At 45.9% G+C, this 55,755-nt stretch carries 68 protein-coding genes (2 of these 68 running past the window's edge); 22 read left to right on the forward strand and 46 right to left on the reverse strand.

What is annotated here, in order from left to right; all coding sequences use genetic code 11:
• From AACT23_RS14045 to AACT23_RS14055, 3 genes are all read left to right on the forward strand, one after another.
• Positions 1-1,245, forward strand: the 3' portion of a protein-coding gene (locus AACT23_RS14045) for an ABC transporter permease (protein WP_017042870.1). The gene continues 15 nt to the left of window position 1, outside the view; only the last 1,245 of its 1,260 coding nucleotides appear in the window; its start codon lies off the left edge, out of view; it ends in the stop codon at positions 1,243-1,245.
• Positions 1,246-1,254: 9 nt separating this feature from the next.
• Positions 1,255-1,755, forward strand: coding sequence for a DUF3299 domain-containing protein (locus tag AACT23_RS14050; RefSeq protein WP_013855946.1), 501 nt, complete (start codon positions 1,255-1,257; stop codon positions 1,753-1,755).
• Between the two features lie 295 nt (positions 1,756-2,050).
• Positions 2,051-2,950, forward strand: coding sequence for a TIGR03899 family protein (locus AACT23_RS14055; RefSeq protein WP_013855945.1), 900 nt, complete (start codon positions 2,051-2,053; stop codon positions 2,948-2,950).
• Between the two features lie 42 nt (positions 2,951-2,992).
• On the opposite strand, the gene cysC is transcribed toward AACT23_RS14055, so the two are convergent.
• The 4 genes from cysC to cobA all read right to left on the reverse strand — a co-directional run bounded on the left by cysC (position 2,993) and on the right by cobA (position 7,015).
• On the reverse strand, positions 2,993-3,610 hold the full coding sequence (gene cysC, locus AACT23_RS14060) for an adenylyl-sulfate kinase (RefSeq protein ID WP_017046725.1): 618 nt from the start codon (positions 3,608-3,610) through the stop codon (positions 2,993-2,995).
• Positions 3,611-3,688: 78 nt separating this feature from the next.
• Complete coding sequence (gene cysN / locus AACT23_RS14065; RefSeq protein WP_094127447.1) at positions 3,689-5,119, reverse strand: sulfate adenylyltransferase subunit CysN; 1,431 nt, start codon at positions 5,117-5,119, stop codon at positions 3,689-3,691.
• A gap of 17 nt (positions 5,120-5,136) precedes the next feature.
• Positions 5,137-6,045, reverse strand: a complete 909-nt coding sequence (gene cysD / locus AACT23_RS14070) for a sulfate adenylyltransferase subunit CysD (protein WP_445286082.1) — start codon at positions 6,043-6,045, stop codon at positions 5,137-5,139.
• A 91-nt stretch (positions 6,046-6,136) separates the two neighbouring features.
• Complete coding sequence (gene cobA / locus AACT23_RS14075; protein ID WP_094127451.1) at positions 6,137-7,015, reverse strand: uroporphyrinogen-III C-methyltransferase; 879 nt, start codon at positions 7,013-7,015, stop codon at positions 6,137-6,139.
• Positions 7,016-7,304: 289 nt separating this feature from the next.
• On the opposite strand from cobA, the gene cpdB reads away from it, so the two are divergent.
• From cpdB to AACT23_RS14115, 8 genes are all read left to right on the forward strand, one after another.
• Entirely contained in the window at positions 7,305-9,266 is a 1,962-nt protein-coding gene (cpdB, locus tag AACT23_RS14080; RefSeq protein WP_094127453.1) for a 2',3'-cyclic-nucleotide 2'-phosphodiesterase, read from the forward strand.
• A 318-nt stretch (positions 9,267-9,584) separates the two neighbouring features.
• Positions 9,585-10,172, forward strand: coding sequence for a DedA family protein (locus AACT23_RS14085; RefSeq protein ID WP_094127455.1), 588 nt, complete (start codon positions 9,585-9,587; stop codon positions 10,170-10,172).
• Complete coding sequence (locus AACT23_RS14090; protein WP_094127457.1) at positions 10,169-11,302, forward strand: D-alanine--D-alanine ligase; 1,134 nt, start codon at positions 10,169-10,171, stop codon at positions 11,300-11,302. Before AACT23_RS14085 ends, AACT23_RS14090 begins: the two co-directional genes overlap by 4 nt.
• Positions 11,303-11,336: 34 nt before the next feature.
• A complete protein-coding gene (locus AACT23_RS14095) occupies positions 11,337-11,885 on the forward strand; it encodes a hypothetical protein (protein ID WP_013855937.1) in 549 nt (182 codons plus the stop codon).
• Position 11,886: 1 nt separating this feature from the next.
• On the forward strand, positions 11,887-12,654 hold the full coding sequence (locus AACT23_RS14100) for an NRDE family protein (RefSeq protein ID WP_094127459.1): 768 nt from the start codon (positions 11,887-11,889) through the stop codon (positions 12,652-12,654).
• Positions 12,655-12,664: 10 nt separating this feature from the next.
• A complete protein-coding gene (locus tag AACT23_RS14105; protein ID WP_017046734.1) occupies positions 12,665-13,102 on the forward strand; it encodes a YHS domain-containing (seleno)protein in 438 nt (145 codons plus the stop codon).
• Positions 13,103-13,112: 10 nt separating this feature from the next.
• On the forward strand, positions 13,113-13,565 hold the full coding sequence (locus AACT23_RS14110; RefSeq protein WP_094127461.1) for a hypothetical protein: 453 nt from the start codon (positions 13,113-13,115) through the stop codon (positions 13,563-13,565).
• 2 nt (positions 13,566-13,567) lie between these two features.
• Entirely contained in the window at positions 13,568-15,337 is a 1,770-nt protein-coding gene (locus AACT23_RS14115) for a lysophospholipid acyltransferase family protein (protein WP_094127463.1), read from the forward strand.
• Between the two features lie 50 nt (positions 15,338-15,387).
• On the opposite strand, the gene dbpA is transcribed toward AACT23_RS14115, so the two are convergent.
• On the reverse strand, positions 15,388-16,773 hold the full coding sequence (dbpA, locus tag AACT23_RS14120) for an ATP-dependent RNA helicase DbpA (protein ID WP_017042859.1): 1,386 nt from the start codon (positions 16,771-16,773) through the stop codon (positions 15,388-15,390).
• Positions 16,774-16,950: 177 nt separating this feature from the next.
• Between dbpA and AACT23_RS14125 the strand changes: the two genes are divergently transcribed.
• Positions 16,951-17,403: a GNAT family N-acetyltransferase gene (locus tag AACT23_RS14125; protein WP_013855931.1), complete on the forward strand. Its 453-nt coding sequence runs from the start codon at positions 16,951-16,953 to the stop codon at positions 17,401-17,403.
• A gap of 23 nt (positions 17,404-17,426) precedes the next feature.
• On the opposite strand, the gene AACT23_RS14130 is transcribed toward AACT23_RS14125, so the two are convergent.
• Positions 17,427-17,990, reverse strand: coding sequence for a LysM-like peptidoglycan-binding domain-containing protein (locus AACT23_RS14130; protein ID WP_064625935.1), 564 nt, complete (start codon positions 17,988-17,990; stop codon positions 17,427-17,429).
• Positions 17,991-18,225: 235 nt separating this feature from the next.
• Here AACT23_RS14130 and AACT23_RS14135 point away from each other — a divergent pair, with 235 nt between their 5' ends.
• Positions 18,226-18,846, forward strand: a complete 621-nt coding sequence (locus AACT23_RS14135; RefSeq protein ID WP_010318783.1) for an FKBP-type peptidyl-prolyl cis-trans isomerase — start codon at positions 18,226-18,228, stop codon at positions 18,844-18,846.
• A gap of 138 nt (positions 18,847-18,984) precedes the next feature.
• On the opposite strand, the gene rplQ is transcribed toward AACT23_RS14135, so the two are convergent.
• From rplQ to kefG, 37 genes are all read right to left on the reverse strand, one after another.
• Positions 18,985-19,371: a 50S ribosomal protein L17 gene (gene rplQ / locus AACT23_RS14140; RefSeq protein ID WP_017042856.1), complete on the reverse strand. Its 387-nt coding sequence runs from the start codon at positions 19,369-19,371 to the stop codon at positions 18,985-18,987.
• A gap of 26 nt (positions 19,372-19,397) precedes the next feature.
• Entirely contained in the window at positions 19,398-20,390 is a 993-nt protein-coding gene (locus AACT23_RS14145) for a DNA-directed RNA polymerase subunit alpha (protein ID WP_010318781.1), read from the reverse strand.
• 23 nt (positions 20,391-20,413) lie between these two features.
• Positions 20,414-21,034, reverse strand: coding sequence for a 30S ribosomal protein S4 (gene rpsD / locus AACT23_RS14150; RefSeq protein ID WP_013855928.1), 621 nt, complete (start codon positions 21,032-21,034; stop codon positions 20,414-20,416).
• 27 nt (positions 21,035-21,061) lie between these two features.
• Positions 21,062-21,451, reverse strand: coding sequence for a 30S ribosomal protein S11 (gene rpsK, locus AACT23_RS14155; RefSeq protein WP_001118870.1), 390 nt, complete (start codon positions 21,449-21,451; stop codon positions 21,062-21,064).
• A 20-nt stretch (positions 21,452-21,471) separates the two neighbouring features.
• Entirely contained in the window at positions 21,472-21,828 is a 357-nt protein-coding gene (rpsM, locus tag AACT23_RS14160) for a 30S ribosomal protein S13 (RefSeq protein WP_010318779.1), read from the reverse strand.
• Positions 21,829-21,975: 147 nt separating this feature from the next.
• The gene (rpmJ, locus tag AACT23_RS14165) at positions 21,976-22,089 is read right to left on the reverse strand and encodes a 50S ribosomal protein L36 (protein ID WP_000868186.1); all 114 of its coding nucleotides are present in this window, start codon (positions 22,087-22,089) and stop codon (positions 21,976-21,978) included.
• A 27-nt stretch (positions 22,090-22,116) separates the two neighbouring features.
• Positions 22,117-23,451 carry a preprotein translocase subunit SecY gene (secY, locus tag AACT23_RS14170; RefSeq protein WP_017046739.1) on the reverse strand — a complete coding sequence of 445 codons (1,335 nt, stop codon included), beginning with the start codon at positions 23,449-23,451 and terminating at the stop codon, positions 22,117-22,119.
• 20 nt (positions 23,452-23,471) lie between these two features.
• On the reverse strand, positions 23,472-23,906 hold the full coding sequence (rplO, locus tag AACT23_RS14175; protein ID WP_010318777.1) for a 50S ribosomal protein L15: 435 nt from the start codon (positions 23,904-23,906) through the stop codon (positions 23,472-23,474).
• 5 nt (positions 23,907-23,911) lie between these two features.
• Positions 23,912-24,088: a 50S ribosomal protein L30 gene (gene rpmD, locus AACT23_RS14180; protein ID WP_004398455.1), complete on the reverse strand. Its 177-nt coding sequence runs from the start codon at positions 24,086-24,088 to the stop codon at positions 23,912-23,914.
• A 5-nt stretch (positions 24,089-24,093) separates the two neighbouring features.
• Positions 24,094-24,594 carry a 30S ribosomal protein S5 gene (rpsE, locus tag AACT23_RS14185; protein ID WP_010318775.1) on the reverse strand — a complete coding sequence of 167 codons (501 nt, stop codon included), beginning with the start codon at positions 24,592-24,594 and terminating at the stop codon, positions 24,094-24,096.
• A 14-nt stretch (positions 24,595-24,608) separates the two neighbouring features.
• Positions 24,609-24,962: a 50S ribosomal protein L18 gene (gene rplR, locus AACT23_RS14190; RefSeq protein ID WP_013855926.1), complete on the reverse strand. Its 354-nt coding sequence runs from the start codon at positions 24,960-24,962 to the stop codon at positions 24,609-24,611.
• Between the two features lie 9 nt (positions 24,963-24,971).
• Positions 24,972-25,505 carry a 50S ribosomal protein L6 gene (gene rplF, locus AACT23_RS14195; RefSeq protein ID WP_010318773.1) on the reverse strand — a complete coding sequence of 178 codons (534 nt, stop codon included), beginning with the start codon at positions 25,503-25,505 and terminating at the stop codon, positions 24,972-24,974.
• Positions 25,506-25,515: 10 nt separating this feature from the next.
• Entirely contained in the window at positions 25,516-25,908 is a 393-nt protein-coding gene (gene rpsH / locus AACT23_RS14200; RefSeq protein WP_010318772.1) for a 30S ribosomal protein S8, read from the reverse strand.
• A 29-nt stretch (positions 25,909-25,937) separates the two neighbouring features.
• Positions 25,938-26,243 (reverse strand): 30S ribosomal protein S14, encoded by a 306-nt coding sequence (gene rpsN, locus AACT23_RS14205; RefSeq protein ID WP_010318771.1) that lies wholly within the window; start codon positions 26,241-26,243, stop codon positions 25,938-25,940.
• A gap of 17 nt (positions 26,244-26,260) precedes the next feature.
• Complete coding sequence (gene rplE / locus AACT23_RS14210; RefSeq protein WP_010318770.1) at positions 26,261-26,800, reverse strand: 50S ribosomal protein L5; 540 nt, start codon at positions 26,798-26,800, stop codon at positions 26,261-26,263.
• A 24-nt stretch (positions 26,801-26,824) separates the two neighbouring features.
• Positions 26,825-27,142, reverse strand: a complete 318-nt coding sequence (gene rplX, locus AACT23_RS14215) for a 50S ribosomal protein L24 (protein WP_010318769.1) — start codon at positions 27,140-27,142, stop codon at positions 26,825-26,827.
• Positions 27,143-27,154: 12 nt separating this feature from the next.
• Positions 27,155-27,526 carry a 50S ribosomal protein L14 gene (gene rplN, locus AACT23_RS14220; RefSeq protein ID WP_010318768.1) on the reverse strand — a complete coding sequence of 124 codons (372 nt, stop codon included), beginning with the start codon at positions 27,524-27,526 and terminating at the stop codon, positions 27,155-27,157.
• A 160-nt stretch (positions 27,527-27,686) separates the two neighbouring features.
• The gene (rpsQ, locus tag AACT23_RS14225; RefSeq protein WP_013855925.1) at positions 27,687-27,941 is read right to left on the reverse strand and encodes a 30S ribosomal protein S17; all 255 of its coding nucleotides are present in this window, start codon (positions 27,939-27,941) and stop codon (positions 27,687-27,689) included.
• Positions 27,941-28,132 (reverse strand): 50S ribosomal protein L29, encoded by a 192-nt coding sequence (gene rpmC / locus AACT23_RS14230; protein ID WP_010318766.1) that lies wholly within the window; start codon positions 28,130-28,132, stop codon positions 27,941-27,943. The genes rpsQ and rpmC overlap by 1 nt, the downstream gene beginning before the upstream one ends.
• A complete protein-coding gene (gene rplP, locus AACT23_RS14235; RefSeq protein ID WP_010318765.1) occupies positions 28,132-28,542 on the reverse strand; it encodes a 50S ribosomal protein L16 in 411 nt (136 codons plus the stop codon). Before rplP ends, rpmC begins: the two co-directional genes overlap by 1 nt.
• Before the next feature lie 11 nt (positions 28,543-28,553).
• Positions 28,554-29,252: a 30S ribosomal protein S3 gene (gene rpsC, locus AACT23_RS14240; RefSeq protein WP_010318764.1), complete on the reverse strand. Its 699-nt coding sequence runs from the start codon at positions 29,250-29,252 to the stop codon at positions 28,554-28,556.
• Positions 29,253-29,271: 19 nt separating this feature from the next.
• The gene (gene rplV, locus AACT23_RS14245; RefSeq protein ID WP_026027327.1) at positions 29,272-29,604 is read right to left on the reverse strand and encodes a 50S ribosomal protein L22; all 333 of its coding nucleotides are present in this window, start codon (positions 29,602-29,604) and stop codon (positions 29,272-29,274) included.
• Between the two features lie 10 nt (positions 29,605-29,614).
• The gene (gene rpsS / locus AACT23_RS14250; RefSeq protein ID WP_010318762.1) at positions 29,615-29,893 is read right to left on the reverse strand and encodes a 30S ribosomal protein S19; all 279 of its coding nucleotides are present in this window, start codon (positions 29,891-29,893) and stop codon (positions 29,615-29,617) included.
• A 20-nt stretch (positions 29,894-29,913) separates the two neighbouring features.
• Positions 29,914-30,738: a 50S ribosomal protein L2 gene (rplB, locus tag AACT23_RS14255; RefSeq protein ID WP_013855922.1), complete on the reverse strand. Its 825-nt coding sequence runs from the start codon at positions 30,736-30,738 to the stop codon at positions 29,914-29,916.
• 16 nt (positions 30,739-30,754) lie between these two features.
• Positions 30,755-31,057, reverse strand: coding sequence for a 50S ribosomal protein L23 (gene rplW, locus AACT23_RS14260; RefSeq protein WP_010318760.1), 303 nt, complete (start codon positions 31,055-31,057; stop codon positions 30,755-30,757).
• Entirely contained in the window at positions 31,054-31,656 is a 603-nt protein-coding gene (rplD, locus tag AACT23_RS14265) for a 50S ribosomal protein L4 (protein WP_010318759.1), read from the reverse strand. The genes rplW and rplD overlap by 4 nt, the downstream gene beginning before the upstream one ends.
• 16 nt (positions 31,657-31,672) lie before the next feature.
• Entirely contained in the window at positions 31,673-32,302 is a 630-nt protein-coding gene (gene rplC, locus AACT23_RS14270) for a 50S ribosomal protein L3 (protein WP_013855921.1), read from the reverse strand.
• Positions 32,303-32,316: 14 nt separating this feature from the next.
• On the reverse strand, positions 32,317-32,628 hold the full coding sequence (gene rpsJ, locus AACT23_RS14275) for a 30S ribosomal protein S10 (RefSeq protein ID WP_001181007.1): 312 nt from the start codon (positions 32,626-32,628) through the stop codon (positions 32,317-32,319).
• A gap of 422 nt (positions 32,629-33,050) precedes the next feature.
• Positions 33,051-33,791, reverse strand: coding sequence for a 23S rRNA (guanosine(2251)-2'-O)-methyltransferase RlmB (gene rlmB / locus AACT23_RS14280; RefSeq protein WP_017042851.1), 741 nt, complete (start codon positions 33,789-33,791; stop codon positions 33,051-33,053).
• 17 nt (positions 33,792-33,808) lie between these two features.
• The gene (gene rnr, locus AACT23_RS14285) at positions 33,809-36,256 is read right to left on the reverse strand and encodes a ribonuclease R (RefSeq protein ID WP_094127465.1); all 2,448 of its coding nucleotides are present in this window, start codon (positions 36,254-36,256) and stop codon (positions 33,809-33,811) included.
• A 161-nt stretch (positions 36,257-36,417) separates the two neighbouring features.
• Positions 36,418-37,053: a flagellar protein MotX gene (gene motX / locus AACT23_RS14290; protein ID WP_013855917.1), complete on the reverse strand. Its 636-nt coding sequence runs from the start codon at positions 37,051-37,053 to the stop codon at positions 36,418-36,420.
• Positions 37,054-37,271: 218 nt separating this feature from the next.
• Positions 37,272-38,570, reverse strand: a complete 1,299-nt coding sequence (locus tag AACT23_RS14295; protein WP_013855915.1) for an adenylosuccinate synthase — start codon at positions 38,568-38,570, stop codon at positions 37,272-37,274.
• A 129-nt stretch (positions 38,571-38,699) separates the two neighbouring features.
• Positions 38,700-39,641, reverse strand: coding sequence for an isoaspartyl peptidase/L-asparaginase family protein (locus tag AACT23_RS14300; protein WP_017046741.1), 942 nt, complete (start codon positions 39,639-39,641; stop codon positions 38,700-38,702).
• A 216-nt stretch (positions 39,642-39,857) separates the two neighbouring features.
• The gene (slyD, locus tag AACT23_RS14305; RefSeq protein ID WP_088732892.1) at positions 39,858-40,448 is read right to left on the reverse strand and encodes a peptidylprolyl isomerase; all 591 of its coding nucleotides are present in this window, start codon (positions 40,446-40,448) and stop codon (positions 39,858-39,860) included.
• 97 nt (positions 40,449-40,545) lie between these two features.
• The gene (locus AACT23_RS14310) at positions 40,546-40,746 is read right to left on the reverse strand and encodes a YheV family putative zinc ribbon protein (RefSeq protein WP_010318749.1); all 201 of its coding nucleotides are present in this window, start codon (positions 40,744-40,746) and stop codon (positions 40,546-40,548) included.
• A gap of 31 nt (positions 40,747-40,777) precedes the next feature.
• Positions 40,778-42,577 (reverse strand): glutathione-regulated potassium-efflux system protein KefB, encoded by a 1,800-nt coding sequence (gene kefB / locus AACT23_RS14315; RefSeq protein ID WP_013855911.1) that lies wholly within the window; start codon positions 42,575-42,577, stop codon positions 40,778-40,780.
• On the reverse strand, positions 42,561-43,148 hold the full coding sequence (kefG, locus tag AACT23_RS14320; RefSeq protein ID WP_174223808.1) for a glutathione-regulated potassium-efflux system ancillary protein KefG: 588 nt from the start codon (positions 43,146-43,148) through the stop codon (positions 42,561-42,563). The genes kefB and kefG overlap by 17 nt, the downstream gene beginning before the upstream one ends.
• 132 nt (positions 43,149-43,280) lie before the next feature.
• Between kefG and AACT23_RS14325 the strand changes: the two genes are divergently transcribed.
• From AACT23_RS14325 to AACT23_RS14365, 9 genes are all read left to right on the forward strand, one after another.
• The gene (locus AACT23_RS14325) at positions 43,281-45,200 is read left to right on the forward strand and encodes an ABC transporter ATP-binding protein (protein WP_013855909.1); all 1,920 of its coding nucleotides are present in this window, start codon (positions 43,281-43,283) and stop codon (positions 45,198-45,200) included.
• A gap of 1 nt (position 45,201) precedes the next feature.
• Positions 45,202-45,681, forward strand: coding sequence for a TIGR02444 family protein (locus AACT23_RS14330; protein WP_013855908.1), 480 nt, complete (start codon positions 45,202-45,204; stop codon positions 45,679-45,681).
• 56 nt (positions 45,682-45,737) lie between these two features.
• The gene (locus tag AACT23_RS14335) at positions 45,738-46,745 is read left to right on the forward strand and encodes a hydrolase (RefSeq protein ID WP_017046746.1); all 1,008 of its coding nucleotides are present in this window, start codon (positions 45,738-45,740) and stop codon (positions 46,743-46,745) included.
• Between the two features lie 59 nt (positions 46,746-46,804).
• A complete protein-coding gene (locus tag AACT23_RS14340; protein ID WP_010318743.1) occupies positions 46,805-47,011 on the forward strand; it encodes a YheU family protein in 207 nt (68 codons plus the stop codon).
• 82 nt (positions 47,012-47,093) lie between these two features.
• A complete protein-coding gene (locus AACT23_RS14345) occupies positions 47,094-47,963 on the forward strand; it encodes a phosphoribulokinase (protein ID WP_010318742.1) in 870 nt (289 codons plus the stop codon).
• A 241-nt stretch (positions 47,964-48,204) separates the two neighbouring features.
• Positions 48,205-48,837: a cAMP-activated global transcriptional regulator CRP gene (gene crp / locus AACT23_RS14350; protein WP_010318741.1), complete on the forward strand. Its 633-nt coding sequence runs from the start codon at positions 48,205-48,207 to the stop codon at positions 48,835-48,837.
• Between the two features lie 206 nt (positions 48,838-49,043).
• Positions 49,044-50,663 (forward strand): methyl-accepting chemotaxis protein, encoded by a 1,620-nt coding sequence (locus AACT23_RS14355; RefSeq protein ID WP_094127467.1) that lies wholly within the window; start codon positions 49,044-49,046, stop codon positions 50,661-50,663.
• Positions 50,664-50,739: 76 nt separating this feature from the next.
• On the forward strand, positions 50,740-51,921 hold the full coding sequence (locus tag AACT23_RS14360) for a porin (RefSeq protein WP_094127469.1): 1,182 nt from the start codon (positions 50,740-50,742) through the stop codon (positions 51,919-51,921).
• 10 nt (positions 51,922-51,931) lie between these two features.
• Complete coding sequence (locus AACT23_RS14365; RefSeq protein WP_017047285.1) at positions 51,932-52,345, forward strand: hypothetical protein; 414 nt, start codon at positions 51,932-51,934, stop codon at positions 52,343-52,345.
• 75 nt (positions 52,346-52,420) lie between these two features.
• On the opposite strand, the gene AACT23_RS14370 is transcribed toward AACT23_RS14365, so the two are convergent.
• The 3 genes from AACT23_RS14370 to astA form a co-directional block, all read right to left on the reverse strand.
• Positions 52,421-53,212, reverse strand: a complete 792-nt coding sequence (locus AACT23_RS14370; protein ID WP_094127471.1) for a DUF1338 domain-containing protein — start codon at positions 53,210-53,212, stop codon at positions 52,421-52,423.
• Between the two features lie 68 nt (positions 53,213-53,280).
• Positions 53,281-54,738, reverse strand: a complete 1,458-nt coding sequence (gene astD, locus AACT23_RS14375; RefSeq protein WP_017046749.1) for a succinylglutamate-semialdehyde dehydrogenase — start codon at positions 54,736-54,738, stop codon at positions 53,281-53,283.
• A gap of 31 nt (positions 54,739-54,769) precedes the next feature.
• On the reverse strand, positions 54,770-55,755 hold the 3' portion of the coding sequence (gene astA, locus AACT23_RS14380; RefSeq protein ID WP_026028416.1) for an arginine N-succinyltransferase. The gene runs 34 nt beyond the window's last position; only the last 986 of its 1,020 coding nucleotides appear in the window; its start codon lies beyond the right edge, outside the window; its stop codon occupies positions 54,770-54,772.

Consider the following 55,755-nt stretch of genomic DNA (forward strand, 5'->3'; position numbering starts at 1 on the left):
AATCTGGCGTGGAAAAGCGTACTTAACCGCAAAACCACAGCGCTACTCTCCATTCTGACGGTTGCCATTTCAGTCATTCTGTTAATGGGGGTTGAACGCATTCGAACTCAAGCTAAAGAGAGCTTTGCCAACACCATTTCAGGGACGGATCTAATCGTCGGCGGCCGCTCTGGACAAGTCAACTTGCTGCTCTATTCGGTATTTAGAATTGGCAATGCCACCAATAATATCGACTGGAAAAGCTACCAAGCCTTCAGTGAGCATCGCAGCGTCAAGTGGGCGATCCCCATTTCATTGGGTGACTCACACCAAGGGTTTCGCGTTATGGGCACCAATCACCATTATTTCGAGCATTTCAAATATGGAAGTAAGCAACCACTCACTTTCTCTCAAGGCACTGAATTTCATGGTTTATTTGAAACGGTATTGGGTTCTGATGTCGCCAAAACCTTAGGTTATCATATTGGCAGTGACATCATTATTGCGCATGGGATCAGCGATGTGGGTTTTAGCCGCCACGACAACCTCCCTTTCAAAGTAGTGGGTATTTTAGCGCCAACGGGAACGCCCGTAGACAAAACGGTGCATGTCTCATTAGAAGCGATTGAAGCCATTCACGTGGGTTGGGAATCGGGTGCGCATTTAGGCAATTCACCATCCAAAGAGCAACTTGAACAACACAACTTTCAACCCAAGCAGATCACCGCCATGTTGATCGGTTTAAAATCGAGAATTCAAACCTTTGCACTGCAACGTGAAATCAATAACTATCGCCAAGAACCTTTGAGCGCCATTATGCCCGGCGTCGCTCTGCAAGAACTGTGGGGTATGATGTCGATAGCAGAACAAGCTTTAATGGCGGTGTCGGTCTTTGTGGTGGCGGCAGGGTTACTTGGTATGCTCAGCAGCTTACTGACAAGCTTGCAGGAAAGACGCCGTGAAATGGCGATTCTGCGCGCCATGGGCGCACAACCTAAACATATTTTTGCTCTGCTTATCAGCGAAGCGACGACGCTGACCTTTATTGGCATCTGCGTTGGATTAGCGGGGTTATATTCACTGCTCGCACTGGCGCAACCTTTTATTGCGCAGCATTATGGCATTCAAATCACACTCAGCACCTTAAGCGGCTATGAGTGGCAATTATTAGCTTATGTACAGCTGGCTGGCATTATTATTGGTGTTATCCCGGCTCTACGCGCCTATAGACAATCACTTAGCGATGGAATGACCATTCGAATTTAGGACTTAACGATGAAAAAACTACTGCTTATCAGCACGCTGCTGCTATCAGGCTTGTTACCGATGTACGCACAGAGTAATGAACAAGTACTGACGCTCGATTGGATCGATCTGATCCCCGAGAATGAACGTAACCAATTCAACGCCGATGGCATGCCAGCATTGAACCATGATGGCGAAATGACGGCTGCACAATCAAAAATCGGCGGAGTTAGAAAAGAGCTTAATGGCAGCGTGGTCAAAATACCCGGCTTTGTGATCCCACTGGAAGGTGACGCCAATAACGTTACTGAGTTTCTACTGGTGCCCTACTTTGGCGCATGCATTCACGTGCCGCCACCGCCACCAAACCAAATTATTTATGTGAAATATCCGCAAGGTGCTCCAATCCAGCAGCTCTGGGATGTAATTTATCTGATTGGGACACTGAAAACCGAAAGTGTTAGCCACGATCTGGCCGAAACAGCGTATGTGATCGAAGGCACTGCGATCGAAGAATACGACGACATGTAGTTAACAAAATGGCAACCTATTGATTCATCTAAACTAAACGATATATTTAGATAAATACGCTAGCAAAGCGACATATATCAACAATAGTAAAGTAATCGATAGGTGCTTTTTCAGTCTATTTTCTTTCCAACACTTCATAAGCGCCCCACAAATTCCGATAACAATTTTAACAAGTTATTATCATTAGGGATAGCGCAAATTTATGATCTAGAACGAATGTTTTTCCTAGATGGAAAATGCGTTACACGTTACATTTTAATCCATGAATGAAATGGGTGATTGAAGCGGACATAAAATGGCAGATACCAACAACCCTGTAGTGATTGAACATCAAGCCAACTCAGGTCAAAGCCACGAAAAAAAATCGAGCTACATCAAAGACAGTGGTAGTCGCATTTTGAATATTGCTCAATATCACGGCTTAGATGCGCTGCTACAAACGGATCCGCCAGAAAAAACCTCGCTTGATCGCGCCTTATTTAGAGAACAGCAACGTAAAGAGCAGCGACAAAAAAACCTAGAGCAGATCGTCAAACTGGCGCATATCTCTTGTAAAAACGAGACCGCGGGAGAGCCTGATCAAGATTGGTTACACCGTTTTTTCGATATGGCGCAAGACATCCACAACTCTTCGATGCAGCGACTTTGGGCGCAAGTACTCAAACGCGAGGTGACCAACCCCGGTTCAACCTCAATGAAAGCGCTGCAAGTATTACAAGACATGACACCAAAAGAGGCGCAGATACTCCAAAAAGCCTCAGCGTTAGCCTGCTGTTTTGGTAGCGATAACAGCCGCAAGCTGTTGGTCGGCATTCGTGCTACTAACGGTATTTTTAGTTTAGGAAAACGCATCAGCACATTTGTCATCAATATGGGTAGTTTCCAATTACCCTATTCGAGCCTGTTGGTACTGATCGAGCTTGGCTTACTGCATGCCACTGAACTGGAATCTGGAGAAATTGAACTTGAACCGGCACTGCTGTTGACCTATCAAGGCAAGAATCTGTCACTGCAATCGATGAGTAAAGGAGTCAGGCTGCTCTATTACCGTTTCAGTCCCACTGGCAATGAGCTGTGTAAGCTACTGGGTAATAAACCGAATATGCAATACTACGATCAAATGTTGGCGGTGCTTAGCCAGAAATTCACTGTCCACACCGAAGTTGCCAGCAGCTCTTTTCATCACGCCGTCTAGCCTCAAAAATAAAGGGCTCAAGCTGATGAGCCCTCTTCTACATTAGGCGATAATCGCTCGTACTTGCAGCGCTGTTAGGCAAATTTCCACCAGCTCATCAATGCTTTTTTCGCCAGCTGCAAGATTGATCTCAGGGCTTTGCGGCGACTCATACTCAGAGTCAATGCCCGTAAAATTACTGATTTCACCAGCGCGCGCTTTTTTATACAGCCCCTTCGGGTCACGCTGCTCGCACACGTCCAACTTGGTATTGACAAACACTTCGATGAATTCACCTTGTGGCAGCATATCGCGCACTAATTGACGCTCAGCGCGATGCGGTGAAATGAATGCTGATAACACGATTAACCCAGCATCGGCCATCAGCTTCGCGAGTTCACCAATACGGCGAATATTTTCTCGCCGATCTTGCTCTGAGAACCCAAGGTCGCTGCACAAGCCGTGGCGTACATTATCCCCATCGAGTAAATAGGTGTGATACCCGAGTTGAGCTAAACGCTGTTCCAACGCACCAGCAATGGTTGATTTTCCCGCCCCTGACAGCCCCGTAAACCACAATACTGCTGGCTGTTGTTGTTTTAAGTTGGCGCGGAACGACTTATCCACCGTATGCTGATGCCAGACAACATTTTCATCTTTATTGGCCAAATTCGTACTCATTACTCAATCCTTTGTTGCCTCAAACTAGCCAATAGAGGGACGCTGTAAGCGGCAATCCCTCCCACCGAATCACCACAGTTAAGCCTTGAGTAACTGACGAAGATCTTTAGCTTCCCAGTGTGGGAAGTGCTTGCGGATCAAGGTATTCAATTCAACTTCAAACGCAGAATGGACACTTTGAGCATGAGCGATGTTTTGCAAACTATCTCGAACCAAGCCCGCCCCCACCGTCACATTCGTCAGGCGATCGATGATGATAAAACCACCAGTATTGGCACTGTCTAAGTATTTATCCAGCGCGATCGACTCTGTTAGCGACCATTCACACAAGCCAATGCCATTGAGCGGCAACTCTTCACTGTGATAAGTCGATAAATTATTAATATCGTACTGGTGACGTACTGCTTGCAACTGGCCGACGGTTTTCTTACCTGCAATTTTGATGTTGTATTCACGCCCGGCTTTGAGTGGTTGTTCTGTCATCCAGACCACATCGGCTAATAGATGGTTAGTTGATTCAACCTGCGCTCCTTGCAGCACAATAAGATCACCACGGCTGATGTCAATTTCATCGCTGAGCGTTAACGTCACCGCTTGGCCGGCTTGCGCTTGCGGCAAATCTCCATCGAAAGTAACAATACGTGCCACGGTGGATGTTTTTCCAGACGGAAGTGCAGTGATTGCATCTCCAACGCTGATACTGCCTGCTGCAATCGTGCCTGCAAAACCGCGAAAATCGAGATTCGGTCGGTTCACATACTGCACAGGAAAACGAAACTCACTGGCTCCTTTTTGCTGATCAACGTCCACCGTTTCAAGCAGCTCCAGCAGTGATGGGCCTTGATACCAACGCATATGTTGGCTTGCTTCGACCACGTTGTCCCCTTCCAGAGCAGAAAGCGGGATGATCTGAATATCAGTATCACCTTGCAGATGCTTTGAAAATTCCACGTAGTCTTGACGGATCTGCTCAAAACGATCTTGTGAGTAATCGACCAGATCCATCTTATTCACCGCCACCACAAAATGCTTCAAACCTAACAGATTGGCAATGAATGAGTGGCGACGCGTTTGATCCAAAATGCCTTTACGGGCATCGATCAAAATCACCGCGAGATCGCAAGTGGATGCGCCTGTCGCCATATTGCGCGTGTACTGCTCATGCCCCGGAGTATCGGCAATGATGAATTTGCGTTTTTGAGTAGAGAAATAGCGATACGCCACGTCAATGGTGATCCCTTGCTCACGTTCCGCTTGCAGGCCATCAACTAACAGAGCTAAATCGGGGCGCTCGCCCGTCGTGCCAACACGCTGGCTATCGGAATGGACGGCGGCCAGTTGATCTTCATAAATCTGTTTTGTGTCATGAAGCAAACGACCAATCAAGGTACTTTTTCCATCATCAACCGAGCCACAAGTCAGAAATCTCAGTAACGATTTGTGCTGGTGTTGCGTGAGATAAGCTTCAATACCGATCTCAGAAAGCTGAGCTTGAACTGCACTATTCATAATCTTTCCTTAGAGGCTTAGAAATAACCTTGGCGTTTTTTCAATTCCATCGATCCTGATTGATCGTGGTCGATCGCGCGGCCTTGTCGTTCACTGGAAGTGGCCACCAGCATCTCTTCAATGATGCCCGTTAGCGTATTGGCCTCTGATTCAATTGCGCCAGTGAGTGGATAACAACCTAACGTGCGAAAACGCACACTCTTGTGCTGTACTTCTTCTCCAGGTTGAAGCTTCATCCGCTCGTCATCGACCATGATCAGCATCCCATCGCGTTCGACAACTGGGCGAATGTCCGATAAATACAGCGGTACGATCTCGATGTTTTCCAAATAGATGTATTGCCAAATATCCAATTCAGTCCAGTTCGACAATGGGAAAACACGAATGCTCTCACCTTTATTGATTTGGCCGTTGTAGGTTTTCCATAGCTCCGGACGCTGGTTCTTCGGATCCCACGTGTGGTTCTTGTCACGAAAAGAATAAACACGCTCTTTCGCGCGTGATTTCTCTTCATCACGACGCGCACCACCAAAAGCAGCATCAAAACCATATTGGTTCAACGCTTGTTTTAAACCTTGGGTTTTCATGATGTCAGTATGCTTTGAAGATCCATGCTCAAAAGGGCTGATCCCCATCGCGATCCCTTCTGGGTTTTTGTGTACCAAAAGCTCAAAACCATACTTGTGCGCCATACGATCACGAAATTCGATCATCTCACGAAATTTCCAACCGGTGTCCACATGCAGCAGTGGGAAGGGAATTTTCCCCGGATAAAAAGCCTTGCGCGCTAAATGCAGCATCACCGAAGAGTCTTTACCAATCGAATACATCATTACTGGGTTATCAAATTCAGCGGCCACTTCACGTAAAATATGAATACTTTCGGCTTCGAGCTGTTGTAAATGGGTTAAGCGTTGTTGATCCATCTGCATGCTTCCTTTTCGCTCGCATTGCGAGCCTTGTGCAATGAGAAATTGGTTTGAGTATTGAGTTGGAACTAACTGACTAGCCTTGCAATCAGGCGTAATTCACTTGGTTTTGCTGCGCGGGTTGTTCACCAAACCAATGCAGTTTTTCCGACAGCGCCACCACTTCGCCCACCACAATCAAGGCCGGAGCCTGTGCCTGCACCGCCAGTTGTGATAAGTCACTGAGCTGCCCTTTGAAGACTTTTTGCGAACGCTGAGTACCGCGTTCAATAATCGCGATTGGTGTGTTGGCTTGGCGTCCATGTTCAATCAACTGCTGCTGGATATAACTCGACTTCATCAAGCCCATGTAAATGACTAAGGTTTGATTACCACGTGCCAGTGTTGACCAATCCATGTCATCGTTTTCCGCTTTAAGGTGACCGGTGACAAACAGAGCGGATTGCGCATAATCACGATGAGTCAGTGGAATTCCCGCATAGGCCGTTGCGCCTGCCGCCGCTGTAATACCGGGGATCACCTGAAATTTCACTCCCGCATCAAACAGCACTTCCAACTCTTCACCACCGCGGCCAAACATAAACGGATCGCCGCCTTTAATACGCACGACTTTGTAACCTTGCTGCGCAAAATCGATCAGCAATTGATTGGTTTTTTCTTGAGGAACACTGTGGTGTCCAGCGCGCTTACCCACGCAGACTAAGATGGTATCGCTCGGCACCAGCGCCATAATTTCATCAGACACTAGGTAGTCGTACAACACCACGTCGGCTTGTTGTAGAAAGCTCAACGCTTTGAGCGTCAGCAGTTCTGGGTCGCCCGGCCCTGCACCAATCAAAGCCACTTCACCGCAGATCAATTGGCTTTTGACGTACGATGGAGCGCTACTTGCCAAAGCATCATTGTTGACCGCAACTAAGCGCGGCCCTTTGATTGGCAACTGAGAAATGGTTTCCGTCGTACTCATTGTTGTTATCCATAACTTAATTCATGGATGCATTATGGCGGGCTCTTCATATTACCTGAAATTCTAAAATTTCATTTTTTATATCAAAAGCTGATAAGGGAATGGATAATTCCGAATAAGAAGTGACTATCTCTCTGATTAAAAGCCAATCAATGATGAGATCTTGTCGACAGAATGCCGGTGAGTTAACGCGTAACATCACAAATTGATATTCATTGAAATCATCGTTTCATAAGATTTTGTTACATTAGACGAGTTATTTGTTCCCTACCCCTAACTGGAGTACACAATGAAAGTGGCAGTGAAACCTCTCTCCATCGCGATTTTGAGCGGTATGTTAGCAATGGCTGGCCCAGCAATGGCGGGCACCATTAAACTGCGTATCGTCGAAACGACTGATATTCACACCAATGTGATGGATTACGATTACTACAAAGACAAGCCATCGAACCAGATTGGTTTATCTCGTGCGGCGACGTTAGTGAAGCAAGCGCGCAGCGAAGTCGAAAACAGCATTTTGGTCGATAACGGTGATTTACTCCAAGGTAGCCCAATGGGTGACTATATGGCCGCCAAAGGCATCAAGGTTGGTGAGGTTCACCCAGTTTACAAAGCGATGAATCAGCTCGGCTACGATGTGGGTAACATTGGTAATCATGAATTTAACTACGGTTTGTCCTTTTTAAAGGAGAGTATTAACGACGCCGCATTCCCGTATGTCAATGCCAACGTCTATGACCAACAAACGGGCAAACACTTCTTCAATCCCTATCTCATTAAAACGCACACGTTCAAAGATACCGATGGCAAAGAGCACCAAATTAAAGTGGGTTACATTGGTTTTGTCCCACCACAAATCATGGTGTGGGATAAGAAAAACCTGGATGGCAAAGTGTTTGCCAAAGACATCAAGCAAACAGCCGAGGAGCTGATCCCGCAGATGAAAAAAGAGGGTGCCGATGTGATCGTGGCAATCCCGCACTCTGGTGTCTCAGCTAACCCATATTCCGTTGGTGCAGAAAACTCGGTTTACTACCTCACCCAAGTAGAAGGCATTGACGCAATTGCTTTTGGTCACTCTCACGCGGTATTCCCTAGCCAAGATTTTGCCAAACTGCCAGGAGCAGATGTAACTAAAGGCACCATTAATGGCGTAACCGCTGTCATGCCGGGGCGCTGGGGTAGCCATGTTGGTGTGATGGATCTGACTTTGCAAAGCAAAGATGGCCAATGGTCAGTCGTGAATGGTCAATCCCAAGCTCGCCCAATCTTCGATAAAGCCAATAAGAAATCACTGGCAGCAGCCGATACAGGCATAGTGAAAGCCTTAGAGTCGGACCACAAAGGCACGCGAGATTTCGTGAATCAACCGATTGGCCAAGCAAATGATGTGATGTACAGCTTTTTAGCCTTGGTACAAGATGACCCAACCGTGCAAATCGTTAACCTTGCACAAAAAGATTATGTGGAACGCTTTATTCAAGGCGACCCTGATCTTGATGGTTTGCCGGTGTTATCGGCCGCAGCCCCTTTCAAAGTTGGTGGCCGTAAAGATGATCCTGCCGGTTTCACTGAAGTCGAAGCTGGCCAACTGACATTTCGTAACGCAGCGGATCTCTATCTTTACCCTAATACATTAGTCGCGCTGAAAATGACGGGTAAAGAAGTGAAGGAATGGTTGGAATGCAGCGCGGGGCAGTTTAATCAGATTGATCCGCACAGCACTCAACCACAATCCTTGATCAATTGGGCTGATTTCCGCACGTATAACTTTGATGTGATGGATGGGGTGAATTACCAAATCGATGTTACTCAACCCGCCAAATACGATGGTGATTGTAAAGTGGCGAATAAAGATGCTGAGCGCATTGTAGGCTTAACTTATCAAGGTAAACCTATCGATGTAAAACAGACCTTTATTGTCGCCACCAATAACTACCGCGCTTACAGCAATAAATTTGCAGGCACGGGCGCACAATTTGTTGCCTTTGACTCACCCGACGAAAACCGCACGGCCGTTGCCAACTACATTTCGCGCGTGAGTAAAGAAAAAGGTCAAGTTACGCCAAGTGCTGATAACAACTGGTCGTTTGCTCCGATGAAAACCAATACTGCATTAGATATTCGTTTTGAAACCTCTCCAAGTGAGAAAGCAGCACAGTTCATCAAAGAGAAAGGCCAATACCCAATGACTTTGGTGGAAAACGATGAGGTTGGTTTTGCGGTTTACAGGATTGACCTTACCCAATAACCCCCACTCAAATCGATTGAAAGAGGCCAATGAATTAAGGCGCTTTCACCCCACAAACGCAGCCTTGCGCTGCGTTTTTTATTTCCTGCTCGACAACCCTAACTCTGATCTTGATGGTTCTTGACTATCCACGCTTCATTTAAGGTTCGTTACAACCTCTGTTTAATTTTCAAACATTAATTTGATTAAATTTAATTATAAAAAATCATCAGACATGCAATTTTTCTATTCTTTGGCAGGTCTTTGTCCTCGTAATGAGAATAAAAGCGCAATCAGCGCCTTATTCTATACTTGATCATAATTTGCTAAGGAGGAAGTGTGGGGCTTGCTATCGACATTCAAACCTTTCTAACAGCCGAAAGTCATTCACTGACTTTACTATTCATCGGCGTAATTTTGCTTTCCTATTTGTTAGAGGATGTCGCTATTGTAACCGCCGCCACACTGGCTTTGCAAAATCTCATGCCCCCCGGCTTGGCGTTGTTGGCTATTTTTGTCGGCATTGTTAGTGGCGATCTCGGTTTGTATTACTTAGGCCAAGTGGCACAACGCGTTCGTCCGCTTCGTTATCAAGCGCTGACCAATAAACATTTTCGAACCGTCCGTCGCAAACTGCACCATCATACTTTTTTAAATCTGTTTATTATTCGCTTTGTCCCCGGCCTAAGAACGGTGGGTTTTACTTTGAGCGGCTTTTTTTCTATTCCGTTGGCGCTATTTCTGTGCTCCGTACTGACGGCCACAGCACTGTGGACACTGATCGTTTTTTCAACGCTTTATTACCTAGGGAGTCAGGTTTGGCAACAGTCCTCTCCTTATCAATGGATCATTATTCCTATCGCGGTTGGGCTATTAATGCTCACCAATCGTCTTCTCAACAAATCATTTTCTAAAGGATTGTCATGAACGCCAAATTAGAAATGCCTTGCATTGCACATGGCAAAATCAACGCGGGTATGCCGCTTTTAGAGCAAGACACCAAACGCAGCATTTCTCCTTATGAATTTCTGCCCAGTTGGTTTTTCTACACTCCGGTGGTGATTCAAAGCCTGCTGCAAGGGCTGCGTTATGGCAACTGGGGCTTACCTTTAATTGCAAACCCCGGCATCAAGCTCAGCGGCATGGTTGGAGAGTCAAAACACGACATTCTTAATCTAGCCGGTGAATACGCTCAGCAGTGGATATCGCCCTTTATCACCCGAACGAAAAGCCATCAAACCGCTCAGCAGCAAACAGCACAGGCTCTGTCTGCAATGCAACAAGCATCGTTGGATTTCCCTCTTGTCGCTAAACCAGATTTAGGCTGCCGCGGCGTTGGCGTCAAACTGCTGCAAAATGAACAACAACTGAGTGACTACATCCAATCATTCCCGATTAACGCCCGTTTTTTACTGCAACAAAAAGCGCCGTATCAGGCTGAAGCTGGCGTATTTTATGTGCGCTATCCCGATGAGGCTCAAGGCAACATTATTTCCATCACACTTAAGTATGCCCCGTTTGTCACTGGGGATGGCATTCACACTTTAAAGCAGTTAATTGAACGCTGCCCACGCGCAGGGCAACTCCCTCACCTCTATTTTCCTCGCCACCTTGAGAAGCTCGATTGGGTTCTTGAAGCCGGGCAGGAGTTTCAACTCGCCTTTGCGGGCAGCCATAGTCGCGGATCGATTTTCCGCAATGGTAACCGTTACATTACTCGCGCTCTCACCAACAAGTTAGATGAGATTTTTAACAATGTTGACGGGTTTCACTATGGGCGGCTCGATATCAAGTTTGCCAATATTCACCAATTGATGGCTGGAGAACAGTTCACGATTTTGGAAATCAATGGCGCAAGCAGTGAAGCCGCTCATATTTGGGATAGAGAAACACCGCTGCGAGAGATCTTCTCGACCTTACTCAGACAGTACCGAATCTTATTCGACATTGGCGCGCAACAGCGAAAGTTAGGCCATCAAACACCCAAAATGGCTGAACTGCTGAACGCTTGGCGCAAAGAAAAGGCCTTAACCGAACACTACCCAAGCACGGATTAACCTTATCCATAAGAACAATCATAGGGATAGAAATATGTTTGCAATCACCACAAGTTCACAACAAAGCGCATCGCAGCCTAATCATGCCCCCGTGATCCAAGGCGGCATTGAAACACTGGAACAAGCGCACCAGTTTCTCGAACAGTTAGAAGATAGGCACTACACCCACTTAGCCACGCCAATTGTCGCCAGTTCAGTGGGGCAACATTTTCGTCATTGGTTAGATCTGTTTCATGCGCTGGCTAACTCAACTAGCACTATTGATTACAACCAACGCCGCCGGGGCCACCTCGTTGAGACGTCCCGTGCTGCGGCCTTGGCCGAAATTGAGTATTTAATTCAATGGTTAACGCAGTGCTCGGCCTCACTCCAAAAATCCGTTACGGTACTTGTTGAAACCTCATTGCAGGAAACGCAAGTGTGCTCTTTATCATCAACATGGGAGCGAGAGCTAAGCTTCGCCACTTTGCATGCACAGCACCATTTTGCGATGGCTAAAGTGGTCGCTCATTTGCTGCATGTAGAAACCGATGCCGCTTTCGGCTTAGCGCCAGCCACGGCCTCCTTCATTCGGGGGCAATAACATGTGCTCAGTTTCTTGGTTACTCGACAAACACGGCTATCATCTGTTTTTTAACCGTGATGAACAAAAAAACCGCCCATTAGCGTTGCCGCCTAAACAATACACGCAAGCTGGTGTTGAAGTGTTGATGCCGATTGATCCTGCCGGTGGAGGCAGTTGGATCAGCCTTAATGAATGCGGTTTGGCTTTGTGCTTGCTCAATAATTACCAAGGTAAAATCCCCCAAGGAGCCGATGCCGAACGCTTAGTGAGCCGCGGTCAATTGCTTAAGCATTTATCCAGTCAAGTCAGTGTCGAGAAGGTTATCCAAGCGTTTGCACAGCTTAATCTTCAGCAATTTGCACCATTCACTTTGCTTGCTTTCGACCCTAATTTAACTGATGTACAAAGTAATGTAATGGCTCTGGCGTGGAATGGTGAACAGAGCCAAATTGCGGTGACGCAATCGCCTCTATTTTCATCCAGTGTCGATTTAGAACAGGTGCAACACTACCGCTCGCAGCTCTATCAAGCTTTAATCGCCGAGGAAAATAGTGTGCAACAGCGACTAAAGTTTCACGCCCACCACCATGTCGCCCATCCACATTGGGCACCCTGTATGCATCGTCAAGATGCGCACACCGTTAGCTTTACCTATTTACGCGTCACACAACAGCAGCAGTATATGACCTATATCTCAGGTTCACCTTGCTTACAGCTCAGTGAGACATCACTCCACCAGCAGCGCGATGAGATCGACAAAACCACGCCTTGGGTCGCCAATTTATGAGGAATCAACAATGAAACGTTTACTAGGACTATTACTGCTGTTTGTCAGCAGCGTGAGCCTCGCTGAGGATGAAATTTACACCAGCTTTCTGAGCAATAAAGCGCTGAGTGGCTATGACACCGTCGCCTACTTCACCGAAGGAGAGCCAGTAAAAGGTTCCTCCGATTTTTCGACCCTTTATAAAAATGCGCAGTGGTATTTTTCTTCAAAAGAGAATCTTGAACTGTTTCTGAATAACCCTAACCAATATGCGCCGCAGTATGGCGGCTACTGCGCTTGGGCCATCTCTGAAAAGAACGATTTTGCTCCGGGAGATCCCAATCAATGGGCGATCGTCGACGGCAAGCTCTATCTCAATTACGACAAAAAGATCAAAACATTATGGGATGCCAACCAAGCGGTGCACATCCAACAGGCCGATAAAAATTGGCCCAATTTAATTAAGTAGGAGCCACACCATGACGTTTAAAGCTAGCCAGCATCTCCCCTCACTCTTGATTGCGTTTGTTTTTATTCAATCGCTTGTCTTTAAGTTTTCCGGCTCTTACGAAACCAACTATATTTTTGGCACCTTAGGTGCGTGGTCTGGCCTCGGTTGGTTTGCTGTGTATGGCGGGTATTTAATCGGAACGGCTGAACTGATAGCCTCTATTTTGCTGTTTAGCCGCTGGCATGGCCTTGGTGCACTGATGAGCGTCGGCATTATGAGTGGTGCGATTTTCTTTCATTTATTTACGCCTCTTGGCATTGCGATGCCAGAGTTTAACCAAGTAGGAGAAGTGGTCGGCAATGATAGCGGCCTGCTATTTGCGATGGCTTGTCTTGTTTGGTTGTGTGCGGCTTTTTTGGTGCGACGAGATCTCAAAAACGGTGATGGTTTATTGCACCAGTGGCTGAATAAAGGAGTGTAATTATGCTAGCCAGTCCTTTTCGTTTACCACGACACACTCCATTTGGCGTCGCAGAATCAATTGTTGAATGGGCCTCTGGGCTTGCAACACTGGATAAACTGTATCAGCAGCGTCCTGCCAAACCCTCTTGCTTTGAGTTTATGCGCTACACGCTAGCGGCACTCAATATCGAATATCGCCTTGCTTTAGGCAGCATCGATAACATTCCACAAACAGGGCCGGTGGTGATCGTCGCTAACCACCCTCTGGGCGCAATTGAAGGGGTGATATTAGCCGATTTAATTGGTTCAGTACGCACCGATATTAAAGTGCTGGCGAATCAGTTGCTAAAGCGCCTGCCTGAAATTAGTGAACTCTTTATCGGTGTCGATGTGTTCAATAGCAAAAGTGCTCGCAGCACCAATGCGCAAGCCATTCGAGATGCGAATCTTCATTTGGCTCAAAGTGGCTTATTGATTATCTTCCCTGCTGGTGAGGTATCTACTTACCCCAAAGGATCGCAAACACTGTCGGATATCGAATGGAGTCAATCCGTCGCCAAATTTGTTAAACGCGCCCAAGCCACCACCGTCCCGATCTTTATTAATGGTAAAAATAGCACTCTGTTTTATCAAGCGGGGCGAATTCATCCACTACTGCGAACGGCATTGCTCGGCCGCGAGCTACTGAATAAGCAGGCGCACAACATTGAGATTTCCATCGGCAATCCCATCCCCTATTCTGAAGTGAAAGCATTTGAACAGGAACGAGACATTGTTCATTATCTGCGTCTCAATACCTATTTAATGAGTGCAGCAGCTTCCGCAACGCCATCCTCACCAGAGTTAGTGACATCGCCCCTCCCTATTATTGATGCGCTTACCGCAGAGAAACTCGAGCAAGATCTCGCCGCGCTGCCAAGCGAAAGCAAGCTCTTAGAGCAAGGTGATTGGATTGTCTATTGCGCCGCAAGCGAGCAGTTGCCCCACATACTGCAAGAGATTGGTCGAATTCGTGAAGAGAGTTTTCGCGCCGTAGGTGAAGGAAGCGGCTTAGCTTGTGATCTTGATGAGTATGATCGCCATTACTACCAACTCTTTGTTTGGCACAAGAAAGACCGTCAAATTGTTGGAGCTTATCGATTGGGGTTAGTGGATGAACTGATAGCGAAGCAAGGGTTAGCAGGGCTCTATTCCCGTAGCTTATTTCAGTATGATGAAGCCTTCATCAACACACTCGATACCAGTATTGAGCTAGGCCGCTCGGTGGTTTCCTCGAAATACCAGCGCAACCTCAACTCACTGTTAATGCTGTGGAAAGGTATTGCTGCGTTTGTCGCGCGTCATCCACAATATACGCACTTGTTTGGCCCAGTAAGCATTAGCAACGATTACAGCCACACCGCGCGACAATTAATGTCCGCCACACTCTCTATTCATCATTATGATCATGAAAAGGCAACCTTGGTTTCACCTTCCACTCCACTACGGTGCAATGGGAACACATTTTGGCAAACCAACTTGCTCTCCTCTTTGGCAAGCATTTCTCTGCTGTCGAAAGTGTTAGCAAAAATGGAAAATGGCAAGGGCCTTCCTGTATTGCTGCGCCAATATTTAGGGATGAATGGCAAGCTCGTCTGTTTTAATGTCGACCCCGCGTTTAACAATGCGTTAGATGGCTTAATTGTAGTGAACTTGAAACAAGTTCCGCTGCATACACTGGCAAAATACATGGGTAAGGAGCAGGCCAGCGCTTATTTGGACTCGACACCCGTCAGTTCAAAACCCTCATAAACGCAAAAGCCAGCGAGTTGTTCGCTGGCTTTAATTCTAAATGAAGGGGCTTATTTTAGAAGGCGTGCTCTAAATTGGCGTCCTTTCATCTTACCGCTTTCCATTTTCTTCAGTGCTTTTTTCGCCACCGATTTATGGACTGCAACGTAGCTGCGCATCGGTAACATGTTAATTTTACCGACATATTGACCGTCAATACCGTCGTTACTGGTCAACGCCCCTAGAATATCTCCCGGGCGCACTTTCTGCTTTTTACCGCCATCAATCTGGATAGTGACCATATTGGCTTGATAAGGCGCGTTGTTTAGCGCACTGGCATCAGGCAATTTAGCAGGTTCGATGGGCATATCCATATATTCATCAATCATCGCCACTCGGTGCATTTCACTGTCACTGAAGAAGCTAAAAGCTAAGCCTTTACTGCCCGCTCGGCCAGTACGCCCAATGCGGTGCACGTGCACTTCAGGATCACGTGATAACTCAAAGTTAAATACCGCATCTAAGTTATCGACATCAAGGCCACGTGCCGCCACATCGGTTGCAACTAAAATGGAGATACTTTTATTAGCAAACTGCACCAAAGCTTGGTCACGGTCACGCTGCTCTAAATCACCATGCAGTTCCACCACACTAAAGCCCTTGTGATGTAGATCTTCAGCAACACTTTGTACTTCTTTCTTTGTATTACAGAACACCACGGCAGATTCAGGCTGATGGTGTAAAAGCAGCAGTTCTAACGCGCGATCACGCGCCTCTGTTCCCTCTACTTTATAAAAATATTGCTGAATGCTGGACGTATCATGGGTGGATTCAACTTTGACCATTTCAGGCTCACGCATAATCCGCTGCGCAATTTGTTTGATTTGATTTGGGAACGTAGCACTAAACAGCAAGGTTTGACGGCTGGTTGGCGTTTCATTGATGATCGCATCCAGCGCTTCTTGGAAACCCATTTCGAGCATTCGGTCCGCTTCATCAAGCACTAACGTATTGAGTTCAGAGAGATCGATACGACCTTTGTCTAAATGGTCAAGAATACGCCCCGGAGTACCAACCAAAATATGTGCACCGTGCTCTAACGAACCAATTTGTGGCCCCATTGGCATGCCGCCACACAAGGTGAGCACTTTAATATTATGAATGGCGCGGCCGAGTGTGCGAATATCCGTTGCGACTTGATCGGCTAACTCCCGCGTTGGGCATAGCACCAAAGCTTGAACGCGAAAACGCTTAACGTTGAGGTTAGATAATACGCCTAAACCAAACGCTGCTGTTTTTCCTGAGCCTGTTTTTCCTTGGCCAATCACATCCTTACCCGCCAAAATGGTTGGCAAGCTTAACGCCTGAATCGGCGTCATCTTGGTGTATCCCAAAGTATCGAGGTTAGAAAGAAGTTCTGGTTGTAGATTTACCGTTGAAAAAGAGAGATTACTCAAGAGACCGTCCTTTCGTTAGACGAAAATTAAACGCCTATTATCGTTATTTAACCTCGTGTGGCTAGTGAATCTTTATTTATCATTCATCAAGTTTGTAGCTCACTCTTAACCTTTGTTAATGAATCATGCACTTAAGCTTGATAGAGTAACGACATCCATTTTTAAAGGGGCACTACGATGATTACTTGGCACTGTCTTTCATTCTCACAATTAACCACTCATCAACTTTATGCGCTACTTAAACTGCGCGTCGATGTCTTTGTGGTCGAACAAACCTGTCCTTACCCTGAATTGGATAATAAAGATATTCAGCCAGGTGTTTTTCATTTAATTGGTGAACAGGATCAGCAGATTGTTGCCTGCGCGCGCTTACTCCCTGCGGGGATTAGCTACCCAAGTGTCAGCATTGGTCGCATTGCAACCCAAAAAGAAGCGAGAGGAAATGGCCTTGGACACCAATTAATGCAGCAAGCATTAGCCGAATGCCAGAAGCTGTGGCCCAATCAAGATATTGAAATTGGTGCACAGCACTATCTTGCTAGCTTCTATCAAAGTTATGGTTTTCAACAAACGTCGGCGATGTATCTAGAAGATGATATCCCGCATATCGACATGCAGCTCAGCAAGTAAATAACCCCCTTGATCAAAGCGTGTTATTTACTACGGCCAAATCCGCCATCTGAGCGCCTGAAAAACATCACTGATTGATCGTTTTTCTCAAGTTGCAGGATATCGAGTTGCCCATCAGCCGCGAGTTTAAAGCGAACTAATTGGCCTTGGGTAATTTGGCTGAGCGGTTTGTCACTGCCTTCAATTTTGACTAAGGCATTAAGATCAGACATCGGTAAATCATTTGCCCGAAAAACCTGCGACAAAGTGTCCCCGTTTTTAACCGTGTACTCTCGCCAGAACTCAGATTTACGATCGGTTTGTTGAGGCGTTTTTTGTTCACTCAACCCAACCGTATTAATGCTGATTTCCACACGCTCACTACTTTTCGGTACAGCGGCCTGCTCTGTTCGCTCAGGAAAAGGAATAATAATGAGCAAACACACTACTGGAACGATCGCTAATAAAGCGCGCTGGTGAAGCTTAGGCAGCGCCAGCCAAACTGTGCGAACACGTAAAATAAGGCCACGCCAATCGAATGCATGCCACTTCTGTTGGATAAACGCTAAATAATCAGTTTGCGGTTTCTTCTTGTGACGACGATTCATCTTAACCCGTCTCCTTTTCTGTCGAGCTACAGTATAAAAACTCAAGAGGGATCAGTATAGAGCCAAGGTGGCGATAACGTAAACGTTGACACAATCTTGAACATTTTTCTTTGGGATCTGCGATTTGTCACAACCTGAAGGTTCAATATTGGATATTTCCCATTAGCATTTCATCCCATGCTTGAAACTGATATCCTTTGGCACTTGTTTATTTACATAAAAAGAGTGACTGTTTATGTCTGAAGTAAAATTTGACACTGTAGAGCAAAAAGCAAGCTACGGTATCGGTCTACAAATGGGCCAACAACTTGCGGGTAGTGGTCTAGAAGGACTTAACGTTGACGCAATCGCCGCAGGTATCGCAACCGCATTAGTAGGCGACATGCCATCAATTGAAATTGATGAAATCAATAATGCACTGCAAGAGTTGCACATGCGTGCAGAATCTCTACGCCAAGAAGCTGCCAAAGCAGCCGCAGCCGACGGTGAAGTATTCTTAACAGATAACGCACTACGCCCTGAAGTGACCGTGCTTGAATCTGGTCTACAGTACGAAATTCTTACAGAAGGTACGGGGGATATCCCGACATCTGACAAGCAAGTACGTGTTCATTACCACGGTGAATTGACTGACGGTACAGTATTTGATAGCTCTGTATCTCGCGGTCAACCAGCTGAATTCCCAGTAACAGGTGTAATCAAAGGTTGGGTAGAAGCACTACAACTGATGCCTGTGGGTTCAAAATGGAAACTCTATATTCCACAAGATCTTGCCTACGGTGAGCGTGGCGCTGGCGCTGCAATTCCTCCTTTTGCAGCTCTAGTATTTGAAGTAGAGCTACTCGATATTCTATAAATAGAATTGATAGTGAGAAGGTTGGCATTCGCTGACCTTTTTTTATTAGTATTTCTTACTTAGCATCTATCAAAAACGACACTACGCATACAAAAAAGCCGAGTATTACTACTCGGCTTTTTTAATTATACGAACTGATTACTCAGCAGCAGCTTCTACAGCTACTTCTGGGCGATCGACAAGCTCAATGTATGCCATTGGAGCTTTATCACCAGTACGGAAACCGCACTTTAGGATACGTGTGTAGCCGCCTTGGCGAGCTGCAAAACGTGGACCTAGTTCGTTAAATAGTTTTGCCACAACTTCGTTATCACGAGTGCGAGCAAATGCTAGACGACGGTTTGCAACACTGTCAGTCTTAGCTAGTGTAATCAAAGGCTCAACGACGCGACGTAGCTCTTTTGCTTTTGGCAAAGTAGTCTTGATAACTTCATGACGTACTAGAGAGCTAGCCATGTTGCTGAACATCGCTTTGCGATGACTGCTGTTGCGGTTGAGTTGACGACCACTCTTACGATGGCGCATGACCTAATCCTTCTAACTAGTATCGATTAATCTTCAGCGATAGACGCTGGCGGCCAGTTCTCTAGGCGCATGCCCAAAGATAGACCACGTGATGCAAGCACGTCTTTAATCTCTGTAAGAGATTTCTTACCAAGGTTTGGCGTTTTAAGTAGCTCAACCTCAGTGCGCTGTACTAGATCACCGATGTAGTGAATCGCTTCTGCTTTCAAACAGTTAGCAGAGCGAACTGTTAGTTCAAGATCGTCTACAGGACGCAGTAGGATTGGATCGAATTCTGGCTTCTCTTCCTTCTCCTCAGGTACACGTACATCACGAAGATCTACGAACGCATCCAATTGTTCAGCAAGAATAGTTGCTGCACGACGGATTGCTTCCTCAGGTTCTAGAGTACCGTTCGTTTCCATATCGATAACGAGCTTATCTAAATCAGTACGTTGTTCTACGCGAGCGGCTTCCACAGAGTAGGCAATTTTGTCTACTGGGCTGTAAGTAGCATCTACAAGTAGACGACCGATTGGACGCTCATCTTCTTCAGTATGGATACGAGCTGAAGCTGGAACATAACCACGACCACGTTCTACTTTGATACGCATAGCGATCTCAGCGTTGTCATCCGTTAGATGACAAATCACGTGCTCAGGGTTAGTGATCTCTACATCACCATCATGGGTGATGTCACCTGCAACAACAGGGCCCGAGCCTGATTTGTTCAGCGTAATGAACACTTCATCTTTGCCTTCGGCAACGCGAACAGCCAAACCTTTTAGGTTCAGAAGGATCTCAAGGATATCTTCTTGAATGCCTTCTTTGGTGCTGTACTCGTGTAGTACGCCTTCAATCTCCACTTCAGTTACAGCACAACCTGGCATTGAAGATAGAAGAATACGGCGAAGTGCATTACCCAGAGTATGGCCGAAACCACGCTCTAACGGCTCAAGAGTTACTTTTGCGTGTGTCGTGCTAATCTGTTCGATATCAACAAGACGTGGCTTAAGAAATTCTGTTACAGAACCCTGCATTGTGTCCTCTCTTTAGTTTAACCTTACTTAGAGTAAAGCTCGACGATCAATTGTTCGTTGATGTCAGCTGACAGGTCAGAACGCTCAGGCATACGCTTGAATGTACCTTCCATTTGGCCGCCATCTACTTCAATCCAAGTTGGTTTTTCGCGTTGTTCAGCAACTTCTAGAGCTGCTTTAATGCGAGATTGCTTTTTAGCTTTCTCACGGATTGCAACAACGTCGTTAACCGCAACATTGAAAGAAGGAACGTTTACAACTTTACCGTTAACTAGGATAGCTTTGTGGCTTACTAGCTGACGTGCTTCTGCGCGAGTAGCGCCAAAGCCCATGCGGTAAACTACGTTATCAAGACGACCTTCAAGAAGCTGAAGTAGGTTTTCACCAGTATTGCCTTTAAGACGTGCAGCTTCTTTGTAGTAGTTACGGAATTGTTTTTCTAGAACGCCATAAATACGACGAACTTTTTGCTTCTCACGAAGCTGAACACCGTACTCAGATAGACGACCGCGACGAGCGCCGTGTACACCTGGTGCGTTGTCAATTTTACACTTGGTATCAATCGCACGAATGCCTGACTTAAGGAACAAGTCAGTACCTTCGCGGCGGCTAAGCTTCAGCTTAGGACCCAAATATCTTGCCATGATCTTTCTCCAATCTTCCTAGAAACGTTATACGCGGCGTTTCTTAGGTGGACGACAACCGTTATGAGGGATTGGTGTCGCATCAACAATGTTAGTGATACGGAAACCAGCAGCGTTCAGTGCGCGAACAGTTGATTCACGACCTGGACCTGGACCCTTAACCATAACCTCTAGGTTCTTAAGGCCGTATTCTTTAGCCATTTCAGCACAACGCTCAGCAGCAACCTGTGCAGCGAACGGAGTAGACTTACGAGAACCGCGGAAACCAGAACCACCAGCAGTTGCCCAAGCTAGAGCATTACCTTGACGGTCTGTGATAGTTACGATTGTGTTATTGAAAGATGCATGGATGTGCGCTACGCCATCAGCAACTTGCTTGCGTACACGCTTACGTGCGCGAGTTGGTTGTTTTGCCATTGTACTCTATACCCTTCCGACTATTTCTTGATCGGTTTACGCGGACCCTTACGGGTACGAGCGTTGGTTTTAGTACGCTGTCCACGTAGTGGTAGACTGCGACGATGACGAAGACCACGGTAACAGCCAAGGTCCATAAGACGCTTGATGTTCATGGAAACTTCACGACGAAGATCACCCTCTACAGTGTATTTAGCTACACCATCACGCAGTAGATCGATCTGCTCTTCAGTTAGTTCACTGATCTTAACACTTTCAGCAATACCCAAATCAGCTAAGATAGCTTTCGAACGGGTCTTACCGATGCCGTAGATTGCAGTTAATGCAATTACAGCATGCTTCTGATCAGGAATGTTAATGCCTGCTATACGGGCCACTATTCACTCCTAGTACTTATATAAGAAATTATCCGCAGCAAAGCCCGTCGAGGATACGCTGCGGCATACTACTTCTTTTGCACACAAAAGGTAGGCCGAGGAATATACTCGACCGACCTTTATATTTCAAGTAAAAATTTCTGCTAATTAGCCTTGGCGCTGCTTGTGCTTTGGCTCACTGCAAATCACGCGAACGACGCCGTTACGCTTGATTACTTTACAGTTACGACAGATTTTTTTAACGGAAGCACGAACTTTCATTGCTAAACTCCGTAAGTGAAATCTGAATTAACGGCCGTAGCCCTTCAGATTTGCTTTTTTCAACACAGAATCATACTGTTGGGACATCATATGAGTCTGTACCTGTGCCATAAAGTCCATAATCACAACCACTACGATAAGTAGTGATGTGCCGCCGAAGTAGAAACGTACGTTCCACGCGACCATCATGAACTCGGGAATCAGACAGATAAAGGTAATGTAGAGAGCACCTGCTAAGGTTAGTCTGGTCATTACTTTATCAATGTATCTCGCTGTCTGCTCACCTGGGCGGATGCCGGGTACGAACGCACCGGACTTCTTCAAGTTATCCGCTGTTTCACGAGGGTTAAACACCAACGCTGTGTAAAAGAAACAGAAGAAAATAATCGCTGCTGCATAAAGCATAACGTACAGAGGTTGACCAGGGCTAAGAGCCAAAGACACATCAGTTAACCAACCGAATGTGCTGCTCTCACCATTTTGACCAAACCACTGAGCTAATGTTCCTGGGAACAAAATAATACTCGATGCAAAAATTGCAGGTATTACACCCGCCATATTAATTTTCAATGGCAAGTGAGTACTTTGCGCTGCAAACACTTTACGACCTTGTTGACGCTTTGCATAGTTAACGACAATACGACGCTGACCACGTTCCATGAAAACAACGAAATAAATCACAGCAAAAGAAAGTACCGCAATTAACAACAGAAGAAGCACATGCAATTCACCTTGACGCGCTTGCTCAATCGTTTGTCCGATTGCCGAAGGCAATCCAGCAACAATACCTGCAAAAATCAAAATGGAAATACCATTTCCTATTCCACGCTCAGTAATTTGTTCACCTAACCACATTAAGAACATGGTGCCAGTTACTAAACTCACGGTAGCAATCAGGGTAAACATGGTTTGGTCGATAACAACCAGATTGTTGACCATGTTTGGTAAGCCTGTTGCGATACCAATAGCTTGGAATATTGCAAGTACAAGCGTGCCATAACGCGTATATTGGCTAATCTTACGACGCCCTGCCTCACCCTCTTTCTTGAGTTCGGCTAACGCTGGATGAACTACAGTTAGCAATTGGACAACAATTGACGCCGAAATATACGGCATGATGCCCAATGCTAAGATAGATGCACGCGAAAGAGCACCACCGGAGAACATGTTAAACATTTCAACGATGGTACCTTTTTGCTGTTCGAACAAATCGGCAAGTACAGCTGCGTCAATACCAGGAATCGGCACAAAAGAACCGGCTCGGAATACTAAAAGTGCACCAATTACGAATAATAAGCGCGACTTTAGCTCACTTAAGCCGCTCTGAGCACTACGAAAATCTTGTCCTGGTTTCTTAGCCATCTGTACCTCGTTCCTCGAGATTATTCCTCGATTTTACCGCCTGCAGCTTCGATTGCAGCTTTAGCGCCTTTAGTCACGCGAAGACCTTTCACAGTCACTGCTTTGCTAATCTCACCAGAAAGAACAACTTTAACATTTTCGATGTTCTTAGTGATTAGGTTAGCTGCTTTCAAGCTGTTTAGATCGACCACGTCACCCGTAACTTTCGCTAGCTCAGCTAGACGAATTTCAGCAGACACTAGGCTCTTACGAGAAGTGAAACCGAATTTAGGTAGACGTTGTTTTAGAGGCATTTGACCGCCTTCAAAACCTGGACGAACTGTACCGCCAGAACGTGACTTTTGACCTTTGTGACCGCGGCCACCTGTTTTACCAAGGCCAGAACCGATACCACGGCCTAGACGCTTAGGAGCGTGCTTAGAACCAGCAGCCGGTGATAGAGTATTCAAACGCATTCTGATTACTCCTCAACTTTAACCATGTAGTAAACCTTGTTGATCATACCGCGTACACACGGTGTATCTTCAAGTTCTACTGTATGGTTGATACGACGAAGGCCTAGACCACGCAAAGTAGCTTTGTGCTTTGGTAGACGACCAATTGAGCTTTTAGTTTGAGTTACTTTAATAGTTGCCATGGTGCTTACTCCGAAATCGCTTCAACAGTGAGACCACGTTTAGCTGCAACCATTTCTGGTGACTTCACATCTACTAGACCAGCAACTGTTGCACGAACAACGTTGATTGGGTTAGTAGAACCGTACGCTTTCGCAAGTACGTTATGTACACCGGCAACTTCTAGTACAGCACGCATCGCACCACCGGCGATAACACCTGTACCTTCTGCAGCTGGCTGCATGTAAACTTTAGAGCCCGAGTGACGACCTTTCACCGCGTGGTGAAGAGTGCCTTCGTTAAGAGCGATAGTAACCATGTTACGACGCGCTTTTTCCATTGCTTTTTGAATCGCTGCAGGTACTTCACGAGCTTTGCCGTATCCGAAACCTACGCGACCATTACCGTCACCAACTACAGTTAGTGCAGTAAAGCTCATGATTCGACCACCTTTAACCGTTTTAGAAACACGGTTAACTGCGATTAATTTTTCTTGCAAATCACTAGCTTGTTGTTGTTCTTTAGCCATCTTCCAACCCTACCTTAGAATTTCAGACCAGCTTCGCGAGCAGATTCTGCTAGCGCCGCTACTCGACCGTGGTATTGGAAACCAGAACGATCAAACGCAACAGCTGATACGCCTTTTTCAAGAGCGCGTTCTGCAATAGCTTTACCTACCGCTTTAGCTGCGTCTACGTTACCGGTGTTCTTAACTAGCTCACGGATCGCTTTTTCTACAGTAGAAGCTGCTGCGATAACCTCAGAGCCGTTTGATGCGATAACCTGAGCGTACACGTGACGAGGAGTACGGTGTACTACTAGGCGAGTTGCACCCAGTTCAGCAATCTTACGACGTGCGCGTGTAGCACGACGGATGCGAGATGCTTTCTTATCCATAGTGTTACCTTACTTCTTCTTAGCTTCTTTACTACGCACATTTTCATCTGCGTAACGGACGCCTTTACCTTTATAAGGTTCTGGCTCACGGTAAGAACGGATGTCAGCCGCAACTTGACCCACTACTTGCTTATCGCAACCAGTTAGGACAATTTCAGTTTGGCTAGGACATTCAGCATTGATACCCGCTGGTAGTTCATGCTCTACAGGGTGTGAGAAGCCTAAAGTAAGACTTACTGAGTTGCCTTTAATAGCAGCACGGTAACCAACACCTTTAAGAACAAGCTTCTTAGTAAAGCCTGCAGTAACACCAACAACCATGTTGTTTACTAGTGCACGAGCAGTACCTGCTTGTGCCCAAGCGTTAGCAACACCTTCACGAGGACCGAAAGTAAGGTTGTTTTCTTCCTGTGCAATAACTACGCCTTTATTCAGGACGCGAGTCAGCTCACCTTTACCACCTTTTACAGTGATTTCTTGGCCGTTTAGTTTCACCTCTACGCCAGCTGGAATAGCGACAGGTGCTTTAGCAACACGAGACATATCCTACTCCTTACGCTACGTAGCAAATGATTTCACCGCCAAGACCTGCTTTGCGAGCAGCACGGTCAGACATCAGACCCTTGGAAGTGGACACCACAGCAACACCCATACCGCCCATCACTGTTGGTAACGCGTCTTTTTTCTTATAAACGCGTAGACCAGGACGTGAAACACGTTGGATTTGCTCGATTACTGGTTTAGCTTGGAAGTACTTAAGAGTAACTTCTAGCTCAGGTTTTACTTCGCCTTCAACAGCGAAATCTGCGATATAACCTTCAGCTTTTAGCAGTGCAGCAATTGCAACTTTAAGCTTTGAAGAAGGCATTTTTACAGCAACTTTATTTGCTGCCTGACCGTTACGAATGCGGGTCAGCATATCCGAAATCGGATCTTGCATGCTCATAAGATTTACTCCAAATGATTAAGTGGCAATTACCAGCTAGCCTTACGAAGTCCAGGAATCTCGCCTTTCATGCAAGCTTCGCGAACTTTGATGCGGCTTAGACCGAACTTACGTAGGAAACCGTGTGGACGACCAGTTTGGTTGCAACGGTTGCGCTGACGTGAAGCACTTGAATCACGTGGAAGAGCTTGCAGTTTAAGAACTGCGTTCCAACGATCTTCTTCAGATGCGTTTACATCGCTGATGGTAGCTTTTAGCATTGCACGCTTTTCTGCGAACTTAGCTACTAGCTTTGCACGTTTTACTTCACGTGCTTTCATTGATTGTTTAGCCATAACAGTAACCCTTCACCTTACTTACGGAATGGGAAGTTAAAGGCAGCCAGCAGAGCACGGCCTTCCTCATCGGTACCAGCAGAAGTCGTGATAGTGATATCAAGACCGCGTACACGATCGACTTTATCGTAGTCGATTTCTGGGAAGATGATTTGCTCGCGAACGCCCATGCTGTAGTTACCGCGTCCGTCAAAAGACTTAGCGCTAACACCACGGAAGTCACGTACACGTGGAAGTGCAATAGAGATTAAACGCTCTAAAAAATCCCACATACGTTCGCCACGCAAGGTTACTTTACAACCAATTGGGTAGCCTTCACGAATTTTGAAACCTGCAACAGATTTACGAGCTTTAGTGATCAGTGGTTTTTGACCAGAGATCGTAGCCATATCAGCTGCTGCATTTTCTAATAGTTTCTTATCGTTGATAGCTTCACCAACGCCCATGTTTAGGGTGATTTTATCAATCCTAGGGACTTGCATGACGCTTGTGTAACCGAACTGTTTGGTCAGTTCAGTCACTACAGACGACTTGTAGTAATCATGCAGTTTCGCCATAGTAGAACTCCAAATTACTTCTAATTAGTTAGAAACGATTTCACCGTTAGATTTGAAGAAACGAACTTTTTTGCCGTCTTCAAAACGGAAACCGATACGGTCCGCTTTACCAGTTGCTGCGTTAAAGATTGCAACGTTAGAAGCATCAATAGCTGCTTCTTGTTCAACGATGCCACCTTGTTGACCTAGAGCCGGAACCGGCTTTTGGTGTTTCTTAACAAGGTTGATACCTTCAACGATAACTTTACCAGTTACGAGAACCTTAGTTACTTTACCTTTCTTGCCTTTATCTTTACCAGCAAGAACGATTACTTCGTCATTACGACGGATTTTAGCTGCCATGTGTGCCGCTCCTTACAGAACTTCAGGTGCTAGTGACACGATTTTCATAAATTTCGCATTGCGAAGTTCACGAGTCACTGGACCAAAGATACGTGTACCGATAGGTTGCTCTGTATTATTGTTCAACAATACGCAAGCATTACGGTCGAAGCGAATGACAGAACCGTCTGGACGACGTACGCCTTTACGGGTGCGAACTACCACCGCCTTCAGTACATCACCTTTTTTAACTTTACCGCGAGGAATTGCTTCCTTCACTGTAACTTTGATGATGTCACCGATATGTGCATAACGGCGGTGAGAGCCACCCAGAACCTTAATACACATTACCTTGCGCGCGCCTGAGTTATCAGCTGCATCAAGTGTACTTTGCATTTGGATCATTGTTAGTGCTCCGCTAAATATTAAAACTAGACCCTCTCGGGTCGGGCTGCCTCTTTAAAAGGGACGCGAATTGTACCACCCTTTCCTAAGATTGGGTAGACAAAAAATAAACGGCTCCAAAAAAACTTTGGAGCCGTTTAAAATCATAGAATAACGATGATTACATCTTCGCTTTTTCTATAACTTTAACCAATGTCCAAGACTTAGTCTTAGACAGAGGACGACACTCACGAATCTCAACGGTATCGCCTAGGCCACACTCGTTGTTTTCGTCATGTGCGTGTACTTTAGTCGTACGCTTTACGAATTTACCGTAAATTGGGTGTTTCACCATGCGCTCGATAGCAACAGTGATAGATTTATCCATCTTGTCACTAATAACACGACCTAGTTGAGTACGAATTTTGTCGCTCATTATTCGCCTGCCTTCTCAGTCAAAACAGTTTTAACGCGTGCGATATCACGGCGTACAGCTTTCAAAGTATGAGTTTGCTGTAGTTGACCAGTTGCAGCTTGCATGCGCAAGTTGAACTGTTCACGTAGCAAATTCAGTAGCTCAGCGTTAAGCTCTTCAGCGCTTTTTGCGCGTAGATCTAGTGCTTTCATCACATCACCTGTTTAATTACGAATGTAGTTTTGAATGGCAGTTTACGAGCCGCTAGGCGGAACGCTTCACGTGCCAATTCTTCAGGTACACCGTCCATTTCGTACATAACCTTACCAGGTTGGATTTGGGCTACCCAGTACTCAACGTTACCTTTACCCTTACCTTGACGAACTTCTAGTGGTTTTTCAGTGATTGGCTTATCTGGGAACACACGGATCCAGATTTTACCTTGACGCTTAACGTGACGTGTCATTGCACGACGTGCCGCTTCGATCTGACGAGCAGTTAGACGACCACGTCCAACGGCTTTAAGACCAAATGTACCGAAGCTTACGTCAGTACCTTTAGCTAGACCGCGGTTGCGACCAGTATGAACCTTACGGAACTTAGTGCGTTTAGGTTGTAGCATCAGTCGACTCCTTACTTACGGCCTTTACGCTGCTTCTTAGGCTTGTCAGCCTTTGGCTCAACAGCGTTTGCAGCTGGCATACCACCAAGGATTTCACCCTTGAAGATCCAAACTTTAACGCCGATCACACCGTATTGAGTGTGAGCCGAAGAAGTTGCGTAATCAATGTCAGCACGTAGAGTGTGTAGAGGCACACGGCCTTCACGGTACCACTCAGAACGTGCAATTTCAGCGCCGCCAAGACGACCGCTTACTTCCACTTTGATACCTTTAGCGCCTAGACGCATAGCATTTTGTACCGCACGCTTCATAGCACGACGGAACATAACGCGACGCTCTAGTTGAGACGCGATGCTATCAGCCACTAATTGGCCGTCTAGCTCAGGCTTACGTACTTCAGCGATGTTAATTTGCGCTGGTACACCTGCAATTTTAGCTACAGCTGCGCGTAGCTTCTCAACGTCTTCACCTTTCTTACCGATAACAACGCCTGGGCGAGCAGTGTGGATAGTCACACGAATGCTCTTAGCAGGACGCTCGATAACGATGCGTGATAGAGACGCTTTTGAAAGTTCCTTAGTAAGGAACTGACGTACCTTGAAGTCGCCGTCTAGGTTGTCAGCGAAATCTTTGGTGTTAGCAAACCATGTAGCATTCCAAGGCTTAACGATGCCAAGACGAATACCATTAGGATGTACTTTCTGACCCATTGCTTACTCTCCTAGTCTCTTAGCGGTCTGCTACAACAACAGTGATGTGGCTTGAACGCTTCAAGATACGATCCGCACGGCCTTTTGCACGAGGCATAATACGCTTCATGACCGGGCCCTCATCTACGAAGATTTTAGCGACATTAAGATCGTCGATATCTGCACCTTCGTTGTGTTCTGCGTTAGCGATAGCTGACTCTAGAACTTTCTTAACTAATACAGCCGCTTTTTTGTTGCTGAAAGTTAGGATTTCAAGAGCCTGATCCACAGATTTACCACGGATTAGATCTGCAACTAAGCGAGCTTTCTGAGGAGAAATGCGAGCAAAGTTATGTTTAGCAATAGCTTCCATCATTTACTCCTTAGCGCTTCTTAGCTTTCTTATCCGCAGCGTGACCACGGTAAGTACGAGTTGGTGCGAATTCGCCCAGTTTGTGACCGATCATTTCATCAGTGACAAATACTGGAACGTGCTGACGACCATTATGGACAGCGATGGTCAAACCAATCATTGATGGAATGATCATTGAACGACGGGACCAAGTCTTAATAGGCTTTTTGTCTCCGCTTTCCACCGCTTTCTCTACCTTCTTCAGCAAGTGTAGGTCAATAAATGGACCTTTCTTGAGAGAACGTGGCATGGCTTATCCTCTTATATAGATTACTTATTACGACGACGTACGATGTACTTGTCGGTGCGTTTGTTGCTACGAGTCTTGAAGCCCTTAGTAGGCATACCCCAAGGAGATACTGGGTGACGACCACCAGATGTGCGGCCTTCACCACCACCGTGTGGGTGGTCAACCGGGTTCATTACTACACCACGTACAGTTGGACGTACGCCGCGCCAGCGTGAAGCACCAGCTTTACCTAGTTCACGTAGCATGTGCTCAGAGTTACCAACTTCACCGATTGTTGCACGGCCTTCAGAAAGTACTTTGCGCATTTCACCAGAACGTAGGCGGATAGTTGCATAAGTACCGTCGCGAGCGACAAGTTGAGCATATGCACCAGCCGAACGAGCTAGCTGTGCACCTTTACCAGGCTTAAGTTCAACACAGTGAATAGTAGAACCCACTGGGATGTTGCGCATTGGCAGAGTGTTACCTGCTTTAATTGGCGCATCAACACCAGACTGGATTGTATCACCAGCTTGAACACCTTTAGGTGCGATAATGTAACGACGCTCGCCGTCTGCGTACAGAACTAGAGCGATATTTGCGCTACGGTTTGGATCGTATTCTAGACGCTCAACTTTCGCTGGGATGCCATCTTTAGTACGTTTGAAGTCAACCAAACGATAGTGTTGCTTATGACCACCACCGATATGACGTACTGTGATACGACCGTTGTTGTTACGACCACCATTCTTAGAGTTTTTCTCTAGAAGAGGTGCGTATGGCTTACCCTTGTGTAGGTCAGCGTTAACAACTTTAACGACGTGACGACGACCAGGGGAAGTCGGCTTACATTTAACAATAGCCATTATTCAACTACTCCTGTTATTCCGCGCCGCCAACAAAGTCAAGATCTTGACCTTCTTTCAAAGTCACATACGCTTTTTTAACGTCGCTGCGGCGACCTTGGCGTAGACCTTGACGTTTGGTCTTACCCTTAGTGATAAGAGTATTTACAGACTTAACTTCAACTTCAAATAGCTTTTCTACAGCTGCTTTGATCTCTTTCTTAGTTGCATCTTTTGCTACTTTGAAAACGATAGTGTTCGCTTTCTCAGCAGTCATAGTTGCTTTTTCAGAGATGTGCGGTGCACGTAGAACTTTTAGTAGACGCTCTTCACTGATCATGCCAGCATCTCCTCAACTTGCTTAACTGCTTCTGCAGTCATTAGAACCTTGTCAAACGCAATTAGGCTAACTGGGTCAAGACCCGCTACGTCACGTGCGTCAACTTTATATAGGTTGCGAGCAGCTAAGAATAGATTCTCGTCTACTTCGCCAGTAACGATGAGTACATCGTTAAGCTCAAGTTCTTTAAGCTTAGCTAATAGCTCTTTAGTTTTTGGTGCTTCTACTGAGAAGTTATCAACAACGATTAAACGCTCTTGACGAACTAGTTCAGAAAGAATGCTCTTCATAGCACCGCGGTACATTTTTTTGTTTACTTTTTGGCTGTGATCTTGTGGTTTCGCAGCAAAAGTAACACCACCTGTACGCCAGATTGGGCTACGAATTGTACCAGCACGTGCACGGCCAGTACCTTTTTGACGCCATGGCTTAGCGCCACCGCCAGAAACTTCTGAACGTGTCTTTTGAGCACGAGTACCTTGACGAGCACCTGCTGCATACGCAACAACTACTTGATGTACAAGGGCTTCGTTGAACTCACGTCCGAAAGTAGTTTCGGAAACAGTTAGTGCGTTAGCACCTTTAACCATCAATTCCATTACTTACTCCTAGACGTTATGCTTTAATAGCTGGTTTGACGATCACGTTAGCGCCAGTTGCACCTGGTACTGCACCTTTAATAAGAAGCAGATTGCGCTCAGCGTCAACACGTACGATCTCTAGGTTTTGAGTCGTTACACGCTCAGCACCCATGTGACCTGCCATTTTTTTGCCTTTGAACACGCGACCTGGAGTTTGACATTGGCCAATTGAACCCGGTGCACGGTGAGACAAAGAGTTACCGTGAGTCATATCTTGGGTACGGAAATTCCAGCGCTTAACAGCACCTTGGAAACCTTTACCTTTAGATGTACCAGTAACGTCTACTTTTTTAACTTCGTTGAAAAGTTCTACATTTAGCTCAGTGCCAACTTCAAACTCTTCGCCGTTTTCTAAACGGAATTCCCAAAGACCGCGACCAGCTTCTACACCTGCTTTCGCAAAGTGACCAGCTTCTGGTTTAGTTACACGGTTGGCTTTCTTAGTACCAGTAGTTACCTGGATTGCTGCATAGCCGTCAGTCTCAAGAGTTTTCACTTGAGAAATACGGTTTGCTTCAACCTCAACAACAGTTACTGGGATAGAAACGCCTTCTTCAGTAAATACGCGGGTCATACCCACTTTACGTCCGACTAGACCAATCATTCTTCTAATCTCCCTTAACCTAGGCTGATTTGTACGTCAACGCCAGCAGCTAGATCTAGGCGCATCAGTGCATCAACAGTTTTATCTGTTGGCTCAACGATGTCGATTAGACGTTTGTGAGTACGAATTTCGTACTGATCACGAGCATCTTTGTTGACGTGTGGAGAGATAAGAACAGTGAAACGCTCTTTACGAGTAGGAAGTGGAATAGGACCACGAACCTGTGCGCCGGTACGCTTAGCTGTTTCAACGATTTCCGCTGTAGAAGCATCGATTAGTTTGTAATCGAACGCTTTTAGGCGGATACGGATACGTTGGTTCTGCATGAGACAGAGCTCCAATAATTAAAAATTACACAAACAATATCGCCACTCAAACTCGTTAAAACGAGAGAATGCCGATTGATTTATGTGAAACCGTAGTGCCAAAATTAGGCACATTGTCAGTTAATTTTCGATTAACTTTAATCTATTACTAAACGCAACAGAGCTAATTGTATTAACTGCGAACATAAGCTGAGTATACGTTACTAAACTAACAGCTAGGTCAGTTTACTCCTCACTGCTCATTGGTTCACAACTGGATTTAACCAGTGCGGTGCATTATACAGATCACCATTACACATGCAAGCGCTGTGTAGAAATTAAACTTATAAACTATCTATTTCTTCTTTCACTGAGGAAGTATAGAAGGGATAGAAAGATGAGGTGAGCACTCACGACCCTATCCTTTTATCCCTGTTGCACAATTATACAGCTTGGCGCTGTCTCACTGCTTCAAACAGACAGATCCCAGCCGCTACTGATACGTTTAGGCTAGAAACGGTGCCCGCCATCGGTATTTTGATCAGATCATCGCAGGTTTCGCGCGTTAAACGGCGCATACCATCCCCTTCAGCGCCCATAACAATCGCAAGGGGCCCTGTCAGTTTGGCTTGGTAAATGTCATGCGTCGCCTCACCGGCAGTGCCAACAAACCATACGCCTTGTTCTTGAAGGGCGCGCATGGTACGTGCAAGATTCGTCACTCGTACTAAAGGCACAGTTTCAGCAGCGCCACAAGCGACTTTGCTGACCGTTGCCGTCATTGGTGCTGACTTATCTTTCGGTACGATCACTGCAGCGACCCCGGCAGCATCGGCGTTACGTAAGCATGCGCCGAGATTATGCGGATCGGTAACACCATCCAAAACAAGTAATAGCGGTTGTTCATGCTGTGCGATGATTGCTTCTAAATCATGCTCATTAAGCTGTTTTGCTGGTTTTACACGAGCAATGATGCCCTGATGATTCGCCCCTTGAGCCTTGTCATCCAATGTTTTACGTCCCATCTGTTGAATAGAGACACCGCAATGTTGCAGTTCATTTAACAGTGGAAGCAGGCGATCATCTTGTCGCCCTTTCAGTACAAACGCTTCTATCAATCGCGCTGGATCTTTTTCAAGTACAGCGCTGACCGCGTGAATACCATAAATACATTCGTTACTCATGATTTACCCATTGATCGTTATTTACTAGCACGCGCTTTATTTGCTTTGGCCGCGGGTTTCTTTTTGCGTGCTTTTGTTGTTTTGCTTTTTTTCCGTTCAGGTTTTGAGCCTTCACTACTTTTTTCATCTGGGCGTTTAGTCGCTTCAACTAAAGGAGTAGCCTTTCCTTTACTTGACGTCACCTTCTTGCCACGTGCTTTCTCTCGTGCATCCGTTGCACGTTTCTTCGCTGTCTTGCCTTCTCCGCGCAGCTTACGGCTAGTGCCCACGATTTCAAAGTCAATTTGACGATCATCCAAGTTGACGGATAACACTTTGACTTTAACGGCGTCACCTAAGCGATAGATGTTGCCAAAACTTTCGCCGATCAATCGTTGTCCCACGGGATCAAATTGATAGTAGTCATTCGCTAGCGTTGAAATATGGACCAATCCATCAATGTGCAACTCAGTTAAACGAACGAAGAAACCGAAACCTGTCACGTTGGCTATGACTCCATCAAGCTCTTCGCCTACATGATCTTGCATGTATTCACACTTGAGCCAATCAGATACTTCACGCGTCGCATCATCAGCACGGCGTTCTGTCATTGAACATTGCTGACCATAGAAGTCCATGTCATCAAAAGAGTAGTGATAACCACCTGTAGTTGTCCAACGGTCGGTGTGATTGCCCGATTCTTTGGCAATCAAATATTTAATTGCGCGGTGCACTAGGAGATCAGGGTAGCGACGAATAGGTGAAGTAAAGTGCGCATAGCGTTTGAGCGCTAAACCAAAGTGACCACAGTTATCTGCGTTATACACAGCCTGCTTCATGGAACGCAGTAACATGGTTTGGATCAACTCTTTGTCTTGGCGCTCACCAATCTGTTTCATTAAGTTAGCGTAATCGGTTGGCGAAGGCTCTAGCCCACCCGCTAAGTTCAAACCAAGCTCGCCTAAGAAATCCCTAAAACCGGTCAAACGCTCTTCTCCCGGTGATTCATGGATACGGTACAGAGCGGGCTCTTTCGCTTTTTCCACCAGCGATGCTGAAGCAATATTAGCGAGGATCATGCACTCTTCGATTATTTTGTGCGCATCATTACGGACAACAGGTTCAATGCTATCGATTTTACGCTCAGCATTAAAAATAAACTTAGTTTCAATCGTTTCAAATTCAATACCGCCACGCTCATCACGCGCTGCTTTTAGCACCTTATACATCGAATAGAGTTCTTCAAGATGAGGAACCACGGCTTGATAACGTTCGCGTAGCTCTTCATCCCCTTCAAGAATGGCGTGTACTTTGTTGTAAGTTAAACGGGCATGAGAGTTCATCACGGCTTCGTAATGTTTGTAACCCGAAATTTTGCCCGTTGCAGAGACTGTCATCTCGCACACCATGCATAGACGGTCGACTTGTGGATTAAGTGAACAAAGACCGTTCGACAGTACTTCCGGTAGCATAGGGACGACTTGCGATGGGAAGTAAACTGAGTTACCACGGTTGATCGCTTCTTTATCAAGAGCCGTGTCGGGGCGCACATAATAACTTACGTCAGCAATCGCAACCCAGAGACGCCAGCCACCACCTTTTTTGGCTTCGCAATAAACCGCATCATCAAAGTCACGCGCGTCTTCACCATCAATAGTCACTAAAGGTAATTGACGCAAATCCACGCGCCCTTGCTTCGCCTCTTCTGGAACTTCTTCTCTCAGGTTTTCGACTTGCTTTAATACTTCTTGCGGCCACTCATGAGGGATCTGGTGAGTGCGAATCGCTATTTGTGTCTCCATACCGGGAGCCATATTTTCCCCAAGTACTTCAACAACCCTTCCTGTCATTCCTCTTGCTCTGGCACCGCGATCGGTAATTTCAATCACCACCACGTTCCCCATGCGAGCTCCGCCTTTGTGCTCATTAGGGATCAAGATGTCTTGAGTGATGCGTGAATCATCGGGCACGACATAAGAGTAGCCATTTTCGAGGAAGAAACGCCCAACAAGTTGGGTTTTACGTTCTTCCAAAACTCGGACCAAACGCCCTTCTTTACGGCCTCTTTTATCCGTGCCTGTCGGTTGTACCAGCACGTAGTCGCCATGAATAATGGTACGCATTTGGTGATGAGGTAGCAAAACATCGTTATCTTTGCCAACGCTGCCATCAGGACGAACCCACCCATGACCATCTTTATGTCCGATTACGTGACCTTTGATCATTTCCAGTTTTTCTGGCAATGCATAGCATTGGCGACGAGTAAATACCAATTGGCCATCTCGCTCCATCGCACGCAAACGACGGCGTAGCCCTTCGTATTGCTCTTCACCAGATAAACCCAATGCCTCAAAAAGATCATTACGATTCATCGGTACATTGGCTTCGGTTAGAAATTCGAGGATGAATTCTCGGCTTGGAATTGGATTTTCGTAATTGCTAGATTCTCGATCCGCAAAAGGATCGTTATTGATAATTTCAGACATAGGCAGACCTGCTAAAGCAAGGAGAGATAGCCAGAGTATAACTGACTCACGGCAGAAGCTACAGCAGCGTATTGATTATTATAGGCTAATGCGTTAGAGGAAAAGCGTAGAAATGACTTCGCCCAACCGTGTGGGCGAAATAAAAAAAGCAATAATGAAGGCTACCAAAACGTATCTCTGCGCTTGGCTCGCGCAACCACATTTTGTGGCATTCGCTGCTCTAACCCCTGCCGGAGCATAGAGATCCGAGAATGTATTCTTTGATCGATAGTCACCGAATTATAGAGCCAGCGATAAGCATCTTCATAATCAAGCGGGCTGCCATAATCACGCAGCAAAAGCTCAGCTAGATGGATACGAGCATTAATATTGCCCATCGCAGCGGCTTCACGCAGATAGGGAATAGCTCGCTCTTTATCCTGCTGTACTAAAGTACCACGCGAATAATAACGCCCAAGCTGCTCTAACGCAGCGGGTAAACCTTGATGAGCTGCATTTTCCATATAGTACAAGCCAAGTTCGACATCTTGATCTACACAGACCCCCCACGCTAGCATATCTCCATACAAAAACTCGTAGGAAGGCAGGCTGATGCGAGTAGCACGCGCAACAATATCTTCTACCAATTGGCAGTTGTCGGCCTTGACTTGCTCTAAATGTTTATTTTGCTCAATTAACTTGATTAGTTCAGCTTCGGTGTAAATAGGGACTGGCTCACCCACTTCCGCCACGTTGGCATGACTCAAGGATGAGGTCAGCGCTAAAAACAATGAAGCTGCTACCGTTCGTAGCTTCATACCTGCACTCTTTATGTCTATCGATAGCCTTAAAATTATAGCCTCAGTTTCATCTAGGGCTGGGCTTGATAACTTTATCGACCAGTGCGGCAAACTCTTTAGACAAAATTTGCCGTTATTCGGCCATTTATTGCCACACCAAGGACAAAATATCATCAATACAGGTATAAAAAAACCGGCTCTGAAAGCCGGTTTTAAAAACGTTTATCAATCAACCATTAAACTGAAAATGGGTGAACCTTGATAATGGTTTCGTTACGATCTGGACCTGTAGAAACGATGTCAACAGGTACACCAGTCAACTCTTCAATACGTTTGATGTAATCAAGCGCCGCTTGTGGCAGGGCATCAATTGATTTAGCACCGAAAGTATTTTCAGACCAACCAGGCATAGTTTCGTAAATAGGTGTTACCGCTTCAAAAGCGTCAGCTGCCATTGGTGATACTTGAGCAATTGAGCCATCTGGCATTTGGTAACCCGTACAGATTTTTAGCTCTTCTAGACCATCAAGTACGTCAAGTTTAGTCAAGCAGAAGCCTGTGACTGAGTTAATTTGAATGGCGCGACGCATCGCTACCGCATCAAACCAACCACAACGGCGCTTACGGCCTGTTGTTGCACCAAACTCATGGCCTTTCGTGCCTAGGTGATTACCGATTTCATCATCCAATTCGGTTGGGAATGGACCTGCACCAACGCGAGTACAGTAAGCTTTCGCGATACCTAGAATATAACCTAGATGACGAGGGCCGAAACCAGAACCTGCAGCAACACCACCAGCAGTCGTGTTAGAAGACGTTACGTATGGGTATGTACCGTGGTCGATATCAAGCATAGTACCTTGCGCACCTTCGAACATGATTTTGTCGCCACGCTTACGCGCTGCATCAAGTTCATCGGTCACGTCGATCACCATCGAAGTCAACAAATCAGCATAGCCTTGTGCTTGCTCAAGTACGGATTCGTAGCTTACTGGTTCAGCTTTGTAAAAATGCTCAAGTTGGAAGTTATGGAACTCCATCACTTCTTTTAGCTTTTCTGCAAATGAAGCCATATCGAACAAGTCACCAACGCGTAAACCACGACGAGCCACTTTGTCTTCATAAGCAGGACCGATACCACGACCTGTCGTACCAATTGCTTTTTTACCACGAGCCGTTTCACGAGCTTGGTCAAGCGCAATGTGGTAAGGAAGAATAAGTGGGCAAGCTTCAGAAATGAAAAGACGTTCGCGGACTGGAATACCACGCTCTTCTAGAGGCTTCATTTCATTGATTAGTGCGTCAGGTGAAAGCACAACACCGTTACCGATGATGCATTTCACTTTATTGCGAAGAATGCCGGATGGAATTAAATGAAGAACGGTTTTTTCACCGTCAATGACCAAAGTGTGGCCTGCATTATGGCCGCCTTGGTAGCGAACCACGTATTTTGCATCTTCAGTTAAAAGGTCTACGATTTTACCTTTGCCTTCGTCACCCCATTGGGTGCCTAGAACGACTACGTTATTTCCCATCTTTCCAAGTCTGATTGCTAGTTAAAAAAGGATTCTAGCACCGAATCCTTTTCCTTGCAGTCCTTTTTTAAACACGAAAATGTCATAAAAATATAACTTAATAAATGATTCAGTTATTAGACACGTAAGTTACTCATCCGAATATATTTTTACGATTAGCTCTCCTTGACGATCAACACAAGCACGGTACATACCAGAACTGTTCATTGCAAAATGAATGTCGCCTTGCGCATCAATGGCGATCAATCCACCCTCACCACCGAGCGTTTTAAGTTCACCCTGAATAATGGTTTCACATGCGGTATGAACATCTTCTTTTAAATAACGCATGCGAGCGGCAACGTCACTGGCAACCATTTTACGAATGAAATATTCCCCCATGCCCGTTGTCGATACCGCCACATTGCCATTTTCAGCCACCGTTCCTGCACCGATGATGGGAGAATCGCCGACGCGACCAAATTTTTTATTTGTGATGCCACCGGTACTAGTAGCAGACGCAAGGTTGCCTTGTTTATCCAATGCAACTGCGCCAACAGTGCCAAATTTCTTGTCATCTGGGAATTTTGCTTCCGACAAAGCAAATTGATTGTTGCTTTTCATCGCTAGCAACTGTTCATAACGACGCTCAGTAAAAAAGTAATCTTGTTCTGTATATTGATGCCCTTGAGTAAAAGCAAACGCTTCTGCGCCCTCACCAATCAACAACACATGATCACTGTGCTTCATTACATCACGCGCGAGCTGCACTGGGTTTTTAATGTGCCGAACCCCAGCGACCGCGCCTGCGTCCATCATTTTGCCATGCATGACAGAAGCGTCCATCTCCACCATCTCTTGATGCGTTAACACCGAACCTTTTCCTGCGTTAAACAACGGAGAGTCCTCAAGTATTTTCACAGCCTCAACCACCGCATCCAGTGCATCACCACCTTGTGCCAGTACTTGATGCCCCGCTCGGACAGCACTTTCTAGCGTGTTCAAAATATCGCGCTTTAATGATTCGCTCATCTGTTGACGAATGATGGTTCCGGCGCCGCCATGAATTGCTATAGCAAAAGGTTGTGACATGAGAATTCCTTAACTTAATAAATTGAGAGGCAATACACTTCTGTTCTACACATTAACGATACCCAAATAACTTGAAGTTGCAGGTAGGCGGCAAGTGAGTACTGTAATAATTAACAAGCAACAAAAAAGCGCTAATCGCATGACGATTAACGCTTTCCATTTCATTGTATCAGTCGGTTATTACTGCCTACTTTGGCACTACCAACCAAAAAATGATTAATGTGAACCGCAGCTGCCGCCACCGCAACAACCTTCTTTTTTCTCACCATGGTCATGGCCTTCACCACCACAGCAACCACCTTCATGATCGTGGTCATGGTCGTGGCCATGTCCACAGCCACCAGCTTGGTGAATGTGACCATGTTGGATCTCTTCTTCAGTTGCAGCGCGAATCGCAACGACTTCTACATCAAACGTTAATGTTTGGCCAGCCAACATGTGATTACCATCAACTACTACTTCGTCACCATCCACTTCCGTGATTTCAACTGGAATTTGGCCTTGGTCAGTATCCGCTAGAAAACGCATACCCACTTCAATTTCATCAACGCCTTGGAAAACTTCAGCAGGTACACGTTGTACAAGCTCATCGTTGTATTCACCGTACGCTTCTTCAGGAGCGATAGTTGCTGTGAACTTATCGCCCACAACTTTTCCTTCTAACTCATTTTCAAGGCCAGTGATTAGATTGTTGTGACCGTGAAGGTAATCTAGTGGTGCATCAACTGTTGATTGGTCTACGACTGCACCATCTTCCAATACTAATTGGTAGGCTAGGCTTACAACCACGTTCTTTTCAATTTTCATAACAACTCCAAGGAGGTTTGTTCCTAGGTTGTCATCTTCAAACCTAAGAAATCGATCGGTATGAGGCGTATTATGAAGATCTATTCCAGAAACTCAATTATTCTGGTTTAAAAATCCCGATCATCTCTTGCCGAGCATGTTCACTTTTTTCTACAGATTTGGGCTTTCGCTGCTCATGGTAGTCGCACTCGACACACTCAACGAGCTCTATGTTGTTTTCAACCCACCAGCGCAGAGTATCTTGTGACTGACAACTTGGGCACTTTGCACCGGCAATAAAGCGTTTTTTCTGTTTCACGTTACATCCTACAACTGAATATTGATTGGCGTTATTTTTCCCAATAATGACGAGATTGGCGATCATTATCCATTTCACGCCCAAATATTTCTTCCAGCTCTTTACGTGCCTCTTTGGCGCGCAGTGCGAGTTGTTTGTCTTGGTTATGTTGCGGTAGCAGCTCTTTGAGCATCGCATTATCGAGTTTTCTAAAATGTGCTTCGGCGCGCTTGGCTTGGTAAGGGTGCATGCCCAATTCGACCAGTACTTGTCGGCCGAGGTCCAAAGCGCCTAAGAAAGTTTCCCGCGAGTATTTATCGACCCCATGGCTGAGTAACTGATACGCCTCTACCCGGCTACGAGCGCGAGCTAAGATCTTTAACTGCGGGAAATGGTGCTGACAAAGTTCCACAATTTTCATCACTTCATCGGGCGCATCGGTACAGATGACAATCGCCTCAGCTTCTTCTGCACCCGCGGCGCGCAACAGTTCAAGTTGAGTCGCATCACCATAAAAAACGTTATAACCGTACTCTCTCAATAATTTAATTTGACTGGCATCGCTTTCTAATACGGTAATTTTAATCTTATTGGCGTACATCAAACGCCCTACAATTTGCCCAAAACGGCCAAAACCCGCAATGATGATTTGCGGCTGTTTATTGACGACATCGGAATGCATCTCATCGTCACTGCTGAGGTTCAATTTTCGCGCAAACCATTTGTCCTGAATCGTCAGTAATAAAGGTGTGGTGACCATCGACAGACTGACCACAACGAGCAAAAAGGCCACTTGATCCGGTGATAGCACGCCCTGTGCGCTTGCCGCAGTGAAAATCACGAACGCGAACTCGCCGCCTTGGCTGAGGATCGCCGCCATTTTGCTGCGTGCTTTAGAACGCGTACCCGATAAACGTGCGAGGAGATAAAGGATTCCTCCTTTCAGCACCACTAGACCTAATACAGCCGCCAACACTTGCAGCGGCGCTTGCGCCAATAAGCCCAAATTAACCGCCATTCCAACGGCAATAAAAAATAGCCCGAGCAATAACCCTTTAAACGGTTCAATCGCGATCTCAAGTTCATGGCGAAATTCACTTTCTGCCAGCAACACACCAGCAAGGAAAGTACCGAGCGCCATTGACAAGCCAAGCTGCTGCATTAACAGTGCAATCCCAATCACCAACAATAAGGCGGCAACGGTAAAAAGTTCACGCACACCACTGGTCACAATATAACGAAACAGCGGGCTCAATAGAAAATGCCCCCCGACCAGCAAAGCGGTAATGCCACCCAACATCCAAATCACATCTAACCAGCTTCCACCGGCGTTGCCTGCCAGTAAAGGCAAAAAGGCCAACATCGGGATGACAGCGATATCTTGAAAAAGCAGTACCGCAAAACCAGACTGGCCAGCTTCACTGCGTGTTAGCCCTTGCTCTTCAATTACGCGTAATGCGATTGCTGTCGAAGAGAGCGCAAGGCCCATACCAATCACTAAACTACTTTGCCAGTTAACGCCTAATAGATAAGCAATACTGGCGATGACTAAGGTACTTACCACTACCTGCGCGCCACCCAAACCAAGGATCGGCCCACGCATCTGCCATAATTTTTTGGGGTTTAATTCCAGCCCAATCAGAAACAGCAGCAGCACCACGCCAAATTCAGCAAAGTGTAATATGGCTTGCACATCACTGATTAAACCCAGCCCCCAAGGGCCTATGGCTACACCAGCTAACAAATAGCCGAGCACCGAACCCAGCCCTGCACGCTGAGCAATCGGTACGGCCACCACAGCCGCGGTTAAAAACACCACGCTGCTTTGTAAAAAATCACCGCTTAACGCCATCAAGCTCTCCTTGTGTGGCCAGTGGGTGTTGCAACCAGTGTCGATAATGCTCAGCGTGTTGATAGCGCTCCATATCACTCACATTACGTGACCAGTAGAGAACTAACGGTTCCATCCAGTTCATACAACACAGAGCCGCGGTTAATTCAAATGGTTGGAGAATTTGATCCAGTGGGTATTTGTTGTAGCCCCGCTCATCAAACGCTTCTTTTTTTCCGCCCGTGGTGATGACGCTACGCCAGTATTTACCATGCAACGCCGTCTGTCCGCCGAAGGCAAACCCTTTGGCAAGCACGCGATCAAACCACTCTTTGAGTAGCGCTGGGCAGGAATACATATAAAGAGGGTGTTGAAACACAATCACATCATGCTCAAGTAGTTTTTGCTGCTCTGCGTGCACATCGATAAAAAAATCGGGATAGGTTGCATACAAGTCATGCACAGTGACGTGAGAAAGTGACGCAATATTGTGCAGCATAGTTTGATTGGCGATGGAGTTTAATGGCTCAGGATGCGCATAAATCACCAATATTTTAGGTGTAATTTGGTCAGGCATGACGGTGGTGGACATTTTTGTCTGCGCTCCCAATAGTTATCAATATGTTATTAAGCATAATAACGCAATTTGCATAATGATCGACATTTATCCTTATTGCCCCTACTATTCCACGCGATAACGTCTCGATATGAAAAATAGATTTTTATGATTACCTTCTCTGATATTCAATTACTGCGCGGCGGTAAACCGCTCCTTGAAAAGGCCTCTGCAACTATCCAGCCGGGCGATAAAGTTGGCCTAGTAGGCAAAAATGGCTGTGGCAAATCAACGCTCTTTGCCCTACTCAAAGATGAGCTATCTATTGACGCAGGCTCCTTCAGTAAGCCAGCTCACTGGGAACTGGCTTGGGTTGCCCAAGAAACTCCGGCTCTTGATCGCAATGCGATTGAATATGTCATCGATGGCGATCGTGAATATCGTGAATTAGAGCGACGCCTCAGCGTTGCTGAAGAGGCAGACCAAGGAACCTTGGTTGCAGAGCTGCATGGAAAAATTGAAACCATCGGCGGATACAGTATTCGTGCCCGTGCTTCTGAACTGCTTGATGGTTTGGGGTTTAGCCAAGAACAGATGGGATGGAGTTTAACGCAATTTTCGGGTGGTTGGCGGATGCGCTTAAACTTAGCGCAAGCGCTGTTGTGCCGCTCGGATTTACTGCTGCTTGATGAACCAACCAACCACTTGGATTTGGACGCCGTCATGTGGCTTGAACGTTGGTTACAAAACTATCCCGGCACCTTGATCTTGATTTCCCATGACCGCGATTTTCTTGATCCGATCGTCGGACGCATCATCCATATCGAAAATCAAACCATGAATGAATACACCGGAAACTACTCATCGTTTGAAAATCAACGGGCGCAAAAACTGATCTTGCAGCAAGCCATGTACCAGAAGCAGCAAAAGCAGATGGTGCACATGCAAAGCTACATCGACCGTTTCCGCTACAAGGCCTCCAAAGCTCGCCAAGCACAAAGCCGTATCAAAGCGTTGGAACGAATGGAAAAAGTGCTGCCAGCTCAATTTGATAACCCATTTAATTTCGAATTTCGAGAGCCTTCAGCACTGCCTAACCCAATCATGATGATGGACGAAGTCTACGCTGGGTATGGTGAACGTTTAATTTTAGAAAAAATTCGCCTCAACCTTGTACCGGGAAGCCGTATTGGATTACTCGGGCGTAATGGTGCGGGTAAATCAACATTAATTAAATTGCTCTCCGGTGAGTTAAAACCGCAAGGCGGCGATCTCACTTATTCGCAAGGTGTAAAAATTGGTTACTTTGCCCAGCATCAGTTAGAAACACTGCATCCAGAAGAGACCCCTCTGCAGCACATGATGCAAATCGCCCCAGATAAAAACGAACTTGAGCTGCGTAATTATCTGGGTAGCTTTGGTTTCCAAGGCGACAAAGCGCTAGAAAAAATCGCTCCGTTTTCCGGGGGTGAAAAGGCTCGCTTAGTGCTTGCGCTAATTGTGTGGCAAAAACCGAACTTGCTGCTGCTTGATGAACCCACCAACCACTTAGACTTGGATATGCGTCAAGCCCTAACGTTTGCCCTGCAAACCTTTGAAGGCGCGATGGTCATCGTCAGCCATGATCGCTATCTACTGCGCGCAACCACCGATGACTTGTACTTGGTGCACGATCGTCAAGTCGCGCCTTTCGATGGGGATTTGACCGACTACTACAAGTGGCTGACAGAACAACAGAAAGCGGAACGTAGAGAAGTTCAATCTCAGCAACCTGCCAAAGACAGCAGCAACAGTGCCGCAGCCAAAAAAGATCAAAAGCGCCGAGAAGCGGAATTTCGCATCCAAACCGCACCAATTCGCAAAAAACTGACACAACTCGAAGCGAAAATGGACACATTGAACGCGGCACTGGCGCAAACTGAAGCGCAATTGTCTGATACTTCGCTGTATGAAGCCGAAAACAAAGCTAAACTTACCGAAGTGATTGCGCTTCAAGCTCGCAGTAAATCGGCACTTGAAGCGATCGAAATGGAATGGATGTCGGAACAAGAGACACTCGAACAACTAGAGCAGGAATTCAGTCGCTAAGATGAGCCAAGAGCACGTACGATTATCACTGACCTTAGAACGCTTATGGCAATTCAGTTTGCAATACTACAGCGTGCGAGAAGTGAAAGAGGCGTGCTTAAGTTTACAAAATAACTTCCACGGCAACGTCAACTTATTGCTGCTACTCAAATGGCTTGATGAGCAACAAGTGACGGTTGCCGATGCTGACTGGCAAAATGTCACTCAATGTATCGGCCGTTCAGAAGCGCTGCTGCACAGTTACCGAGAGTTAAGACGACGTTTGAAAAGCATGGTGCCAGATACGCTGTACCGCGAGGCGCTGCAATTTGAGCTGCAGCTTGAAAAGCAGCAGCAAGCTGACCTCGTGGAATGTATCAACGCATTGGCATTGCAGAATAACCATGATGAACAATTAACGCTGCGTTACTGTCGCCAGCTTGGCTGTGAGCATTTGCATCTCGCTTTTAAAACCCCGGCGCCTCATTCTCAAAAACCGTAACTACATCAATTGCTCGCTCGGTGTATACTGGTCGCAATTCATAAAAATAATACGCTATGGTTATGACTTCATTTATCGCTGCTACTGGACTAACAAATCCACACCTTCAGACTCTGCTTCCTCGTTTGTTGCGCAAACGCGCACGTTTTGAGCCGCTGTGGCAAACGCTGTTTACACCTGATGGTGATTTTTTAGACCTTGCTTGGAGTGATGATTGGCGCTCAGAGCGAGTACAAAATAAACCCCTATTTATCTTGTTTCATGGCTTAGAAGGCAGTTTTCATAGCCCGTATGCCAATGGCTTAATGTACGCCTTCGCACAGCAGGGGTGGTTATCGGTCATGATGCATTTTCGCGGCTGTAGCGGCAAACCGAACCATCTGGCACGTGCTTACCATTCTGGTGAAGTTGAAGATGCACGCTTTGTGCTCGAATACATACGCAAGCAATGCCCGAATCGACCTATCGTGGCAGTGGGCATTTCTCTTGGCGGCAATATGTTGGTTAATTACTTAGCACAATATAATCACGACCCGATCGTTAGCGCAGCAACCGTTGTCTCCGCTCCGCTCGATCTGGCAGCGTGTTCCACACGCATTGAACAGGGATTTTCAAAGGTTTATCGCGCTTACTTACTGACATCATTGAAAAAAAATGCACTAAAGAAACAGCATCTTTTACATAATGAGTTAGGTATTTCTAACCATCAAATTAAACACATCAAAAAACTTTACGAATTTGACGATCTCATCACCGCGCCTTTGCATGGTTTTCAAGATGCGCAGGATTACTACCAGCAGTGCTCAGGCCTTTCAAAGTTGACACAAATTCGCGTGCCGCTACAAATCATTCAAGCGCAAGATGATCCCTTTATGACGGATGCCGTGATCCCCAAATTTTCCTTACCAGAGAACATCAATTACCGCTTATTTACCCAAGGTGGCCATGTCGGTTTTCTCAGCGGTAGCGCGCTTAAGCCTAAATTTTGGCTCGAAGAAGCACTTCCAACCTATTACGAAAACCTGCGTCACGGCAACCCTATTGACCATCAATGCAACGCATGATTAATCACATATCGCTTTAAATCGATACCCTTTTCTCCATGACAGTTTAAGAGGTCGTCATGCTTATTCCTTGGCAGCACATTGCGCCTGAAACACTGGATAATTTGATTGAAACGTTTGTATTACGCGAAGGTACTGATTACGGAGAGCAGGAAGTACCATTGCAGCAAAAAATCGAGCAAATAAAGAAACAGCTCGCAACAGGGGAGGCGATCATCGTCTATTCTGAGTTGCATGAAAGTGTGGATATTCAATTGCGTAAATAATTTCAGCTCAAAACAATCTACTCTTTTCGTGCTATATTGCAGCCATCGATAACAAGTACGTTACATACAGACAGGGTTTGTCATGTCAGCAAAACATCCAATTATCGCTGTCACCGGCTCGTCCGGTGCCGGTACAACTACGACCTCAGAAGCCTTTCGCAAAATGTTCAATATGATGAACATTAAACCAGCATGGGTTGAAGGGGATAGCTTCCATCGCTTTACACGGCCAGAAATGGATGTGGAAATTCGTAAAGCGCGCGAACAAGGGAAGCACATCAGTTACTTTGGTCCACAAGCCAATGATTTTCCTGCATTGGAAGAATTTTTCCGCCAATATGGGAAATTAGGCACAGGCCAAGTTCGCCGCTATCTACACTCTTTTGACGAAGCTGTGCCCTACAATCAAATGCCCGGCACCTTTACTCCTTGGCAAGATTTACCGGAAAACTCGGATGTGATGTTTTACGAAGGTCTTCATGGCGGTGTAGTCGATGGTGATGTAAACGTCGCGCAGCATGTCGATTTTTTGATAGGCATGGTGCCAATCGTTAACCTTGAGTGGATACAAAAGTACGTGCGTGATACTCGTGATCGAGGCCATTCACGTGAAGCGGTGATGGATTCCATCGTCCGTTCGATGGATGATTACCTCAATTACATCACCCCCCAATTCTCACGAACTCACATCAACTTCCAACGGGTACCGACGGTTGATACTTCAAACCCACTTAACGCCAAGGGCATCCCTAGTTTGGATGAAAGCTTCGTCGTGATCCGCCTGCGCGGCATAAAGAATGTTGATTTCCCCTATCTGCTCGCCATGATTGATGGCTCTTTTATGTCGCGCCACAACACCATTGTGGTGCCGGGTGGCAAGATGAGTTTTGCGATGGAATTGATCGTCAGACCGATCCTGCAACAATTGATTGAAACAGGTAAAATTGGCTAAGTGATCGGACAAGTTGACGGTTACTTTTCATACCGTGATCATGTGCACAGTTTTGCGTAAAAAATCATGCCACTGACACGATTAAAATCAAGAAATCGTTTCTGAAAAAGGATACTATCCTTAACCGAAACACAAGTTAGCTTGCAGCATTTGGAAAGTGCTCTTATCCTAGTAAGCTTATTTTAGGCTTAGCTACAATATGGAAAGCGGCAAGCGTACCCTGCAGAGGAAGTGAGATATTATGGTTCTAGGTAAACCTCAAACCGATCCAACACTAGAGTGGTTTCTTTCACACTGTCATATTCATAAATACCCATCGAAAAGCACGTTGATTCATGCGGGCGAAAAAGCAGAGACGCTGTACTACATCGTCAAAGGCTCGGTAGCGGTATTGATTAAAGACGAAGAAGGTAAAGAGATGATCCTCTCTTACCTAAACCAAGGTGACTTTATCGGTGAACTTGGTCTATTCGAAGAAGACCAAGAGCGTACTGCTTGGGTTCGTGCAAAATCTCCTTGTGAAGTTGCGGAAATTTCATTTAAGAAATTCCGTCAGCTTATCCAAGTGAACCCAGACATCTTAATGCGTCTGTCTGCACAAATTTCTCGACGTCTACAAGTCACCAGTCAAAAAGTGGGTGATTTAGCCTTCCTAGACGTGACGGGTCGTATTGCACAAACGCTACTCAACCTAGCGAAACAACCTGATGCAATGACGCACCCAGATGGCATGCAAATCAAAATCACCCGTCAAGAGATCGGCCAAATTGTAGGCTGTTCTCGTGAAACTGTGGGACGTATTTTGAAGATGCTCGAAGAGCAGAATTTAATTTCTGCCCACGGTAAAACTATCGTGGTGTACGGAACTCGTTAATTCTCAAACACAAACACCTTGATTAAAGAGCCAGTTTTACTGGCTCTTTTTTTTATTTCGCCAACTCTTTGAATTATTTCCATTCGCTTAAATTATCTCTCATCCGTTCATCACTTAAAAAAATCTGAACTATACTAATTTCACAGATAAAAATACCTAACGTATTGACATAGTACGTAATAATCTCGATGTGAATGGTGGGAAATATGGATATTGCTCATAAATTAAAAATAAAGCATAAGGTAGGAATTCTATCTATTATTGCCATTGTCGGGTTTGCCGTATTTTTATTTCAACAATACCAAGTTCAAACCCAGACTCAACTCAGTATTGAGCAGATACGCGATGAATATTTCCCCGCATTAAGCTCAGTAACTAATGCTCGCAATACTATAAAAAATCTAGACCAAGCACTGCAAACTGCGGTTAGCACTGGTGATGATGAACTGATGGACAGCGCTAAAAACTACTTAAACTTAATCAATGAGGAGCTCAATAATTTAAAAAGAGTGTCACCTCAACACGCGGCTCTCGTTGAGAACCTAAAGAGATTACTCAATAGCTATCAAGAAATTGCGTTTGATATTGCAGCATCACTTATTGATGGCAGCACAGATTTTGCGACTTTACCTGCCAGAGCAAAACAGTCGAACGAATTTTTAGAACAATTAAATAGTGAATTTAAAGCGTTAGTTGAAGCCAGTAATGTCGATTTCAATCAAACCGTAGAGGAGACGATTTCATCGGCTCAACGTTCCATTCACATCGGCATAGGTTTAGGGGCGGTAACTATTCTCGTCTTAATTATCGTGGCATTGGTCGTAATAAAAAGCGTAGTTAGCTCAATTGAACAAGTCACCGGATCGCTAAGAGAAATAGCCGAAGGGGAAGGCGACCTCACGGTTCGTATTAATTATAATGGCCGTGATGAAGTAGCCGATTTAGTATATTGGTTTAACCAATTCATTTCTAAAATACATAAAAGTTTAAATTCAACTCGTGAAACCATTGCCACTTTAGAAAGTGTTTCATCACGGCTTTCTAGTACCAGTTCCAACACGTCACAACAAGTTCGCTCTCAAGAAAACATCATGCAATCGGTCTCTTCTGCGGTGAACTCTCTTTCCGATAGCGTGACCTCTATTGCTGAAAATGCAGCATTCGCTTCTTCAGAAGCCACTTCAGCAAATGATACGGCGCAAACTGGCAGCGCAGTTGTAGAAAGCACGATTGTCTCGATTGAACACTTAGCCAAAGACGTCAACCAAGCCGCTCAAGTGGTAAATGAGCTCGAATCTTATACCAATAATGCGGGAGTGATCTTAAACACTATCCGCAGCATTGCCGAGCAAACGAATTTACTTGCCTTAAATGCCGCGATAGAAGCTGCTCGAGCTGGTGAGCAAGGGCGAGGGTTCGCCGTAGTTGCCGATGAAGTTCGGACTTTAGCCTCTCGCACTCAATCCTCTACTGAAGAAATTCAACAAGTTCTTGAAAAAATACAAAAGGGCTCATCATTAGTTGTGGATGCCATGACCAAAGGGCAACAAAGTGCCTCCAATACAGTATCTGAGTCTGAGCAATCTGGAGTAGCTTTGGTCAATATCACGGAGAAAGTTAAAAGTATTGTTCAGCTCAACCAACAAATTGCCGCCGCGACAGAAGAACAAAACCGCACTTCAAAAATCATTTTCGACAACATACAAGATATGGATGAAATCTCCCGATCAGTGTCTGACGGCTCTCGAGCACTGGATGGGATCAGTACGGACATCCAAAGCGTCACACAAAACCTCAGCGATGTTATTCGACAATATAAAGTTTAAATTCTCAGTAAAACTCACTCTCTGCAGTATGTGAAAGTGAACGGCATGATGCCATTTTCGATACATAGGAGTAATCATGATAAAAGCAAAATACAGCCTTTACCCTGCCCTAATGCTATTACCCGGGCTTAGTATCGCCGACGAATCGGTTGAAGCACGAGTTTCGCAGCTAGAAAATGAATTGGCGATACTGAAAAGCTCATCCAGCAGTAGCTGGCAAGACAGTATCAAATTCAATGGGTTCTTTAGTGTGGGAGTGACTCGTTCGAGTAACAAGCTAGGCTATGCAAGTTCCAGAGACAGTTATAGCTTTGATGAACTGAGTTTAGTTGGGCTTCAAGCCGAGTTTAGTTTGGCGGATAAAACCAGTTTCGTCACTCAGTTAATCGCACGTGGCAGTGATGACTTCTCACCCGACATAGAATGGGCTTATCTCAAACACACATTTGATAACTACGTTACCGTCAGAGCGGGTAAGTTGCGTGTACCTCTCTATATGTACTCTGATTATATTGATGTAGGCTTTGCTCAGCCCTGGTCTCGCCCGCCGGTTGAAGTTTATGGCAATGTGCCATTCAACTCTTACTTAGGCGGTGATATCGCCTATGACGTGGAAATGGATGAGTCAACCCTCTACTTACAAGCCTTTGCAGGCCAAAGTAAAACGTCTGACAATAATACAGAATACAACTATATGTATGGCGCCAGTCTAGGTTGGAATTACGATTATCTAACCATACGAGCCGTCTACGGCACGACAAAAATCACATCAGGACACAGCGTATTTAAACAAGTTGTCGCTCCAGATACTATCGCTAAATTCTATGGTACAGGCTTAAGCTATGACAATGGCTCACTGCTCTTTGTCACAGAGCTAACTCGTACCGAAGTCGAAGGGCAATATTCAGATGTCGACTCCGCGTATGCAACCTTAGGTTATCGGATTCAGTCTTGGGTGCCTTATGTTAGCGTAGCAACACTCAGAACCAAAGATGACGACGAGCGCATCGGTAAGTTGATCAATACTGGCACAGCCAATATTCCAAGCGCTTGGTTGTTCGATGCAGAGCGTAATGCATACTCCGCCGGTGTCCGTTATGATTTGCTCTCTAACTTATCCATTAAAGCAGATGTCACTATGATCGATAATTTTGGTGATACCTCAGGCCTCATCGGTAGTACTAACTTTGGCAATACAGGCAAAGCATTAGAAGATGACTCTTTGATTTACTCTATTCGCCTTGATGGCGTTTTTTAAGGAGTGCAGAATGATTAAAACTATCTTAATGCTCTTGAGCTTATCGACCTTGTCATTGTCTGCATTCTCTGCACCTGTTGTGATAAGTAACCTTAGTGGTGTTGACCAACTAAGCGATAGTGATGTGAAAAAGCTATTTTTAGGCAAATTAAAACAGCTCCCGAATGGCACTGAACCGATTGTGATTGAGTACGCTGATGGCACGCCGATACGCATTGAGTTTCACGAAAAGGTCACGAATAAATCAGAGTCTCAGCTACAAGCTTATTGGGCAAAATTGGTTTTTACTGGCAAAGCTAACCCACCCAAAACCGTTGCTTCAAGTGCCGCAGCTATCGCTGAAGTGAGCCAAAATGCAGCAGCAATTGGTTATATCGACTCAAGCGAAGTCACAGACCAAGTCAAAGTGGTTTACACACCTTAAATCTAAGCTACTTTTGTTGTAAAAAAGGCCAGTGGAGGTAATGCCACTGGCCTGTGTCTTAATCAGCCCTTATTGTTAGCTATTTGTGCTTTCAAATATCTTATCTGCAGAGGCCGCCACAAAACCGCTATAGAGTTCACCGTTGGCCATTGGATAGCGTTTGGCAAATTCATAGAATCCACCGGGAATCACCTCCACCCCTTCCGTAAATTGCACCGGTACTTTATCGGCCATGGTCGACGACTGCTCAAGCAGCACATCAGGTGTACCTTTCACTTCTCCACCATTTTCATTGATGGTAAAATCCACTTGGCGTAAGTGATCATTGACCGCTTTCACTTCATTAAACGCCTGCAGTTGATTAACACTAACAGTGAAATGGTTTGCGCCATAGCCATGCGCCGCCAACCAAGCGGCGTATTCACTTTCGTTGGCAAGCTGCAAATAATCGCTGTAGCTTAGTTGCCATAGACGACCGCCATATAAAAAGTCACTGCTGTTTAATTTATTGCTATCGACTTGATGTACCAGCTTCTCCACAATGGCTTGGAGTGCAGGTGAGCACTCTTCCACTTTCAGCTCGCTTATGAATACTTTAGGCTGAGTCGGATCAGGGTGTTCATAGTGCTTCGCTACCAGCTTCTTACTTTCAAACACATAATCACCACAGGCAACGTAGCCTAAGGCAAGAAAAGGCTTAGCCAGCGTTTCAATACCTAATGGCGCAACATTGAAGGTTCGCAACGCAATATGGTCATTAATCAACGCTTCCTCTTCTTGAAGCAAGTGATGGACTTTGTCGGCAGAAGGGCAAAGGCGCTGAATGTAGTCATTCCATAATGATTGAAATAAAACGGTTGGCGTCATAACGCCTCCTTGTCTGTGCTCGGTTTAAACCATGCTAGTAGGCATGGGGTTTTAGATAAAGTTTACTGCTATAGCTCAACCCCGGGGCTAAGCGTGGCAGGCAGTTCTGTCGAACGGCCTTCCATTGATGCCATTGGGTATGCGCAGTAATCGGCCGCGTAATAGGCGCTTGGTCTTAAATTTCCCGACGCTCCCGGCCCACCAAACGGTGCATCACCACTGGCTCCGGTTAATTGTCGATTACGATTAACAATGCCAGCGCGGATATGATCGACAAAGTAGTCCCATTCGGCATCATTGGTCGACACTAAGCCTGCCGATAAACCAAAGCGAGTCTCATTTGCCAGTTGTACCGCTTGCTCTAAGCTTTGGTAACGCACGACTTGTAACAATGGTCCGAAATACTCTTCATCAGGCAATTGGCTAACTGCGGTGACATCAATAATGCCCGGAGTGACAAACGCCGCCTGCAAAGGTGTCGCGGCCAGCAAGCTGACGCCACCCAAGGCGCGTAAATTGTCCTGAGCAGCAAGAATGAACTGCGCCGCCGCTTGTGATATTTGTGGCCCCATAAAAGGTGCTGGCTCAGCAAAGGGGTGATCAATACGCAATTTTTGAGTGGCACTGACCAGCTTTTCAAGCAATCGATCGCCTTCATTTCCCTCTGGAACATAAAGACGCCGCGCACAGGTACAGCGCTGGCCTGCACTTAAAAATGCGGATTGAATAATGGTATACACTGCCGCATCAAGCTCGCCATACTGCTTAGAGATAACCATTGGGTTGTTGCCGCCCATTTCTAAAGCCAGCATTTTCCCCGGCTGCCCAGCAAACTGGCGATGGAGTAAATGACCTGTATTGGCGCTGCCAGTAAAAAGAAGGCCATCAATGCCTTTGGCCTGAGCAAGCGCAATACCCGTTTCCTTCGCGCCCTGCACTAGGTTAAGTACACCCGCAGGTAGGCCTGCTTCTTGCCACAACTTCATCACAAACTCACCTGTCCACGGAGTCTGCTCTGAAGGTTTAAATACAACCGTATTACCCGCTAAAAGTGCAGGCACAATATGACCATTCGGCAGGTGGGCAGGGAAATTATACGGACCAAAAACCGCAAGAACGCCCAATGGACGATGACGCAATACCAGTTGATTACCCGCTGCTTCGCGTGTGTTTTCACCAGTGCGATCATGATAAGCTCGAATGGATATAGCGATTTTACCCGCCACCGCTGCCGCTTCAGTACGCGTTTCCCAGAGTGGCTTTCCTGTCTCTTTGGCGATGATCTGCGCAAGCTCTTCACTGCGCTGTTTCACTTTTTCAGCGAAGGCTAAGACATATTGCTCACGCTCAACAAAAGGACGTTTTTTCCATTCTATAAATGCGACTCTTGCCGCCGTTACCGCAGCTTCTACTTGCGCGGGTGTGGCGCTATCGCCCTGCCAAATCGTCTCATTGTTATAGGGACTAAGCGAAAGCATTGCCTCGCCTTGTCCAGCTAACCATTCACCTGCAATCCACTGAGTCATCTGTTAATCCTTACCTTCCAATGTACCTATTTTACTGCGCCAAAATTCGAACAAAATCACCACTATCAACCAATAGAGCTTGCGCCACTTTAGGTGAGATGATCACCGTTTCCGTTTCGCGGTTATAAGCACCTTTTGCAGCAGTAGCACGAAAGTTTTCAAACGAGCTATTGCAGATAAGATAATCTTGCGAGCTTGAATGCTCGGCCACTTCCACTTTAGCTCGCACCGAATGACGTACGGATTCGATATTGCGCAAATCACACTCAACCGTTGGACCTGCATCAAAAATGTCTACATAGTTACGGCAGGTGAATCCTTCGCGCTCGAGTAGCGTTAACGCTGGACGGGTATTGTCATGCACTTGACCAATCACCGCTTGTGCCTCTTTACTCAATAAGTTGACGTAAATCGGCAGTTTGGGCATCAGATCAGCAATAAACCCTTTTTTACCAATGCCGGTTAAATAATCAGCCATAGTGAAATCAATCGAGAAAAAATGCTCTTGCAGCCATTGCCAAAAGGGCGAGTTGCCTTCGGCATCAGACACACCACGCATTTCAGCAAAGATGGTTTTAGAAAAACGATGTGGGTGTTCCGCCATCATCAGAAAACGGCATTTCGACATCAAACGCCCATTCAACCCTTGACGAAAATCTGGACGTAAAAAAAGCGTACAAATTTCACTGCATCCAGTGTAGTTATTGCCAAAAGTAAGCAACTTGACGGTATTGTTGACCTTCAGCTTAGGCGACGAATGCACGATCGTGCTGATGTGATAAGAATAGAACGGCACGTCATGGCCAATCGATGCTTCAACGCCAGTCGTCCCTGCTACCTCACCGGTTTCAGAATCAAAACCGACCATCAGGTAACCTTCATCTCCTGGCTCTGAGACGTCGGGTTTAGCGAAGCTGTATTCAGAATGAGTAATACGGTTGGTTAAGAGCTTTTCATTCACGGGTAGTGATGTAAACCCGTGACCGGATTCAATAGCGCATGTGTGTAGCGCATCGT

Origin of the sequence: Vibrio sp. V09_P4A23P171 (genome assembly GCF_963875615.1) — a bacterium.
In the GTDB taxonomy this organism is placed as follows: domain Bacteria; phylum Pseudomonadota; class Gammaproteobacteria; order Enterobacterales; family Vibrionaceae; genus Vibrio; species Vibrio anguillarum.

What these genes read in the sequence shown, in the direction of transcription:
- AACT23_RS14050 (WP_013855946.1), top strand. Translation starts at nt 1,255, where the DNA reads ATGAAAAAACTACTGCTTATCAGCACGCTGCTGCTATCAGGCTTGTTA.
- AACT23_RS14055 (WP_013855945.1), top strand. Translation starts at nt 2,051, where the DNA reads ATGGCAGATACCAACAACCCTGTAGTGATTGAACATCAAGCCAACTCA.
- cysC (WP_017046725.1), bottom strand. Translation starts at nt 3,610, where the DNA reads ATGAGTACGAATTTGGCCAATAAAGATGAAAATGTTGTCTGGCATCAG.
- cysN (WP_094127447.1), bottom strand. Translation starts at nt 5,119, where the DNA reads ATGAATAGTGCAGTTCAAGCTCAGCTTTCTGAGATCGGTATTGAAGCT.
- cysD (WP_445286082.1), bottom strand. Translation starts at nt 6,045, where the DNA reads ATGGATCAACAACGCTTAACCCATTTACAACAGCTCGAAGCCGAAAGT.
- cobA (WP_094127451.1), bottom strand. Translation starts at nt 7,015, where the DNA reads ATGAGTACGACGGAAACCATTTCTCAGTTGCCAATCAAAGGGCCGCGC.
- cpdB (WP_094127453.1), top strand. Translation starts at nt 7,305, where the DNA reads ATGAAAGTGGCAGTGAAACCTCTCTCCATCGCGATTTTGAGCGGTATG.
- AACT23_RS14090 (WP_094127457.1), top strand. Translation starts at nt 10,169, where the DNA reads ATGAACGCCAAATTAGAAATGCCTTGCATTGCACATGGCAAAATCAAC.
- AACT23_RS14095 (WP_013855937.1), top strand. Translation starts at nt 11,337, where the DNA reads ATGTTTGCAATCACCACAAGTTCACAACAAAGCGCATCGCAGCCTAAT.
- AACT23_RS14100 (WP_094127459.1), top strand. Translation starts at nt 11,887, where the DNA reads ATGTGCTCAGTTTCTTGGTTACTCGACAAACACGGCTATCATCTGTTT.
- AACT23_RS14105 (WP_017046734.1), top strand. Translation starts at nt 12,665, where the DNA reads ATGAAACGTTTACTAGGACTATTACTGCTGTTTGTCAGCAGCGTGAGC.
- AACT23_RS14110 (WP_094127461.1), top strand. Translation starts at nt 13,113, where the DNA reads ATGACGTTTAAAGCTAGCCAGCATCTCCCCTCACTCTTGATTGCGTTT.
- AACT23_RS14115 (WP_094127463.1), top strand. Translation starts at nt 13,568, where the DNA reads ATGCTAGCCAGTCCTTTTCGTTTACCACGACACACTCCATTTGGCGTC.
- AACT23_RS14125 (WP_013855931.1), top strand. Translation starts at nt 16,951, where the DNA reads ATGATTACTTGGCACTGTCTTTCATTCTCACAATTAACCACTCATCAA.
- AACT23_RS14130 (WP_064625935.1), bottom strand. Translation starts at nt 17,990, where the DNA reads ATGAATCGTCGTCACAAGAAGAAACCGCAAACTGATTATTTAGCGTTT.
- AACT23_RS14135 (WP_010318783.1), top strand. Translation starts at nt 18,226, where the DNA reads ATGTCTGAAGTAAAATTTGACACTGTAGAGCAAAAAGCAAGCTACGGT.
- rplQ (WP_017042856.1), bottom strand. Translation starts at nt 19,371, where the DNA reads ATGCGCCATCGTAAGAGTGGTCGTCAACTCAACCGCAACAGCAGTCAT.
- AACT23_RS14145 (WP_010318781.1), bottom strand. Translation starts at nt 20,390, where the DNA reads ATGCAGGGTTCTGTAACAGAATTTCTTAAGCCACGTCTTGTTGATATC.
- rpsD (WP_013855928.1), bottom strand. Translation starts at nt 21,034, where the DNA reads ATGGCAAGATATTTGGGTCCTAAGCTGAAGCTTAGCCGCCGCGAAGGT.
- rpsK (WP_001118870.1), bottom strand. Translation starts at nt 21,451, where the DNA reads ATGGCAAAACAACCAACTCGCGCACGTAAGCGTGTACGCAAGCAAGTT.
- rpmJ (WP_000868186.1), bottom strand. Translation starts at nt 22,089, where the DNA reads ATGAAAGTTCGTGCTTCCGTTAAAAAAATCTGTCGTAACTGTAAAGTA.
- secY (WP_017046739.1), bottom strand. Translation starts at nt 23,451, where the DNA reads ATGGCTAAGAAACCAGGACAAGATTTTCGTAGTGCTCAGAGCGGCTTA.
- rplO (WP_010318777.1), bottom strand. Translation starts at nt 23,906, where the DNA reads ATGCGTTTGAATACTCTATCACCGGCTGCTGGTTCTAAGCACGCTCCT.
- rpmD (WP_004398455.1), bottom strand. Translation starts at nt 24,088, where the DNA reads ATGGCAACTATTAAAGTAACTCAAACTAAAAGCTCAATTGGTCGTCTA.
- rpsE (WP_010318775.1), bottom strand. Translation starts at nt 24,594, where the DNA reads ATGGCTAAAGAACAACAACAAGCTAGTGATTTGCAAGAAAAATTAATC.
- rplR (WP_013855926.1), bottom strand. Translation starts at nt 24,962, where the DNA reads ATGGATAAGAAAGCATCTCGCATCCGTCGTGCTACACGCGCACGTCGT.
- rplF (WP_010318773.1), bottom strand. Translation starts at nt 25,505, where the DNA reads ATGTCTCGTGTTGCTAAAGCACCTGTCGCTATTCCAGCTGGCGTAGAG.
- rpsH (WP_010318772.1), bottom strand. Translation starts at nt 25,908, where the DNA reads ATGAGCATGCAAGATCCGATTTCGGATATGCTGACCCGCATTCGTAAC.
- rpsN (WP_010318771.1), bottom strand. Translation starts at nt 26,243, where the DNA reads ATGGCTAAACAATCAATGAAAGCACGTGAAGTAAAACGTGCAAAGCTA.
- rplE (WP_010318770.1), bottom strand. Translation starts at nt 26,800, where the DNA reads ATGGCGAAACTGCATGATTACTACAAGTCGTCTGTAGTGACTGAACTG.
- rplX (WP_010318769.1), bottom strand. Translation starts at nt 27,142, where the DNA reads ATGGCAGCTAAAATCCGTCGTAATGACGAAGTAATCGTTCTTGCTGGT.
- rplN (WP_010318768.1), bottom strand. Translation starts at nt 27,526, where the DNA reads ATGATCCAAATGCAAAGTACACTTGATGCAGCTGATAACTCAGGCGCG.
- rpsQ (WP_013855925.1), bottom strand. Translation starts at nt 27,941, where the DNA reads ATGAGCGACAAAATTCGTACTCAACTAGGTCGTGTTATTAGTGACAAG.
- rpmC (WP_010318766.1), bottom strand. Translation starts at nt 28,132, where the DNA reads ATGAAAGCACTAGATCTACGCGCAAAAAGCGCTGAAGAGCTTAACGCT.
- rplP (WP_010318765.1), bottom strand. Translation starts at nt 28,542, where the DNA reads ATGCTACAACCTAAACGCACTAAGTTCCGTAAGGTTCATACTGGTCGC.
- rpsC (WP_010318764.1), bottom strand. Translation starts at nt 29,252, where the DNA reads ATGGGTCAGAAAGTACATCCTAATGGTATTCGTCTTGGCATCGTTAAG.
- rplV (WP_026027327.1), bottom strand. Translation starts at nt 29,604, where the DNA reads ATGGAAGCTATTGCTAAACATAACTTTGCTCGCATTTCTCCTCAGAAA.
- rpsS (WP_010318762.1), bottom strand. Translation starts at nt 29,893, where the DNA reads ATGCCACGTTCTCTCAAGAAAGGTCCATTTATTGACCTACACTTGCTG.
- rplB (WP_013855922.1), bottom strand. Translation starts at nt 30,738, where the DNA reads ATGGCTATTGTTAAATGTAAGCCGACTTCCCCTGGTCGTCGTCACGTC.
- rplW (WP_010318760.1), bottom strand. Translation starts at nt 31,057, where the DNA reads ATGATCAGTGAAGAGCGTCTACTAAAAGTTCTACGTGCACCGCACATC.
- rplD (WP_010318759.1), bottom strand. Translation starts at nt 31,656, where the DNA reads ATGGAATTGATGGTTAAAGGTGCTAACGCACTAACTGTTTCCGAAACT.
- rplC (WP_013855921.1), bottom strand. Translation starts at nt 32,302, where the DNA reads ATGATTGGTCTAGTCGGACGTAAAGTGGGTATGACCCGCGTATTTACT.
- rpsJ (WP_001181007.1), bottom strand. Translation starts at nt 32,628, where the DNA reads ATGCAGAACCAACGTATCCGTATCCGCCTAAAAGCGTTCGATTACAAA.
- rlmB (WP_017042851.1), bottom strand. Translation starts at nt 33,791, where the DNA reads ATGAGTAACGAATGTATTTATGGTATTCACGCGGTCAGCGCTGTACTT.
- rnr (WP_094127465.1), bottom strand. Translation starts at nt 36,256, where the DNA reads ATGTCTGAAATTATCAATAACGATCCTTTTGCGGATCGAGAATCTAGC.
- motX (WP_013855917.1), bottom strand. Translation starts at nt 37,053, where the DNA reads ATGAAGCTACGAACGGTAGCAGCTTCATTGTTTTTAGCGCTGACCTCA.
- AACT23_RS14295 (WP_013855915.1), bottom strand. Translation starts at nt 38,570, where the DNA reads ATGGGAAATAACGTAGTCGTTCTAGGCACCCAATGGGGTGACGAAGGC.
- AACT23_RS14300 (WP_017046741.1), bottom strand. Translation starts at nt 39,641, where the DNA reads ATGTCACAACCTTTTGCTATAGCAATTCATGGCGGCGCCGGAACCATC.
- slyD (WP_088732892.1), bottom strand. Translation starts at nt 40,448, where the DNA reads ATGAAAATTGAAAAGAACGTGGTTGTAAGCCTAGCCTACCAATTAGTA.
- kefB (WP_013855911.1), bottom strand. Translation starts at nt 42,577, where the DNA reads ATGGCGTTAAGCGGTGATTTTTTACAAAGCAGCGTGGTGTTTTTAACC.
- kefG (WP_174223808.1), bottom strand. Translation starts at nt 43,148, where the DNA reads ATGTCCACCACCGTCATGCCTGACCAAATTACACCTAAAATATTGGTG.
- AACT23_RS14325 (WP_013855909.1), top strand. Translation starts at nt 43,281, where the DNA reads ATGATTACCTTCTCTGATATTCAATTACTGCGCGGCGGTAAACCGCTC.
- AACT23_RS14330 (WP_013855908.1), top strand. Translation starts at nt 45,202, where the DNA reads ATGAGCCAAGAGCACGTACGATTATCACTGACCTTAGAACGCTTATGG.
- AACT23_RS14335 (WP_017046746.1), top strand. Translation starts at nt 45,738, where the DNA reads ATGGTTATGACTTCATTTATCGCTGCTACTGGACTAACAAATCCACAC.
- AACT23_RS14340 (WP_010318743.1), top strand. Translation starts at nt 46,805, where the DNA reads ATGCTTATTCCTTGGCAGCACATTGCGCCTGAAACACTGGATAATTTG.
- AACT23_RS14345 (WP_010318742.1), top strand. Translation starts at nt 47,094, where the DNA reads ATGTCAGCAAAACATCCAATTATCGCTGTCACCGGCTCGTCCGGTGCC.
- crp (WP_010318741.1), top strand. Translation starts at nt 48,205, where the DNA reads ATGGTTCTAGGTAAACCTCAAACCGATCCAACACTAGAGTGGTTTCTT.
- AACT23_RS14355 (WP_094127467.1), top strand. Translation starts at nt 49,044, where the DNA reads ATGGATATTGCTCATAAATTAAAAATAAAGCATAAGGTAGGAATTCTA.
- AACT23_RS14360 (WP_094127469.1), top strand. Translation starts at nt 50,740, where the DNA reads ATGATAAAAGCAAAATACAGCCTTTACCCTGCCCTAATGCTATTACCC.
- AACT23_RS14365 (WP_017047285.1), top strand. Translation starts at nt 51,932, where the DNA reads ATGATTAAAACTATCTTAATGCTCTTGAGCTTATCGACCTTGTCATTG.
- AACT23_RS14370 (WP_094127471.1), bottom strand. Translation starts at nt 53,212, where the DNA reads ATGACGCCAACCGTTTTATTTCAATCATTATGGAATGACTACATTCAG.
- astD (WP_017046749.1), bottom strand. Translation starts at nt 54,738, where the DNA reads ATGACTCAGTGGATTGCAGGTGAATGGTTAGCTGGACAAGGCGAGGCA.